We start from the raw sequence: 54,026 nt of genomic DNA, 5'->3' as shown, positions 1-54,026 counted from the left end.
GCGGGTGTTGCGCAATGAAATCCACGCGCATCGCCTCCGGCAAGCTCATCCAGAAAGGCGGCCCACATCTGTTGCAGAGCGTCCGGGAAACCAAATTCGAAAATGGCCCCCGTTATGGCCGGGAACAGGGTCTGAAATCCGATGTCCTGCACCTGCCAGATCTGATCCCCGCCGCTATAGTCCATCCACTGCCACTGGCGCGGGTTCTTGGTGGTGAAAAAGGCGCTTTTTTTGGTGCCAAGCACACGCAGGCTCCAGCTGTTGGAATCCCCGGGCGATATACGCCAGGTTTTCAGCACCAGAGGAAAGCCGCCCCCGGCATCCTCGACATGGCCAGTGATGGTGGCGTTGTCCCATGTCTCGCAGGGTACGGTCCCCCCCTTGCCATCCGGACGGGTCCGAAACCGGTTGACCAAAGACGCCGATACATGGGTCGGGCGCCACCCCAGTCGCAAGGGCACATGCAGCACATGCATGCCAAGATCGCCCATGCAGCCGTAGGCGCCATTTACCTCAACCATGCGTTTCCAGTTGATCGGCTTGTCCGGGTCAAGGTCCGAGGAATGCAGGAACGCGGCCTCAACTTCGATGATTTCTCCCAGATCACCGGATCGCACAAGATTGATGACCTTTTGCGCACCGGGATAGAACGGCATCTCGGATGAACACCGCACCATCACATCAGGATGCGCATCAATCGCCGCCTGAATACGGGCGTTTGCGGCCCCATCCATACCAAACGGTTTTTCGCCGAACAGGTGTTTTCCGGCAGCCATGATCTGCGGATAGACCTGATCATGCAGCACATGCGGTAGCGCGCAATAGATGGCCTCGACCTCTGGATTGTCGAGCATCTCTCGGTAGTCGGTCGTCTTTTGCGTCACGCTGGACAGATTGTGCGAAAACCAATCCATCAGGTCCGTGTTCGTGTCGCACACCGCGACAATCTCTGGCCGCGCTTTTGCTTCGGTCAGATGCAGCCAGCGGGCGGCAGTCGAGGCAAACTCGCGCCCCATAAGCCCGCAGCCAATGACGCCGAATTTGACGACGCGGCTCACGCGATCATCCCCAGGGCATCAGCCACGGAGGCGCCGTCATGCACCACCGCCATCAGCGCTTTGGTCATGCCTGCCGGGTCGTCGTGATGGATCACATTGCGGCCATAAACAATACCGCGGGCGCCCTGTTTCATCAAAGCTTCGGTCCGTGTCAGAATCTCCTTGTCAGAGACCTTGCCGCCACCGCGCACCAACACGGGTACGTCCTGGGCAATCTCAATCACACGGTAATACTGGGAAACATCGTCGCAAGGATCCGCCTTGATGATGTCCGCGCCCAGTTCCACGGCCTGACGCACCAAAGGCAGGATCTTTGCCAGATCGCCATCCACCATGTAACCACCACCGGCCTTGGCGTTGTCCTGCATCACCAGCGGCTCCACCATCAGCGGCATCCCTGCCAGATCGCAAGCGCGCTTCAACCGGTTGATGTTCTGAATGCAGGCCTGATGCACTTCGGGCTGACCGGGCAGCATGAGCAGATTCACCACCACACAGGCCGCATCGAGGGCCACAGCTTGCTCAACCGGGTCGGCTATCACTTCTGAAAACAGCGACCGTGGCAACGGATTGCCATAAACATTGGCAATGTCGGTCCGCAACACCAGCGCCGGACGGTCCTTGCCGGGGATTGCCTGCAGGATCGGCGCCGTCCCCGGTGGCAGCTGAATGGCATCCGGTGCCGCGCTCGCCACAATCGTGATCGCGGCCTGCATGTTCTCAATCCCGCCAAGGAAGGCGCTTTCATTGAACATGCCGTGGTCGATTGCCACGTCAAAGCAATTTCCCGAAACACCGAACAGTCTGTTCATACGTGCGGATTTCACCTGCGTCCCTCCTGTGGAATTTCCCTAAAAGATTATGGAAACGTTTCCAAATAGAAGGTTCGTTCTTCATCAACATCTTGTCAACAAATTTCTTCGCGAATTTTTTATGTTCTAAAACATACGGTTATAGGCGCACGGAGTGGAGCCCCCCGAGATCCTCGTACTAGATCTTCGGTTCATGACTGCGAAATGCAGGGCAGTTCGCCCAGCGCGTTAGCACGCTCGAAAGGGTGTTGGCCCGTGATCGGCCTGTCTTCATCGCTTTTCGAAAGTGCCGCCGCCGCGAGCAAAAAATCGTCAGCCAAATGCTGGCAGGCGATCGACAGATCGCCCCGCACATCTCGTGCTTCGACAAATCTGAGCGCAGTGACTGGACCCGGACCCGAGCCGACTTCGAGTGCGACGCCGAGAACAATCAACACATCTGCCCTGAAGGGCACGAGGTGAAGCAATTCCCCCGGAACTGTTCCGATCCGAACCGCAGGCCGACCGGCAGGGGCATCGCCATATAGCAGTGTTTGAAGCACACGTGTCAGGCCGCCCATCACAGGCGCGCTGCCGCCAGAATATGGATTTCCAGTCGATCAACCGGCGAGGAACCTGAACCGGCTCCTATTACATGGGTCATGCGGCGCAAATGACGAATTTCTCCTCGCCGCAACCGCCCACAATCTCCAGAAACTGGCCACAAACTATCCTGCGCCGCAGCAACCGCAATAAGCCAGACAAGAAAGGCACTCTCGACCATTTTCAGGGGGCGATATTCTGCACCAGAGAACCGGTCTATTTTCAGAATCGGTCCAAAGCGGCAACGCCATCAATGACTAAAATCCTGTACCGCGCCGCACTCCGCATAGGGAAACTCTGACATTCTCGAGCTCCGCCAATAGCGCCCGTTTTCAAGGACCGCTTTGTCTGCACCTGGCCCGACGGCCGCTATTGTTTTGAGACTAGACCCTATTCTTACTCAACCATGCTGCCCAAATGGCAAATGCCAACGCCAGTCCCGTTGAAGCTAGCATAAGCATAAGCAGCGTTTGTGCCCCGTTCGTCTGTGATACGAGGTTGCCCGTCACTGTGGTAACAACCGCACCGCCTGCAACTATGAGAGCGCCGCTCAGCCCGGCAGCGCTTCCGGCGAGATCTGGTCGAACCGACATCGCACCGGCATTGCATCCCGGCATGGTCATGCCGTTCCCTAAACCAACGAAGATCGTGCTCGCAAAGAAAATCTCCGCTGACATGATCTCCGATGCGAGCAACAGCAAACCGCCCACAATACCACTACACGCCATGACCCGGCCCGCAATCATCATGGTTGTTGGTTCGAAGTGTTTTCCAACCCGACCGGCCAAGAACCCGCCGATCATGAAGCCAACTGTGATGGTCCCGATATAGAATCCAAGTCCAGCGGTTGTGACATTGAAAGCGGACTGCGCAACAAGAGGTGCGCCTGTCAGAAAGATGTAGAATGCGCCGACAGAAAGCGCACCACAGAGTGCATAAGCCCAGAACAGGGGCTCACGGATAAGCATCATCGTGCCAGGTGCCGGAGTGCTGGCATCTGTTGCCCTTTGAGGCCTCGTTTCTCCGAGGTCGAACCAGCAAAGCAGCAGTAATCCGAAGCCCGCTACAGCATAGAAACCAAAGACGGACCGCCACCCAAATAAGGTGTCCAACACCCCTCCCAGCATGGGGCCGACCATAGGAGCAATCGCCATCGCCATTCCGATATAGCCGATCAGGCTTACAGCCTCCCGCGCCGTTCTCGTATCCCTAACGATCGCGAGAGAAAGCGCGTAACCGCCGACGATGCCGCCTTGGAGCATCCGGCAGAACAGAAAAGCCACGATGTTTGGAGCAAAAGCGCACCCCACAGAGGCGAAAGCGAAAACAAACAAAACCACCAGAAGGACCGGTCGTCTGCCGATCCGGTCTGACAAGGGCCCAACGATCAACTGAATAACTGCCGTTATTGCCAGATATCCGGACACCGCCCAGCTCACGGTACCGTAGTCGGTATTGAGATCGACAGCGATGTTAGCCAGAGCGGGTAGAAACATGTTGAGCGACATGGGCGAAAACCCAGTCAACAGGATCAATGTGATCAAATTCGGAGGTGTTCTTGCGCGGTTCATCTGATGCTCTGAGCAATAAAAACAAAAAAGCCCCCGAGAATGTCGGGGGCGCATGGAAACGGATATGGAGAACCCTATCGGACCATGCGCCTCTTGCTTGCTACATCGCTGACGAATTTGAAGGTCATGATCTCACTCCTTTGGGATCAAGCGTAGTAAGGATCGTTGACCCTGGCAACACGCAAAGCTGCCACCCATACACAGCGCAGCATCGGTCAATCCGGACTAACTGCACGCTTTCGCTGCGTCGCCCATGGCTGGCCGCCCTAGGTCTCTAAGCAAAGATCAGGGAAAAGCTGCTCTGGCGTGGTATTGCAAAGCAACGGCCCGAGCTTGCTCGGTCTTTCCAGATCGGCGCAACGCCATACCTGCCAAGGTGACAGCAGAGCCTGCAAGGCCGAATTCGCGGGCGTCTTGTCCCAGGAACCTCCCCGAACGCGCAGATCGGCCCAGAGGCGTTGATGCCGATTGAGCTGCTGTTTTGTGGCCTGCCGCATGTTGGCACAATGCTGCAGCGCATATTTTGTACCAGCATGGAACGCAGGCAGTTATCGCACGTCAGGTCAATGATGTGACGGAAAAGTCAAACAGATCTGACGCTCGAAATCTGACGTATCAAAAGAGGGAAGTGGCGGACCGAGGAGGATTCGAACCCCCGACCCCTTGATTCGTAGTCAAGTACTCTATCCAGCTGAGCTATCGGTCCACTGCGGCGGGGTTTAAGCGTAGCGGCGCGGGGGTGCAAGTCCAAAATGTCAGATTGCCGCAGGTTTTCTTCTTTTTGCGATTGGGGCGTTCCGACGCGCGGATTGCGGGCACGGCGGCGTCAAAGAGTGCCGTCGCCCTTGGGCAGACAGATATCGAATACCGTGCCCTCAGGACCGGTGTCGCGCAGGACCACCATGCCGCCATGGCCGCGGGCCAGTTCGTCGGCGATGGCAAGGCCAAGGCCGGTGCCGCCCTTGCGGATGCCGCCCTGAAACGGGGTAAAGAGATTCTCCCGCGCTTTCACCGGCAGGCCGGGACCGGTATCGGTGACGGAGATCCACCAGGCCTCGTGATCTTCACGCGCCGACAGGGTGATCTGCCCCGGCTGACCGCTGGCCTCGATCGCCTGACGGGCATTGCGCACCAGGTTCATCACGATGCGGAACAGCTGCTCGGGATCCGCCCGCAGGCTCAGATCGACGGGCACCTCATTGCGGAAGGTGACACGCCCCTCCGCTCCGCCGGCCAGGCTTTCGCTTTCCAGGATGTCCTCCACCTGACCGTGTAGTGCAACCCGGCCAAAGGTCGGCGCCGGCTCCTCTGCCCGGCCAAAGGCCAATGTCCCCTCACAGAGTGAGACCGCGCGGGTGATCGAATTCACCAGCTTTGGCGCGAGGCGCCGCACCAGGGGGTCTTCGCTCATCTCGATACGGTCGGTGAACAGCTGCGCCGAGGTCAGGATATTGCGCAGATCATGGCTGACCTTGGCAACAGCGCCGCCCAGCTGGGCCAGCCGCTCGCGCTGTTTCAGCGCATGGGTCAGCTCGGTCTGCAACTGCATCAGCGCCTCTTCGGCCTCGCGCAGCTCACGCACACCGGCGCTGGGGTGGATGATCCCACGGGCATCCTCCGGCGCCGCCGCATAGCGCTGCATATAGCCGATGACCCCCTTGATCGGCTTCACCATGAACCGGCGCACCGCAGCAAACAGCAGAACGGCAGTAAAGATTGAGATCACCGCCGAGAGCAGCAGAATACGCAGCCCGTAATCAATCATCGCATCGCGCAGACCCTTGGTTTCAATCGTGATTTCAATCAGAAGACCAGCGTCTCGCACCGGCGCCCCAATCACCCGGATGATCTGGTTTTCCGGCGTGACCAGCCGCTGCATGGCATGGCCGATCAGTGCAAACGGGCTGCTCATCCGCAGATCATAAGTGCCCGAAATCGGCGCCGGTATCGGTGAGGACAGCACCAGTTGGCGCACTTCGTCCCGCCGCAGAACCACGTTGAAGACACCAGCATTCTCCAAAAGCTCCGCCTCCAGCTCGGTGTCCAGCATGTCATCCGCCAATAGCGCCAGCGACGCGATCTGCGCCCGCTCCAGACGGTCGGCCAGATAATCGAGACGGAACCGGGATACGGAGGGCACAAAGATCAGGATCTCGGCCAACATCACGAAGACCGTGGTCAGGATCAGGAATCTGCCTGAAAGCGTATTGAGCATTCAGCCCCTTCCGGCGTTACGGGAGCCAGCGTTGCACAAATTGCACCACTCGTTTCACCATTGGACTATCAAAAAGCCGTGGCGAGAAATAGGCCCCTGCGACGCGTTTATTCACTTCTGAAATGGTGGGATAGGGCGCCACCATGGCCGCGACCTCACTCATCTTCAGGTTATTGGCGATGGCCATCGACCACAGCGCCACCAGCTCCCCCGCCTGATGCCCCACGACAGAGGCGCCGACCGGGCGCCCCTTGACCACCATGACCTTGATCAGGCCGGTGCTGTGACGTTCGGCCAGCGCGCGGTCGTTGTGGTGATAGTCGAACCGCGCCACCTCCATCCGGTCGCCATGTTTCTCGCGCGCCTGCGCCTCTGTGAGCCCGACCTGCGCCAGCTCGGGCGCGGTATAGGTGGCCCAGGGAATATGGCTGGTCTTGGCCTTCGACGGCAGGCCGAACAGGATCGACCGGATGATCACACTGGCATGATAGCCCGCCACATGGGTGAACTGCATCCCGCCCGCGACATCACCAATGGCATAGACCCGGCGGTTGCTGCTGCGCAGGCTGTCGTCCACCACCACGCCCGCGCGGTTGGTCTCGACACCGGCGGCCTCCAGATTCAGCCGGTCGATATTGGCCTTGCGCCCCACCGCCATCAGGAGGTGGCTGCCGTCGAACACCCGGCCATCCTTCGCGGTGACGCGAATGCCGCCCTCCTCGGTGGAGGCGACGGTTTCCGCCTGCGCGCCTTCGGCAATCTCGACGCCCTCCTCGCGCAGCTGCTCCAGCACGATGGCCGCCAGCTCCGGGTCGTCCTTGCCCAGCGCCTTGTCGCCCTCGATCACCGTGACCTGACTGCCCAGCCGGATGTGCGCCTGCGCCATCTCCATGCCAATCGGACCACCGCCGATGATCAGCAGGTGATCGGGCCGCTCGCGCAGGTCAAACAGCGTCTCATTGGTATAAAAGGGCACATCGGCCAGCCCGTCGATTGGGGGCACCAGGGGCGAGGATCCGGTGGCAATCACGATGCGCCGGGCGGTGATGCGGTGCTCCCCGGCCTCGACCACGCGATCATCGACAAACCGTCCATAGGCGCGGATCACCCGCACACCAAACCCTTCGAACCGCTCCTGGCTGTCGACCGGGGCGATGGTCGCGATCACGTCCTGCACGTGGTCCTTGGCGGCGGCGTAATCCACCACCGGCAGCTGATCGGCGACACCATAGGCGCTGGCATGGGCCTGCCCATAGGCCACCTTGGCGCTGGCCAGCAGCGATTTCGACGGCACGCAGCCATAGTTCAGACAGTCGCCGCCCATCTTGTGCCCTTCCAGCAGCACGACATCCGCGCCCATCTGACTTGCCCCTGCCGCAACAGAGAGACCGCCCGACCCGGCGCCGATCACAAGAAGATCGCAGGTTAGCTCTTGCATGGTCACTGGTCCTTTCCGGAGGCCGCGGGACGGCGTTTCTTCAGCAGCATGGGCAGCGCCGCCAACACGCACAGGCCAAGGATCGGCCCGATCACAAACGGCTCCCACAACAGCGACAGATCAGGTGTCCCGCCCCGGTCAAACACCGCACCAAGGCCCACACCAATCCAAGTAAAGACGATGGCGCCGGGGATGATCCCCACCGCCGTGGTCCACAGGAAATTCACCAGCTTAACCCCGACCAGCGCGGGCAGCAGATTGGCGACAAAAAACGGCACCGCAGGCACCAGCCGCAGCAGCAGCAGCACCTCGATCTCATTTTCCCGCAGGGCCTGTTTGAGGATGCGCACGCGGCCCTCCGCCGCTTCCAGCCGGTGGGTCAGCATCGCTCCAAGCCCCCAGCGCGCCGCCAGAAAGATGCCAACCGCACCAATGGTGGCTGCCAGCACGTTGAACAGCGTGCCCGCCACCAGACCAAACAGGAACCCGCCAGTGACGGAGGCCACAGCGGCGCCCGGCAGCGAGAAGACAACAATTGTCACATAGGCCAGCACAAACAGGCCAACGAGGCCCAGATAATTCTCATCGCGAAACGCCATCAGCGCCACCCGATTGTCGCGCAGGGTCTCAAACGTCAGGTAATCGCCCAGCGTCATCGCCCCGATCACCGCAACAACCAGCACCACGGTCAGCGGCAGGAACCGCGTCAGCGCCGGTTTCTTCTCTGCCCTGTCACGCGATTCGGCTGCGGTGGGCTGGGCCGGAGAATGCTCCGCGATATCGGGCTGCTCGGGATGATCTGGCATCGGTGGTCAAATCCTGCTGTCTTGGGCCAGTGGCTGGCCGGTCATGGTCGGCACCGCAGACGCGGCGGGTCTGTGTCTCTGGCTACCTGCTAAATGGCCCCGGTACGAGACCACGGGCGATATCTTCACGCCCGCTTGATCATTGCCTGCAAAAAAGTGAGCCAAACAGCGCGCGCCCCTCTGTCTGTTACAAATATCTTCTGCTAAAGGGGCTTCAGCGCCCGGTTTTCATGGAAATGTTGCATTTCGTGCAGAAAACAACCGCCTTGGGGTTTGACTCGCCGGTCATTCCCTTCTAGAGACCGGGCTTCGAGATAGACCCCCGGGTGGCCGATTCCGCGCCGTCCCGATGTAAACAGTTGGAGACCGGAGCGATGAAACGCACCTATCAGCCTTCGAACCTGGTTCGCAAACGCCGCCACGGCTTCCGTGCGCGCATGGCCACCAAGGCAGGCCGCAAGATCCTGAACGCACGCCGCGCACGCGGTCGCAAGTCGCTGAGCGCGTAATCGCGCCCAGCACTGTTCAGACGGACATGACACCGCCGGAGACCCCCAAGGACGGCTCAGCTGCCCAAGGGACCAGGTCTCCGGCGGTGTCCGTTTGCGTATCTGATACCTTGGACCGCCCACTGCCCCGCCCGGAGGTGATCGCCAAACGCCGCGACTTTCTCGCGGCGGCACGCGCCCGCCGTCAGGGCACCAAGGGAATGATGGTGCAGGGTCGCAAACGCCGCCAGGACAGCGAAGCCGGCGGCGATGCCATCCGCATGGGCTTTACTTGCTCCAAGAAGGTCGGCAATGCCGTGGCCCGCAACCGCGCCAAACGCCGCCTGCGCGAAGTCGCCCGGCTGATTCTGCCCCTGCATGGCCGGTCCGGCTGGGACTATGTCCTGATCGGGCGCGCGACAGAGACCGCCGAGCGCCCCTTTGAAGATCTGCAAAACGATCTCATCTACGCGCTGAAGAAAATCCACGGCAAGTAATCGTTTCCGAAGGCGATTTGCCCGGCAGGCAGCTGGCGCAGCACACGGCCCCTCTCCCCACAGAAAGGCGGCTCCGCTGTCCCCGCACTCAGGCGCGGTCCTGATTGCCATACCGCTCAACTCTGCCTATCTAACTCCCATGACCCCGCTGGCCCATCTCCTTGCCCTGCCCGTGCGCGCCTATCGGCTGCTGTTCAGCCCCTGGGTCGGCTTCAACTGCCGCTATCAGCCCACCTGCTCGGCCTATGCGCTTGAGGCGCTGGAGAAACACGGCGCCCTCCGTGGGGCATGGCTGACGCTGCGCCGGATCGGCCGCTGCCACCCGTTTGGCGGCGATGGCTACGACCCGGTGCCGGGCTGTGACCACAGCCATGACAAGACCGCAGATCGACGATAACCGGTCCGGGCCGATGCCCGGCAAAGCCGCGCGCCATTTCTGCCACAGTATGGAATACCGGTATAACCGGGGCAGTCGGGCCGTGCTAAGGCTCTGAAACGATCAACCTATAGATGCAGGAGGGCTGTTTATGAATAAGTTTGTTCAATCGCGACGTGCTCCTGCGGGCTGCACAGGACAGGCGCGCGCCTGATCCAGTCTGCCTTTGATCGCGGCTCAGCACTGATGTGCGCCCGATCTGATCGTACCATCCCAGACCACCCCTAGCGAAGCCATCGTCGACGCCTGTCTTTGATCCGGTCTTCGACCTCGTCTTTGCTGCATGGTCTGGGCACACCTGTCATCTTTCACAACAAAGGACCCGTCTGCATGCAGCCGGAAACACGCATGACATCTACACAATTTCCCACCCCGCTCCGCGACCCCCATGCCGCATTGGCGCAGATTCTGGCCGATCTTGGCCTGCGCCGGACCCTGACGGCGATCCTGCGCCAGATGATTGCCGCACAAAGCCCGCCGCGCAGACGCGCCAGCACGCTGCCGATCTGCAACCATCTGCGCCGGGATATTGGCCTGCCACCGCTCGCCGACAGGCTGCCATCGTCGCGCCCCTATTTCTGATCCCGGTTGACGATCCCGGCAGGCAGAAGCCTGCTACCCGCCGGGATCACCTTTTTTCCTTGGCAAAACGCCGATCCTCGGCTAGGGCGCGCCCATGCTTGATGATGATCTGGACGATATCCACCCGCTGTTTGCCGGCGCCCCCTCGACGACGGAGTTCAAGAAACTCCGCAAACGGATCGTGCGCTACGCCCGTGAGGCGATTGACCAATATGGCATGGTCGAGCGGCGCGAGGACGGCAGCACGCCGAAATGGCTGGTCTGCCTGTCGGGCGGCAAGGACAGCTATACCCTGCTGGCGGTGCTTTACGAGCTGAAGTGGCGCGGATTGCTGCCCGTGGATCTCCTGGCCTGCAACCTCGATCAGGGCCAGCCCGGTTTTCCGGCCACCGTGCTGCCGGAGTTTCTGGAAAAGATGGGCGTGCCGCACCGCATCGAATATCAGGACACCTATAGTATCGTGATGGATAAGGTTCCGCAGGGCCGTACGTTTTGCGCGCTCTGCTCGCGCCTGCGCCGGGGCAACCTCTACCGCATCGCGCGCGAGGAAGGCTGCTCTGCGGTGGTGCTCGGCCATCATCGCGACGACATTCTGGAAACCTTCTTCATGAACCTGTTCCACGGGGGTCGTCTGGCAACCATGCCGCCGAAACTGGTCAATGAAGAGGGCGATCTGTTCGTGTTTCGCCCCCTCGCCCATGTCGCCGAGGTGGACTGTGAAAAATTCGCCAAGGCTCTGAATTATCCGATCATTCCCTGCGATCTCTGCGGCAGCCAGGACGGGTTGCAGCGCCAGCAGGTGAAACAGATCCTCGATCAGTGGGAATCAAACAGCCCCGGACGCCGCCAGGTGATGTTCCGGGCCTTGATGAATGCCCGCCCCTCGCATCTTCTGGACCCCAAGCTGTTCGATTTTTCCGCTCTTATGTTGAAAAAACCTGATTTGGGGACGGATTCGGACGAAATTCCCGATTTGCGTTAACTTGCCGGTCAGACCGCGACCTTAATCTGTAGCCAGCACCACATGCCGTAGGTGAAAGGTCTACAGATGACAAAAATGCTGTCGCAGACGCTGACACAGGTCAGGAAACGGATTGCCCCGGTGCTGCTGGGGCCGCCGCTGCTTGCGTTTTTGCCGGCCCTCACACTGGCAACTTTCTGGATGGGTGGCGAGGTGGCGCTGCTGGCCGTTGCTCTTGGCCTGCCGCTGGTTCTTGTCGCCTCCGGTGGCTTTTCCTATTTCCGCCGCCCCGCCATGCCACGCGACAGCCTGACCGGCATGATGATGCGCGACGGGTTCAGCGAAATCATCTCGGAAGTTTATGACAGCGCCGCGGATACCGGCCTGCGCTCGGCCGTGTTTGTGCTTGAGCTTGATGACTTCAAGGAGCTGGCGCAGCGCCACGGCCAGGAAACCGCCGATCAGCTGGTCAACCGCTGTGGCGACCGCATCATCTCCATCCTGCGCCCGCAGGACTATGTCGCCCGGATTGGCGATTCTCGGTTTGCCATCTGCCTCACACCGGTGTTGCAAATGGATCTGGAACTCTCGATCCAGATGGCCGGACGGCTTCAGGCCGCCATCGAAGAGCCAATTTCGGTTGATGGTGCCTCTCTCTATATTTCCTGTTCCATCGGATTCTGCCTCCATAGCCGCAGCCCGAAACCGGCAGGCAGCGACTGGATGGGCGCCGCCTGCACGGCCCTGCTGGACGCGCAGAACAATGGCCCCTCCGGCATTCGCGCCTTCTCCCCCGAAATGGATCAGCGCAGCAAGGCGCGCGGAGACATGATCGACGAGGTGACCGAGGCACTGGAAAACGGTCAGATCCAGGCCTGGTTCCAGCCGCAGATCTGCACCGACACCGGCCGTGTCTCCGGGTTTGAGGCGCTGGCCCGCTGGTCCCATCCGGTACGCGGGATGATCGCGCCCATGTCCTTCCTGCCCTATCTGGAGAGCGCCGGGCTGATGGAACGATTGAGCGAAATCATGCTCTACAACGCGCTCACCGCGCTCAAAGCCTGGGATGCCGCCGGTCTGCATGTCCCCTCGGTCGGTGTGAATTTCGCCACCGACGAGTTGCGCAACGCCAACCTGGTGGAGCGCATTCAATGGGAGCTTGAGCGTTTTGGCCTCACCCCGGACCGGCTCTGCGTCGAGATCCTCGAAACCGTGATGACCGACCGCCCGGATGACATGATCGTCCGCAATATCGCCGCCCTTGGCGAATTGGGCTGCGGCATTGATCTGGATGATTTCGGCACCGGCCATGCCTCCATCGCGGCGGTCCAGCGGTTCCGCGTATCCCGGATCAAGATCGACCGCTCCTTCGTCATGAAAGCCGACCGCGACCCCGAGCAGCAAAAGCTGATTGCCGCCATCCTGACCATGGCCGAACGGCTGGAGCTGGAAACCCTCGCCGAAGGGGTGGAGACCGTTGGCGAGCATGCCCTCCTGTCCCAGCTGGGCTGCGATCACGTGCAGGGCTTTGGCATTGGCCGTCCGATGCCCTTTGATCAGACTCTCGACTGGATCGCCGCCCATGAGGCAAAACTGCAGGAGGCCCCCAGTATCGGGCGCCACAGCAGCTGATCCGCTGACATCCCAGTCCCCCGCCCTTCGGCGACCACCTATGCAATCGGCCCCGGTTGGTTCCGGTTGGTTTCGGTTGCCCCCTGTCTGCGCGCGCCGCCCAGTCACGGGTTCTGCTTTGTCCTGGCGCAGCGATCCGGCGGTTCTGCGCAGGAACTCCCGGCGACCGGCTCGGCCCCGGCAGGTTCGGCACAGCAAAACGGGCGCCCTCGGCCGCTGAGGGTCTTGTGCCTTATGCGTGCGGGCATCTTTGGCGCGCGATCTCTTGCGATCCAGTCACGCGCGCTCCCCACTCCGCCCGGTCTCAATCCCGCCCGCTCCCAGCCCCGCCCGTTCCCCGTTCCCAGCTCCCCGTTCCCAGTCCGGCCCTCCCGCAGCCTTGCCGCGCCCTCGCTCCCACCCGGGGCGGCCTGCACCGCCGGTTGATCCACCGCGACATGGATCTGCTGTCGTAGGCCGCGCGCCGCGCCCGACGGGTCGCGACATGCCGTCCTGATCCGGCAATTGCGCCAGGGATCGGACGAAATCCCCCTTCAACCGCGTCGCAAGGACACGATGGGGGCGATTCCGCTTGACCTTTGGGGGGCATCTCTGTTGAACCACACCCTGTCATTCCATACACGAGGTGGCAGTCCCCAATGGACGATCAGAACAAGAACCTTCTTCTCGCAACCGCGCTTAGCTTCCTGGTGATTCTGGGGTGGTATATCTTTTTCCCCCCACCAGAGCCGCAGATCCAGCCGGACGCCGTGGTCGCGGAGACAACCGCCACAGGCGATGTCGTGACCGCGCCTGCTGCGGCCAATCCTGCGGCCGGAACCGATGGCGCTGATGTCAGCGCCGAAGCTGAGGCCGCTGCGGATGCGCCGCGTCTCACCATCGACACGCCGCGCGTCTCCGGCAGCATTTCCCTGAAAGGCGGGCGTCTCGACGATCTGTCTCTCAAGGATTACCGCGTCTCGCTGGAAGAGGGTGCCGCCATCGTCAAGATGCTGTCCCCCGCCGGTGATCCCAATGCCTATTACGCCCTTTACGGCTGGGCGCCCGGTGCCGGGCTGGGTCCCGACGACGTGCCCGGGGCCAACACCCTGTGGCAGGCCGACACCGAGGCAACCCTGACCCCGGACACCCCGGTCACGCTCAGCTGGGATAATGGCAAGGGGCTCACCTTCACCCGCACCATCGCGGTGGATGAGGATTACCTCTTTACCATCACCCAGTCGGTCACCAACGCCTCCGGCGCGACCGTGGCGCTGGCGCCCTATGGCACCTTGGCGCGCCATGGTGAGCCGCAGGACCTGAAGAATTTCTTCATCCTGCATGAAGGCGTGATCGGCATGGCCGACGGCACCCTGGCCGAAATCGACTATGACGACATGACCGATTTCGAGATCGACCCCCGCACCGGCGCCCGCGCCGCCGTGACCGCGGTCGAGACCAACGGCTGGATCGGCTTCACCGATCATTACTGGATGTCGACCCTGGTGCCGGATCCCGGCCAGCCGTTCCGCTCCATCGCCAAATTCGATGAGCGCCGCGACATCTACCAGACCGATATCGTGCTGCCGACCGTCACCGTCGCCGATGGCGAAACCAGCGCAGCCACCACCATGCTGTTTGCCGGTGCCAAGGAATGGGCGACCATTCGCGGCTATCAGAAAGACGGCATCGAGGGCTTCCTCGACAGCATCGACTGGGGCTGGTTCTTCTTCCTGACCAAGCCGATCTTTGCGGTTCTGCACTGGCTGAACGCGTTGATTGGCAACATGGGCTGGGCGATCATCGGCCTGACCGTGCTGATCAAGCTCCTCGTTTTCCCGCTGGCTTATAAATCCTACGCCTCCATGGCGAAGATGAAAGAGCTGCAGCCGCGGATGGAGGAGATCAAGGAGAAGGCGGGCGACGACCGTCAGAAACTCCAGCAGGAGATGATGGCGCTCTACAAGAAGGAAAAGGTCAACCCGGCCGCCGGCTGTCTGCCGATCCTGATCCAGATCCCGATCTTCTTCTCGCTCTACAAGGTGATCTTTGTGACGCTGGAACTGCGTCACGCGCCCTTCTTTGGTCCGTTCCAGGATCTGAGCGCGCCGGATCCGACCTCGATCATGAACCTCTTTGGCCTGCTGCCGTTTGCCGCTCCGGTCGAGGGCACGCTGATGGCGACGATCTTCATCGGGATTCTGCCGATCCTTCTCGGTATCTCGATGTGGTTGCAGCAGAAACTGAACCCGGCACCCACCGATCCGACCCAGCAGATGATCTTTGCCTGGATGCCGTGGGTCTTCATGTTCATGCTGGGCGGCTTTGCCTCCGGTCTGGTGGTCTACTGGATCGCGAACAACACCATCACCTTCACGCAGCAGTATTTGATCATGCGCAGCCACGGCTACAAGCCGGATGTCTTCGGCAACATCAAATCCGGCTTCAAGAAGACGCCAAAGGCTGAAAAGAAATGAGCGAAGGCATAACTCATATCTGGCGGCATCCGATCAAATCACATGGTCGGGAGCCGCTGGAGAGCGCCTCTTTGGTCGCCGGGCAGTGTCTGCCCGGCGATCGCGTTTGGGCGGTTGCACATGAGGCCTCCAAGGCTGACGGCAGCGCCTGGGCGCCCTGCGCCAATTTCAGCCGTGTCGCCAAGGCACCGCAGCTGATGGCGCTTGAAGCCCGCTATGACGAGGCCACGGGCCAGGTCACCCTGAGCCACCCGCAGCTGGACAACCTCAGCTTCAGCCCCGATGGCGCGGCGGATCTGCCGCGGTTTCTGGACTGGGTGCGCCCCCTGATGCCAGAGGACCGCGCCGCCTCGGCCCGCATTCTGCGGGTTCCGGGCCGTGGCATGACCGACAGCGATTTCCCGTCGATCAGCCTGTGCAACTGGGCGTCTCACCGCGCGGTGGAAACCGCCATTGGCCATGGGCTGTCGCCGCAGCGCTGGCGCGGCAACATCTGGTTTGACACCGGCACCGCCTGGGAAGAAAACACCTGGATCGGGCGCGACGTGCAGATCGGCGAGGCGGTGCTGACCGTCCGTGAACGCACCGTGCGCTGTCTGGCCACCACAACCAACCCCGAGACCGGCGAGCGTGACGCAGATACGCTCAAGACGCTGCGCGACACCTGGGGTCACCAGGACTTCGCTGTCTATGCAGAGGTCATCAAAGACGGCGCGATCCGCGTCGGCGATAGTATAAAGGTGCTCTGATGCAGATGCCGTTCCCCCTGGCCGAATCGCCAGATGAAATCATGACCGAAAAAGGCCGCAAGCTGTTTGCCGGCCAGTCGGAATTTGTCAAAGGCGTGGTCGCCATGTCCGGCCTGCCCCCCGCCGACCGGATCGAGGTCTGTTTCGCGGGCCGCTCCAACGTGGGCAAATCCAGCCTGATCAACGCGCTGACCGGAACCAAAGGTCTGGCGCGGGCCTCCAACACGCCGGGGCGTACGCAGGAAATCAACTACTTCACCCAAGGCCCCGATCTCTATCTGGTCGACCTTCCGGGCTATGGTTACGCCAATGCGCCGCTGCCGATTGTAGAAAAATGGCAGCGCCTGCTGAAACAATATCTCTCCGGTCGCCAGACCCTGCGCCGTGCCTTTGTGCTGATCGACAGCCGTCACGGCATCAAAGCCGTCGATGACGAGATCATGACCCGGCTCGACAGCTCTGCGGTCACCTTTCAATGCGTGATGACCAAAGCCGACAAGGTCAAGGACAAGGACCGCGCCGCAATCATGGAGCAGGTCCGCAAGGCGCTGTCCAAACACCCGGCAGCCTACCCGGAGATCGTGCTGACCTCCTCGGAGAAAGGCGACGGCATCGCCACGCTGCGCTCGATCATCGCGGGTCTGGAATAACGCAGCTGTTGCGCAGCCCGCCACATGGAACCGCCCCCGCGATCAGCCGATCCCGGGGGCGTTTTCGTCTCTGATAGCTGCATTAGAGCCGCTATCAGACGTGCTGCGCGCCATTCACTTCAATCTCCGCACCGGAGATATAGGAGCTTTCGCCCGAACACAGGAAATAGATCGCGGCCGCCACCTCCTCCGGCTGACCGAGCCGTTGCAGCGGCAGTTTCTCGACGATCTTGTCGGTGCCCGGCGACAGGATCGCGGTCTCCACCTCGCCCGGCGCAATCGCATTGACGCGCACGCCCAGAGGGCCGAAATCATGCGCCATCTCGCGGGTCAGCGCCGCCAGCGCCGCCTTCGAGGTGGCATAGGCCGCGCCCGCAAACGGATGTACCCGGCTGCCCGCGATCGAGGTCACATTGACAACCGAGCCCTTGGCCGCCGCCAATTCGTCCTTCAACCCCCGCGCCAGCACGACAGAGGAGAAGAAATTCACGTGGAACACCTTGCCCCAGGTCATCAGATCTGTGTCCAGCGTGTTCAGCCGCGCGCCATCCGGACCCTTGGGGGACACGCCCGCATTATTGACCAGCGCATCCAACTGTCCACCCAAGAGGTCCTGAATTTCACCCACCTTGTTTATCGTGTCGGTCGGATCGGACAGGTCCACCTGTATGTGATTCTCCTCACCTCCGCCCCAGGGGCATTCCGCCGGAAACGGCTGGCGCGAACAGGTGATCACCCGCCAGCCTTCGGCATTGAACCGCTGCACCGTCGCATGGCCAATGCCGCGGCTTGCACCGGTCAGCAACAGGGTTTTCTTACGCATGGCTACCATTCCTTGGCCTCAGGCCCGTGTCGGAGGCCGCTCTGACCTCACAGCCCGCAGGCCCCGTTTCGGTATCTGTCGCGGCGACCCTAGCAGCCTTTGCGACAGCTGCAATGCCGCGAATGCAGGGCCGGCGCTTGGCACCGCGCCCAGAACCGCGTAACACAATCCCCATGGCACAGCCGCCTGCGCCGTCTGCGACGGACGGCCCGTCCCAGGGATTGCAACGATGAAGAAACAAGACATGAACCGCGATTGGATTGCCACAGCCGAGACCCTTTCAAGCGCCCTGCCCTATCTGCAGCGCTATGACGGCGCCATCGTCGTGATCAAGCTGGGCGGTCACGCCATGGGCAGCGACGAGGCCATGGATACCTTTGCCCGCGACATCGTGCTGATGCGTCAGGTCGGGGTGAACCCGGTGATCGTCCATGGCGGCGGCCCGATGATCAATGCCATGCTCGACAAGCTGCAGATCAAATCCGATTTCGTGAACGGCAAGCGGGTCACCGATGCCGCCACGATGGAAGTGGTGGAGATGGTGCTCTCCGGCGTGGTGAACAAACGTATCGTGCAGGCCATCAACCGCCAGGGCGGCGCTGCTGTCGGTCTGTCCGGCAAGGATGCCAATCTGATCACCTGCACCCAGACCGACCCGGATCTGGGCTATGTCGGCACCCCGTCTGAAATGGATCCAAGCGTGCTGAACCATCTCTTTGAACAGGATATGATCCCGGTGATCGCCCCCATCGGCGCAGGCCCCAACGGCGAGACGTTCAATATCAACGGCGACACCGCCGCCGGCGCCATCGCCGCATCGCTCAAGGCTGACCGGCTGCTGCTGCTCACGGATGTGTCTGGCGTAAAGAACAGCGACGGCGATGTCGTGACCGAGCTGAAGGCCGCCGATGTCGAAGCGATGACCCGCGACGGCGTGATCCTCGGCGGCATGATCCCGAAGACGGAAACCGCGCTCTCCGCCGTGCGCAGCGGTGTGCGGGCCTGTACCATCGTTGATGGCCGGGTACCCAATGCCGTGCTGCTGGAACTCTTCACCGATCACGGCGCCGGTTCGATGATCCGTCCCTGAGGCGGCAGACATCAGCCAACCGGCCGGATCTCACCCGTCGCGGGCCAGCTGTCTCGCTTTGCGACGGGTTTACGGCTGCGAAATCCCCATAGGGAAACGCGCCAACCTGCGCTAGACTGTCCCTATGATCCGCCCCCTAAACCCGGACAGGGACCTTGCAGACCGCTCTGCATCGGTGCCTGTCTCCACCCCTGTCGAACCCCCACTGACCTATGACAGGCTGCAACGGTCTGTTGCGGCACTTGGGCTGGATATCTATGGCGGATTTCACCCAACAGCCGGACAGCTTCGGGGCTCTATCGCAGCGGCGGCACCGGACATCGCAACAGGCAGCGAAACCGACAGCGGCCCACAGGGAACGCTGATCCTGCTGGGCACCGCCCCCTCCTTCTGGCCGGGGTTTGTCACCAGCCCGGAATATCGCGATGGCAGGGCAGACCCGGTCGACCGCTGGTCCAGCCGGGTCATCGGTGATCTGGCGCAAAGCTGGGGCGCAATCCCGGCCTACCCCTTCACCGGCCCCCCCTATGCGCCCTTCGTCGACTGGGCGCTGGCCTCGGGCCGCAGTTTCACATCGCCGTCGCAAATGCTGGTGCATGATCGCTATGGCATGATGATTTCCTTTCGCGGCGCCCTCTATTTCGCGCACCACTTTGATCTTCCGCCCGCCCCGCTGGCCCTGGCCCCCTGCCTTGGCTGTGAGGATCGCCCCTGCCTGAACCGCTGCCCCGTCACGGCGTTGAAAGAGGGCGGCCCCTATGATCTGGCAGCCTGCCACAGGCACCTGGAGAGCACCGAGGGAACCCCCTGCCTCTCCACCGGCTGCCTTGCCCGCCGCGCCTGCCCGCTGAGCACAGGCGCTGACCGTATCCCGGCGCAATCCGCCCATCATATGAGGTATTTTCACATAAAATGACCTGCACGCTGATCCTGACCCGCCACGCCAAATCCGCCTGGGACACCTCCTCCCCCAGTGACCACGCCCGCCCGCTGAACACCCGCGGCCGCCATTCCGCCGCAGCGGTTGGCACCTGGCTGCGCGAGCTCGGAATGATCCCGGATCAGGTGATCTCCTCCTCCGCCCAGCGGACCCGTGAAACCTGCGAGCTGATGGAATTGGGTGCCCCTGCGGTGTTCATCGAACGGCTCTATCACGCCAGCGCCGACATCCTGTTTCAGGTGCTGCGCGAGGCCGAACACAAGCGGGTGCTGATCCTGGGCCATAATCCCGGCCTTGCCGCCTTTGCCCATTCCATCGTCCGCCACCCACCGGATCATTCACGGTTCGACGATTTCCCAACCGGCGCGACACTGATCGCAAGCTTTGATATCGACAGCTGGGCCGATCTCACGTGGAGCAGCGGCAAGGTGGCGGAATTCACCGTCCCTCGCGAATTGCTTGGTGCGTGACAGGGGCCAGCCTGCGCGCCTTGCTGCGGCCCTTCAACCAGGGGAGACCATAAGCGCTCCCGCCCGTCCCGGTCGCATGAATATGCAACCGCTCCCGTTGGGCATGGCGCCGCTGGCGCGGCGCGGTCGCTCCGCAGGTGACAGGGCAACAAAAGCGGCCGCGATATGATCCTGTGACATGCTGTCGCTCCCACGCGGGAAGCCATGCCGCCGAACATCCGCAGATCCGCTATGATCCCAAGATCCGCATTCTCAGCAATGGAGCCTTTGAGATGAACCGCCGCGCCTTCCTTCTCGCCGCTGCAACCCTGCCGCTGGCCACCACACCGCTGGTGGCTGCGACGGCCATCAACGACCCGGTGATTAAGGTGATGAAATCCCCCAGCTGCGGCTGCTGCACCGAATGGGTGGAGCATCTCACCGCCGCCGGCCTGAAAACCGAGGTCCGCAATATCCCCGACGATCAGCTCTGGGAGATGAAATCCCGGCTTGGCATCTCCGATGATCTTGCCTCCTGCCACACCGCCACCCTCGGCCCCTATGTGATCGAAGGCCATGTCCCCGCCAGCGATATCAAACGCCTGCTGACAGAGCGGCCTGATGCCCTGGGCCTCACGGTTCCGGGCATGCCAATTGGCTCACCGGGGATGGAAATGGGCGACAGCAAAGAGCCTTTCTCCACGCTCCTGATCCGGGCAGACGGCAGCACCGAGGCCTTTGCCCAGCACGGCTGAGGCGCGGCACAGCGCCCTGGCATCTCTGCCCCTGTCATCTTTCCGATAAATACTCCGGGGGTCAGGGGGCAGCGCCCCCTGCATCGACCCAGAATGACCAAGGCCGGGCAGATCTGCCCGGCCTTGGCCGTCTTACACTAGTGCGGCGCTCAGTGGCCGAGAATCTGGCTCAGGAACAGCTTTGTCCGCTCACTCTGCGGGTTGTTGAAGAACTCTTCCGGCTCGTTCTGCTCCACGATCTGACCCGCATCCATGAAGATCACACGGTTCGCCACCTGACGGGCAAAGCCCATCTCGTGGGTGACGCAGAGCATGGTCATACCTTCCTCGGCCAGTTCGATCATGGTGTCGAGCACCTCCTTGATCATCTCCGGATCGAGCGCCGATGTCGGTTCATCGAACAGCATGATGCGCGGCATCATGCAGAGGCTGCGCGCAATCGCCACACGCTGCTGCTGACCACCGGAGAGCATGCCCGGATATTTATTGGCCTGCTCGGGGATCTTCACCTTCTCAAGGAAGTGCATCGCCCGTTCTTCGGCTTCCTTCTTGGGGGTCTTGCGGACCCAGATCGGCGCCAGGGTGCAGTTTTCCAGAATGGTCAGATGCGGGAACAGGTTGAAGTGCTGGAACACCATGCCAACCTCGGACCGGATCTTGTCGATGTTTTTGAGATCATTCGACAGTTCGGTGCCATCCACCACGATCTTGCCCTGCTGGTGCTCTTCCAGCGCATTGAGGCAGCGGATCAGAGTGGATTTGCCGGACCCCGAGGGGCCTGCGATAACAATCCGCTCGCCCTGATTGACGGTCAGATTGATGTCGCGCAGCACGTGGAACGAGCCGTACCACTTGTTCATATTGTTGATTTCAATGGCAACCTCGTCGCTCACTTGCATTTTCGAGCGGTCGATTGCGCGGTCAGACATAAGTTCAGACATATGTTGAACTCCTTAACGGTGATCGGTGGCGAGACGGCGCTCGAGCCACTGTGAGTACTGAGAGATGCCGTAGCAGACGATGAAGAACAGGAAGGCGGCAAAGCCGAGGAGTTCCCAATAGACGCCGTTCCACTCGGTGGAGGCGAGGATTGGGCCCCGGATCATGCCCACCAGGTCGAACATCGAGATGACCGACACCAGTGTGGTATCCTTGAACAGGCCAACGGCCACGTTCACGATACCGGGGATCGAGATCTTCAGTGCCTGCGGCAGGATGATCAGACGCATGGCCTGCGGGTAGTCGAGACCCAGACTGTCTGCTGCTTCATACTGCCCCTTGGGCAGCGCGGCCAGACCGCCCCGGATCACTTCGGCGATATAGGCCGCGGAGAACAGGGTGATCATGATGACCACGCGCAGGAACAGGTCCACGGTGGCATCTGGCGGGAAGAAGTAGGACAGCATCACCGACGCCACGAACAGCAGGGTGATCAGCGGCACGCCACGCACGAATTCGATGAAGACGACGCAGATCCACTTGATCAGCGGCATGTTGGACTGACGGCCCAGTGCCAGCGCGATACCCAGCGGCACCGACAGCGACACGCAGGTGACACCCAGCATCATGTTCAGCATGAAGCCACCCAGATCGCGCGAAGGCACAGCTGACAGCATCGCGGTGTCAGACGCCCCTTCCGGGATAAGATAGCCACCGACATTCCAGACCACGACCGCTGCAACAATCGCGCCGAAGAACCCCAGAGCAAAACTGCCCTTGCCGTATTTCTGGAACACGAACCCGGCGGCAACAAAGCCAAGCAAGGCAACAATCGGCACCAGGATCGAGCCGCCCCAGATCAGCCAGAAGGCCAGGAACGGGTAGATCGCGGTGAAGGCCAAGAGCTTGCGCGGCAGGTCAAAGAACAGAACCGGTGCCAGCGCAATCAACAGCAGCACAAGGGCCAGATTCGGGCGCCAGTATTCACTGGCCGGATATTTGAACCCATAGAGCAGCTGGTTCCAGCGCTCGGTCAGGACCGAGAAACAGGCACCAACCTTGCCATCCAGAACCTCGCGACATTCGGCAAGCGAGTTGGTGGTCCATACACCGTTCAGCAGCCACGGAACCGTGGTGCTCAGCAGCAGATAGATCAGCACCAGCGCCGCCAGCGTGAGGATCGAATTGGGAATGCTGGAGAACAGGTTCTCTCGCATCCATTTATAGGCACCGGTTTCACGCGCCGGCGGCGGGGCCGGCGGGATTTCCGTATCGCGGACAAAGGCGATAGTTTGAGAGTGTGTATCGCTCATGTCTCAGCGCTCCTTCAGTTTCACAGATGCGTTGTAGACGTTCATCACCATCGAAATCAGCAGCGATGCGGTGAGATAGAACAGCATCAGCAGCAGAACACATTCGATTGCACGGCCGGTCTGGTTCAGCGTGATGCCGCCCAGGGTCGCGGTGATATCGGCGTAACCAACGGCAATCGCCAGCGAGGAGTTTTTGGTGATGTTGAGGAAGTTGGAGATCAGCGGTGGAATGATGACGCGCAGCGCCTGCGGCAGCACCACCAGATTCATGATCCGGCCGGGACGCAGACCCAGTGCCGCTGCGGCTTCGGTCTGACCCTTGTTGATCGCCTGAATACCCGCACGCACGTTTTCCGCGATGAAGGCACCGGTGTAGATCGACAGAGCGAACCACAGCGCGATCAGCGGACCACCGATTTTGATACCGCCGGTGAAGTTGAAGCCTTTCAGCTCCGGTACTTCCCAGGACAGACCCATCAGGAACAGCACCAGGAGCACCGGCACCAGCCAGACGCCCAGGCCAATCCATGTGGTATTGGGGCGCACGCCTGTTTCTTCCTGCGTCTTGGTCGCGTTGGTCTCGACCTTGCGCATCACGAAGAAGGACAGCGCCAGTGCCGCCAGAACCACCAGCCAGTTCATCGTGGTGGAGGCAAACAGACCGCTCTCGAACCAGGGCATCGGGATGTAGACACCGCGGTTGGTGAAGGCAAAGAGGTCAAACACCATGCTCGACGTGGCATCGTCACCGCGGAATTCCCGCGGGCCGGGCATCACGGCTGTCATGATCGTGAAAATGATGATGATCCAGATCAGCACCGGAATATTGCGGAAGATTTCCACATAAACGGCCATCAATTTGGAGACGAGCCAGTTGTTCGACAGGCGTAGAACACCCGCGATCACACCAAAGACGGTGGCCGTGATACAGGAGAGAAAGGCCACCAGCAGCGTGTTCAGAATGCCGACCACAGCAGCACGTGCATGGCTGGACTGGCTGTCGTATTCGATCAGACGCTGGTTGATGTCGTAACCGGATGGATCCCCGAGGAACCCGTATGAAATATTCAGACCCGCGGCGCGCAGGTTCTGAATAAGGTTGTTCCCCAGATACCAGATGGCCAAGGCCAGAACCAGCGCAGCAATCGCCTGGAAGGTCAACGAACGATAGCGGGTATCGTTGACCAACATGGACAGCTGAAACTGTGCCTTTGGAGGGTCAGTGAGAGTTGACATGAATGTGTGATCCCCGTGGCTTATAGGTCGACTGTTCGGCGGGGTTGGGTCCCTGCTCGCGTCCAGACCTTAAGCGTTTTTGTTAGGATAGGTCGGGAGGTAAAAGGGCGCAGGTTGGTCCTGCGCCCTTTCCTCAGTAGATCTTAGCGGAAAGGCGGTGCGTAGAGCAGGCCACCTTCGGTCCACTGTGCGTTCAGACCACGTGCCAGACCAATCGGAGTGTCTTCGCCGATGTTCTTTGCAAAGACTTCGCCGTAGTTGCCACCAGCGGCAATTGCGTTCTTCGCCCAGTCAGCAGACAGGCCCAGCATCTCGCCCAGGGTGCCTTCGGCGCCCAGCAGACGGTTGATTTCCGGGTTCTCGGTGCCAGCGGCCATTTCACCGATGTTGGCGGAGGTCACGCCCAGCTCTTCAGCTGCGATCAGCGCCATCAGGCTCCAGCGAACAACATCGCCCCACTCGTGGTCGCCGTGGCGAACCAGCGGGCCGAGCGGCTCTTTGGAGATGATTTCGGGCAGCAGAACATGTGCCGAAGGATCATCGAAGGTCGCGCGGGTTGCCGCCAGACCGGAGGCGTCGGTGGTGTAAACGTCACAGGCACCAGCAAGATACTGCTGCTGCGCTTCGGCGTTGGTTTCGATCGGAACCGGCTCATAGCTGATGTTGTTGGAACGGAAGAAATCCGCCAGGTTCAGCTCGGTGGTTGTACCGGTCTGGATGCAGACGGTCGCGCCGTCCAGTTCCTTCGCGGAGGACACGCCCAGTTCCTTGGGAACCATGAAGCCCTGACCGTCGTAGTAGTTCACACCAACGAATTCGAACTTCAGGTCGACGTCGCGGCTGAAGGTCCAGGTGGTGTTACGGGCCAGCATGTCGATCTCGCCGGAGGCCAGAGCGGTGAAGCGGGTTTTGCCGGTGGTCGGCACGAATTCAACAGCGGTCGAGTCGCCCAGAACAGCCGCAGCAACCGCGCGGCAGACAGCAACGTCAAAACCTTCCCATTCGCCGTTGGCATTGGGCGCCGCAAAACCGACCAGACCGGTGGTCACACCGCAGTTCAGCTTGCCGCGGGCCTTGACGTCGTCCAGCGTGCCCGCCGCAGCGGCACCGGCGGCCAGACCAGCAACAGTCAGCGCACCCAAAATTACCTTATTCTTCATGTTTACCTCTTCCTGATTGTCCGCCTATTTGGCGGCTCTTTTTGCCCGGCACCAGCCATGCCGGAGATAGGTGGTGAAACAAGGGTGACCCCATTTCGCGACCGAGTGTGGGCGCATTCATCAACAAACGTCAAGGGTGGGATCAGGAAATTCGATGGGCGCATAGCGAACATTTTTGCGGTCGCGAACGATTTTTGCGGCAGCGCCCCGATCTGGGTAATATATTGCGCTAACAGGAAAAATCGTAGAACCGCTTAGCGTGCAAAAACGCCGTGCGTTTCAGGTCTGCGGTGGCCTGAGCCTCGTCGTCCCGGCCCCATTGCTGCTCCTGCCACAGCTCGTCCAACCGCGACATTTCCCAGATTTCATCGGTCGGCCGCCAGCCCCGTGCGGCCGCAAACCCCAGCACCAGAGAGCCCGACATCGCCACCAGATCATGGAAGGCCGCCAGCTGAAAGGGTGTCATTTCATGGACTAAGCCGCGCAGACGGTGCAGCACCTCAGGGTCCTGGGGCACATGCAGGATGCCGGTGCGCGGCTGCAGCCGGGCCGCCAGCGCTTCCGCAGCCCAGTCCAGCGCCGGGTCCCAGATCTCGGCCTGACGCTGCACCAATTCGACCGGCATTTCGGCGCGATAGCACAAAAGATCGGAATCTGCGTAATCCGCCAGCATATCCGACACTTCGCCATGTTGATGCGACACCTTGTCGATTGCAGCATTCGCAGAACGCGTCATAGGCATCGACAAAGGGTCAACTGATTCGGTCTGCGCGTCCCATTCCGCGGCAATTGCATCGCCCATCTCACGGGTCGGAACGATAAGCGGCGCCTTGGCCGGCGTCTTCACGCGGCGGCTGTCCAGCTCGATGGCAAAGCCGCTCTCGACCTCGGCCACGGCGACCTCTTTCCAAAACCGTTTCTGTTTCCACTCGCTCATGTCGTCAGTCTTTCCAGATGTCCTGCAACAGCGGCGCCAGCGCGGCGAAACTGTCGATAATATGATCCGCCCCAAGGCGCTCGGCCGGGTGAAAGCCCCAGTTGACCGCAATCGTATGCACCCCGGCTGCGCGCCCCATGTCGATGTCAAAACTGGTATCGCCAATCATCACCGTATGCGCAGGTGCCACCCCGGTGTCGGCCATCGCCCGCAGCACCATCGACGGATGCGGTTTCGACGGGTGGTGATCGGCACATTGCCGGGTTACGAAACACCGCAGCTCATGCGCCTCGATCAGCGCATCCAACCCGCGTTGAGATTTGCCGGTGGCCACCCCCAGCAGGTAGTGCGGCACCGCGTTCAGCTCCGCCAGCACCTCTGCCGCCCCGGGATAGAGCGGTGAATGCCCGGCACCCTTGGTAACGCGCGCCCGGTAATACGCATCCTTGTATCGCCCAACCACTATATCCCGCGACTCTGGGTGCAGATCAGGGGCCAACTGCGCGACAGCCTCCGGCAATGAAAGGCCAACTATCGAAAGAATATCCTGTTTCGCAGGCTTTCTTTCATACAACTCGAAAGCTTCCTGCATGCACTGAACAATGGTGCCCTGGCTATCCGCCAGGGTGCCATCCACATCAAACAGGATCAAACGCAGATCACCGCTCATCGTCATGAACCTCGTTACTGCAGGCTCTCAAACGGATCTTCTGACGCCAGACCTTCGGACCAGCCAAAGGTGTCCCAGCTGTCCTTCATGTGATCGGGCAAGGGCGCTGTGATCGACAGCGTCTTGCGCGTCACCGGATGCTCAAACGCCATGCGGCGGCAGTGCAGATGCAGCTTCTTTGAGATGATGCCGCCCAGCTGCGCCCCCCAGCCATCGCCGAGGTTCTCCTGCCCCGAGCCGCCGTATTTGCCGTCGCCCGCAATCGGATGACCGATCTCGGCCATATGCGCGCGCAGCTGATGGGTGCGACCGGTGATCGGCTCCATCGCCACCCAGGCCGCCCGGCTGGCAACCCGGTAGAGCGTGGCATATTGGGTATGCGAGCGTTTGGCGCCGGGTGTGCTGTCCACCTCGTTGGAATGGATGGCGATCATCTTCTCGCCTTCGCCGCTTTTGCCATGGCCCGGCGCCTTGACCAGCCCGCATTTGATCTCGCCCAGATAGGGAGTCGGCACGCCCGCCACCAGCGCCCAGTAGATCTTGCGCGTGGCACGATGCCGGAACGCCGCCGTCAGCGACTGCGCTGCCAGACGGGTGCGCGCCAGCACCAGAACACCGGAGGTATCCTTGTCCAGCCGGTGCACCAGACGCGGCTTCTCCTCGGCGTCGAACTGCAAGGCGGCACTCAGCCCGTCGACATGTTTGGTGGTGCCGCTGCCGCCCTGCACCGCCAGACCCGCGGGTTTGTTCAGCACGATGACGGCATCATCCTTGTAGATCACGCAGCCCCGGATCATCTTGGCGTCGGCCTCGGAAATCCGGTAGCTCGGCGCCTCTGCCGGTTTCAGATCGCTGGCGCCAAGCGGCGGCACCCGCACCACCTGACCGGCCTCGACGCGGGAACTGGCCTTGACCCGGCCCCCATCCAGACGCAGCTCGCCCTTGCGGCACATCTTCTCGATGCGGCCCTGGCTCACATGGGGAAACAGGCGGCGCAACCAGCGGTCGATGCGCTGGCCTGCGTCGTCTTCAGTGACAGTAATCATCTGTACGCCGCTCATGCGAACACTCCTCTGGCGGCCATCAGGCCCAAAAACAGCCCGCCGACCGACAGGCCAACGGACAACAGCACATATAGCGCAGCCTGCCCCAGGGCGCCGCGCTCGATCAGGGTGGCCGTCTCAAGCGAGAAGGCCGAAAACGTCGTGAAGCCGCCCAGCAGGCCGGTCATCACAAACGGGCTGAGATGGGTCAGCCCCTTATGGGCGGCAGCAACCACAAACAGCCCCATAACAAAGGAGCCGATCACATTCACCGCAAGGATCGCCACCGGAAAATCTCCCACCCCGAACAGGCGGTGGATCCCCAAACCGGCCAGATAGCGGCAGGCCGCGCCGATCGCGCCGCCCAGAGCCACATATAGAACCGAAAAAACCATCTGCGGTCTGTCGCCGGCTGGCGCGGTGATGTCAAGTTTTGCGCGCTGCATGGCAGCATTGCAGCCACGGCGCAGGCCCGTCATCTTTCCAGAAATACTCGCGCCGCAGGCCCGGCTTTGCCCCGCAAAGCCGGATCAGCTGTTCCGCTTGGCGCGCAGATTGGCAAAATACTCGGTCCGGCGCTTCAACTCGCGCTCAAAGCCCCGCTCGACCGGCTGATAAAGCACCGGGCGCGGCACGTCGTCGGGAAAATAGTTCTGCCCTGAAAACCCGTCGGCGGCGTTGTGATCGTAATCATAGCCCTCACCGTAGCCTTGCGATTTCATCAGCTTGGTCGGCGCGTTCAGGATATGTTTGGGCGGCGGCGCGCTGCCTGTCTGTTTCGCGAGCCGTCGCGCCGCCTTATAGGCCATGTAGCCCGCGTTGGTCTTGGGGGCGAGGGCCAGGTAGATCACCGCCTGGGCCAGCGCCAGCTCGCCCTCGGGGCTGCCAAGGCGCTCATAGGTCTCCCAGGCCTCGATGCAGATGCCCTGCGCCTGCGGATCGGCCAGCGCGATATCCTCCACCGCCATGCGGGTGAGCCGGCGCGCCAGATAGCGCGGATCCTCGCCACCCTCCAGCATCCGGGCAAACCAGTAGAGGGCTGCATCCGGGTCGGAGCCGCGCACGGATTTATGCAGGGCAGAAATCAGGTTGTAATGCTCATCGCCGGATTTGTCGTATTTCGCCGCCCGCCGCATCAGCCGGGTGGCCAGCGCCTCGCGGCCCAGCGGGCTGTCCACGGTCCACGCGGCGATCTGTTCGATGAGGTTCAGCAGCGCCCGCCCGTCGCCATCGGCCATCCCCTGAAGCGCGTCGCGGGCATCGGGCGTCAGCGGCAGGGCGCGGCCCAGCTCCTGCTCGGCGCGTTGGGTCAGCCGCTCCAGATCGACCAGAGACAGGCGTTCCAGCACCAGCACCTGCGCCCGGCTCAGCACAGCGGCGTTCAGTTCAAACGACGGGTTTTCAGTGGTCGCCCCCACCAGCAGAATGGTGCCATCCTCCATATGCGGCAGGAAGCCGTCCTGCTGCGCCTTGTTGAACCGGTGGATCTCATCCACGAACAGCAATGTCCCCTGCCCGTTCTGACGGCGGATCCTTGCGGCTTCGAACACCTTCTTCAGATCCGGCACGCCGGTGAAAATGGCCGAGATCTGCACGAAATGGAGATCGGTTTCACGGGCCAGAAGCCGGGCGATGGTGGTCTTGCCCACGCCCGGTGGCCCCCAGAAGATCAGCGATGACAGCGAGCCCGATGCCAGCATCACCCCCAGCGGGGCGTCCTCGCCCAGAACCTGCGTCTGGCCGATCACCTCTGTCAGCGTCTTCGGCCGCAGCCGATCCGCCAGCGGGCGGTTCAGCTCGGCGGTCGGATCTGGCCGGGGCGCGGCATCACCGCTGTCAAAGAGATCAGCCATGATCAGAGCCGGTAACGCAGCGACACGCGCTGGCCCTGACGGTTCAGATCAATCTTCATCCAGCGGCCAATCGCCGCCAGCACGGCAGAGACATCGGAGGGGGTCTCGATGGCCTCATTGTTGATGCCAAGGATAATGTCACCGGCGCGCAGACCGACACGGCCGCCATAGGCGCCGGGATCGGTGATCACCACACCTGTGGCGGTCATCGGCAGCTGCAAACGAACAATCGACTGCGGGTTGATCCGCGCAAGGGTCAGCCCCGGCAGCGGCGTCCCTTCGGGCAGGGTAAGCGGATCGGCGGGCGGATCATCGGGGGCCAGCATCATCTCGACCATCACCGTGCTGCGCTCGGTGCCGCGCAGCCGGGTCACCTCGGCGCTGTCGCCCAGACCGGCCACCGACATGCGGAAGACCATTTCGGAGGGCGAATTCACCGCCTCCCCCGCCACGTCGAGCACGACATCCCCCACCTCGAACCCGGCCTTGGCAAAGGGGCTGGCGGGATGCAGTTCCGAGATCACCATGCCTTCTGGCAGCTCCATCCCAAGCGACGCCGCCAGATCGGCATCGACCGGCTGACCCATCATGCCTGCCCAAGGGCGATGGAATTCCTCGGCACCATCATGGGCCTGCCGCATGAAGGCCCGCACCAGATTGGCCGGGATCGCAAAACCGATCCCGTTGGAGCCGCCGGAGCGGGTGACGATGCGGGTGTTGATGCCAATCAGATTGCCATTCACATCAATCAGCGCCCCGCCAGAGTTACCGGGGTTAATCGGCGCGTCGGTCTGAATGAAATAGCCGATCCCCTCGCCCGTCGCCGCGCCGGAGCGCGCCAGCCCGGAGACGATGCCGCTGCTGACGGTCTGGCCCACCCCAAAGGGGTTGCCGATCGCCAGTGCCAGTTCGCCCACCTCTACCCGGTCACTGTCACGCAGCTCCAGAAAGGGGAGGTCCTTGGCGTCCTGTAGCTGGAGAATGGCCAGATCGCTGGCCTCATCCGCAAGCACCACCTGAGCGGCATATTCGCGCCGGTCGGTGGTCACCACCCGGATATCCGTCGCCATACCAACCACATGGTAGTTCGACACCACGATGCCATCAGCCGACAGGATCACCCCGGAGCCAAGCGAGTTCTGCACCCGTGGCTGCGGCTTTGACAGGCCGCGAAAGAAATCGTCGAAGAAGGGATCGTTCATAAAAGGCGTGCGGCGCTGTTCCTGCACGATCTTGGCATAGATGTTCACCACCGCAGGCGCCGCCTGTTTCACCAGAGGCGCAAAACCAAGCGAGATTTCTGCCTGCGACTGGGGCACGCGGGTTTCGGCAAAGGCCTGTGTGGAGGGGATCTGAGTGGCCAGAAACAGGCCCGCTGCGGTCAGGATGGCACGAAACATGACGACTCCGATTGTTCTTGTGAACAGGATATGCGGACCGCTGCCGTCTTTTACAAGGTAGGATTCACCGGGGAAAATCCGCGACTTTGGCCCCTATCCCCAACCGGGGGCCTCCCGCGAAACGGGGGCGCAGAACGAAAAACCCCCGCCCTGTTGCCAGAGCGGGGGTCAGGTCCGGTCGAAACCGGGAGTTCTTATTCGTCAGCAGCAGCTTCTGCTTCGGCCAGGCGTGCCTTGTCGGCGGCGCCTTTGGCATCGCGATCACGATCAACGAATTCGATGATCGCCATCGGTGCCATGTCGCCATAGCGGAAACCGGCTTTCAGGATACGGACATAGCCGCCCTGACGGTCTTTGTAGCGCGGGCCCAGAACGTCGAACAGTTTTGCAACGTCCTTGTCTTCCTTCAGCTTGGACGCGGCCTGACGGCGGGCGTGCAGGTCGCCACGCTTTGCCAGGGTGATCATCTTTTCGATGATCGGGCGCAGTTCTTTTGCTTTGGGAAGGGTTGTCTTGATCTGCTCGTGCTCGATCAGCGAGCCGGCCATGTTGGAGAACAGGGCCTTACGGTGCTCATGAGTACGGTTCAGGCGGCGGTAACCACGTGCGTGACGCATTTTTTCAATCCTTTACTTCGCGTTTTGCTTTGTCAGGCGGCTGATGCGTGTCAGCTGCTCTCCTTGGGGCAGATGCCCGGGTCTTCCCCCGCAACCGGGGCATTTCGGGCGGCCTTAGAGGCCGCCCAATCTCTTAGAAGCTGTCTTCGAACTTTTTGGCCAGATCTTCGATGTTGTCCGGCGGCCAGTCCTCGACATCCATGCCAAGGTGCAGACCCATGCCCGACAGCACTTCTTTGATCTCGTTCAGCGACTTGCGGCCGAAGTTCGGCGTGCGCAGCATTTCTGCTTCGGTCTTCTGGATGAGATCGCCGATGTAGACGATGTTGTCGTTCTTCAGGCAGTTTGCCGAACGGACAGACAGTTCCAGCTCGTCCACTTTCTTCAGCAGAAGCGGGTTGAACTCGAGACCATCGTCGTCGTCCTGACGGTTTGCCGATTCCGGTTCGTCGAAGTTGACGAAGATCGACAGCTGGTCCTGCACGATACGGGCCGCGTAGGCAACCGCGTCATCGGGCGTGATGGAGCCGTCTGTTTCAATCTTCATGGTCAGCTTGTCGTAGTCCAGAACCTGACCTTCACGGGTCGGCTGAACGTCATAGGAGACCTTCTTGACCGGCGAATAGATGGCGTCGATCGGGATCAGACCGATGGGCGCATCTTCAGGCTTGTTCTTGTCAGCAGAGACATAGCCCTTGCCGGTGTTGACGGTCAGTTCCATGAACAGATCAGCACCATCATCGAGGTGACAGATCACGTGCTCACGGTTCAGCACTTCGATGCCAGCGGATTCGGAGATGTCACCGGCGGTGACAACTGCGGGGCCTTTGGCATTGATCGAGAGGCGCTTGGGGCCTTCGACTTCCATACGCAGCGACACACCTTTGAGGTTCAGGATGATGTCGGTGACATCTTCGCGAACGCCGGCGACGCTGGAGAATTCATGCAGGACGTTGTCGATCTGCACGGAGGTGATGGCGGCGCCTTGCAGCGAGCTCATCAGAACGCGGCGCAGCGCGTTGCCCAGTGTCAGGCCAAAGCCGCGTTCCAGCGGTTCAGCCACAACGGTGGCCTGGCGTGCGGGATCATTGCCCGGCTTCACGTCAAGCTGAGTCGGCTTGATCAGTTCAGCCCAATTCTTGTGGATCATGCGGTCCCTCCATTCCTGTCCGTACCTCATGTCCGAAAGGTACAGACGCCCGAGGTTTCAAATGGCGTACTGGGGCCTTGCAGAAATCGCAAAGCCCCAGCAAAAAATCAGTGTCGCTTAGACGCGGCGGCGCTTCGGCGGGCGGCAGCCGTTGTGCGCGATCGGGGTCACATCACGGATCGAGGTGATGTTGAAGCCCACTGCGGCCAGGGCGCGCAGCGCGGATTCACGGCCCGAACCGGGGCCCTGAACTTCGACTTCCAGAGTTTTAACGCCGTGTTCCTGCGCTTTTTTGCCTGCATCTTCAGCAGCCATCTGAGCGGCATAAGGAGTCGATTTACGCGACCCTTTGAAGCCCATGGTGCCTGCGGAGGACCAGGAAATCGCATTGCCTTGCACGTCCGAGATCAGGATCTTGGTGTTGTTGAACGAGGAGTTCACATGTGCAACGCCGGAGGCGATGTTCTTGCGCTCTTTGCGCTTGGTACGAGTCTTATCGCGTGCCATTGATCAAACCCTCCCTTATTTCTTCTTACCAGCAATGGCCTTTGCGGGGCCTTTGCGAGTACGAGCGTTGGTGTGGGTACGCTGACCGCGAACGGGCAGGTTACGACGATGGCGCAGACCGCGGTAGCAGCCCAGATCCATCAGACGCTTGATGTTCATCTGAACTTCACGGCGCAGGTCGCCTTCGACGGTGTAGTTGGCGTCGATGTGCTCACGCACGGCCAGAACTTCAGCGTCGGACAGCTCGTTCACACGACGGGTTGCGTCGATGCCTACGGCTTCGCAGATGGCTTGAGCAGAGGTCGTGCCAATGCCGGTGATATAGGTAAGGGCGATAGGTACCCGCTTTGCAGTCGGGATGTTTACGCCGGCAATACGTGCCACGTGTCACTTTCCTTTTCGTTGCGGTTCCGTAGCGCCGGAACCTTTTTTCACAACGCTTGACCTTGGCAGTGTCGCCCGTGGGTCCAGCATTTCGAGGTGGTCAGGGCAGGCAAAAATTGCGCGCACCTGTGATGATTCCCAGAAGGGATGGGCTTCCGTATGTGGAAATCGTGCTATGGTCAACCCATCGACAAGACTGGGACCGAAGTTTCCCGCAAGGTCAACCGTCAACGGCAGCATTTGTGACGTTTTATCTGCATATTGCCCTCCCCCGCAACAAAAACGCCCCGGCCAGAATGGCGCGGGGCGATGATCTATCAGTGCTGGAGAGGCTGCGGCTCAGTCGCCCATGATCCAGCCGAGATTCTTGCGAACCTCTTCGATGGAGGCCAGACCGTCGAGACGCTGAAGGTTGCCCTTGGCGTAGTAGTAGCCGATCAGCGGCGAGGTCTTCTTGTAGTATTCCATCAGCCGGGTGCGCAGGCTTTCCTCGTTGTCGTCGGGGCGACGTTTCTGCGAGGTACCGCCGCAGTTGGCGCATTTGCCATCGGCAGGCCAGGGCTTGGTCTCGTCGTGATAGACTTCACCGCAATCGCCACAGGTCGAACGACCGGTGATGCGGGCAACCAGCGCGGCGTCATCCACCTGCATCTCGATCACCGCGTCCAGTTTCTGGCCGGTTTCGCTCAGCAGTTCGGCCAGCGCATCCGCCTGCGCCAGCGTCCGCGGGAAACCGTCGAAGATAAAGCCGCCCTCGGCTCCTTCTTCGATCTTTTCGCGAATGAGCCCAATCACGATACGGTCAGTCACCAGCTCGCCGCGGGCAATCACAGCGGCAACCCGCTTGCCCATTTCGCTGCCCGACGCCTGCGCATCGCGCAGCATGTCGCCGGTGCTGAGCTGAACCATATTGCGCGATTCAACCAGGTAGCGTGCTTGTGTTCCCTTGCCCGCGCCGGGCGGGCCCAGAAGGATAATATTGCTCATCGGCGTGCAGGTCCCCGTCGTGTCCGTTTCTTATTGCGGCCGCGCAGCTGGCTCTTTTCAATGAGACCTTCGTATTGGTGCGCAAGCAGGTGGCTTTGTGCCTGTTGAATGGTGTCCATCACAACAGAAACCACAATCAACACGGAGGTGCCGCCAAAGTAAACCGGGATTGCAAGCTGACCACGCAGGATTTCCGGCAGCAGACAGACAGCCGCGAGATAGGCCGAACCCAGAACCAGCACGCGATTGACCACATATTCGAGGTATTCGGCGGTTTTCTTGCCGGGACGGATACCGGGAACAAAGCCGTTCTGATTCTTCAAGTTGGTCGCGACCTCATCGGGTTTGAAGGACACGTTGAAGGTGTAGAAATAGGCGAAGAACACGATCATACCGACAAAGAACAGCAGGTAGAGCGGCTGACCGGGGCCGAAGTTGGCCAGCAGCCAGGACATGATCGGGCCGGAGGTGCTGCCTGCGGAGAAGGTCGAGATGGTCACCGGCAGCAGCAGCAGAGAGGACGCAAAGATCGCCGGGATCACGCCTGCGGGGTTCACCTTGACCGGCAGGTGGCTGGAGCCACCGTCATAGACCTTCATGCCGACCTGACGGCGCGGGTACTGGATATGGATCTTGCGCAGGGCGCGCTCCATGAACACCACGAACATGATGATGGCGATCATCATCACGATCACCGCGATGATCACCGCCGGGCTGATCGCACCGGAGCGGCCGGAGGCCAGGAACTGGGCAATCGCGGCGGGCACTTCGGCGATGATGCCAACGAAGATGATCAGGGAGATACCATTGCCGATGCCGCGCTGGGTGATCTGCTCGCCCAGCCACATCAGGAACATGGTGCCACCCACCAGGGTGATCATGCAGGCGAGGCGGAAATAGAGCCCCGGATCGGTCGCCAGATCCCCCGATTCGAGCGAGACCGCCAGACCATAGGCCTGCGCTGTCGCCAGAAGCACGGTGCCGTAGCGGGTGTATTGGTTGATCTTCTTGCGGCCCTGCTCGCCCTCTTTCTTGAGCTGTTCGAGCGCCGGGACCATCGAGGTCAGCAGCTGCACAATGATCGACGCCGAAATATAGGGCATGATGCCAAGTGCAAAGATGCCCATACGGCCAAGCGCGCCGCCGGTGAACATGGACACCATGCCCCCGATGCCCTGCCCTGCCGAGGTCATGAACTGGCGCAGTGCATCCGCATCAATCCCCGGAACGGGAATATAGGTGCCCAGGCGATAGACAATCAAAAGCCCGAGCGTAAACAGGATACGGTTGCGCAGATCCGTGGCTTTGCCAAGAGCGGCCCAGCTGGTGTTCGCCGCCATTTGTTCTGCTGCTGATACCATAAAAAAGGTCTCTTCTTGCGAAAACGCCGCCCAGGGCCGTTTTCCGGCTCGGGCGGCGTCAATGGAAAACTGAAGACTATGTAAGCGGCATCGGCGCCGCTCACAAGCTGTTACTCAGCTGCGGCAGTGTTTGCCACGGTCAGGGCGCCACCAGCCTTTGCGACTGCGTCTACGGCGGCCTTGGAGGCGCCGGTCACAGCGATGGTTGCCTTGGCGGTGAAGTCACCCTTTGCCAGAACGCGGATACCGTCCAGCTTACGACGTACCAGACCCGACGAGATCAGGGTGTCTTCGGTGATGGAACCGGCTTCCAGCTTGCCTTCGTCGATGAATTTCTGGATCAGGCCCAGGTTCACAACAGCGTAGGACTTGCGGTTCGGCTTGTTGAAGCCGCGCTTGGGCAGACGCTGGTAGAGGGGCATCTGGCCGCCTTCGTAGCCATTGATCGAAACACCCGAACGGGATTTCTGACCTTTGATACCACGGCCACCCATTTTACCTTTGCCGGAACCCGGACCACGTGCAACGCGGGTGCGTTTCTTGGCGGCGCCGGGATTGTCGCGCAGTTCATTGAGTTTCATATCGCTTCTCCTTTGCCGGAACTGCCCCCGAAGCGGATTAGGGCAAACACGGCGTTTCTTGGTTTTCTGATTCTGTCGTCCAGAGGACCACCGGGGGCGTATAGACCCGATACCGCGCCGGATCAAGGGTTCAGTCCATATGCGGCGGACACCGGGTTCCAAAGCGGATCAGGACAGCCGCCAAGCACCAAGGCCCGCCAGGGCGTCGGCCCTGTCGGTGGCTGCTATTGCAGGTCTGTTGCGGTGTCCGTTGCGTCTGTGGCCGACCGATAAAGGGTGGCGGCGCCGCCGGGGGATGTGGGACGGGATCTCTCCCGTGCGAAATAATATTATCAAGCTCCCCGGTTGCCACACCGGGGCCCTGGTCATGGGTGCCGGGGGTGTCAGGCCCGGCGGGGATCGCGATCCTGTGCAGAATGCCACGGGCGCGTAAACGGATCATGGAGCGGGCGCGCGCCGGGGTGGCAACGGCCAGCGACTGGCTGGCAACGGGCTGACCATCGGCATCGTCGCGCCAGAAACCAAAAACGCCCCCGCAGCGCGGAGGCGTGTCCAGTCCGACCCCTGAGGGAGGAGAAAGAGACGGTCTGGAGCTTGGGTCGATCCGGGGGGAGCCGTCGTTGCGGTCCCCGCCGGATGACAATCTGTTGCGGCTCTCGCCTTACTGGCCGTAGGCCTGCGCGTGGGCGATTTGCGGAATGTCGCAGCGGCGCACGCCGATGTCCGCCAGGTCGCGGTTGGACAGGCCATCCAGCTCGGCGAAGGTGCGTTTGTATTCGGCGCGACGGGCCCAGCTGTCCTTGACCTCTTCTGCGAAGCCACGCAGGCGCGCTGCGAGGTTAAAGCCGGTGTCGGTGGTGTTGATGACATGTGCCATAATGTTGATCCTTTATCTGACCGGACGAATTTCCGGGTGGTCTCAGTTATGTCTGTTTCAGTGACACCCGAGAGATAGGTGGAAATGTTTGCGCAAACAACTGACAGGTCGGACTGCCCGCTATGCACGCCAAGCATAGGAGATGACTGAGATATTAATCTCCGGCGTGCGGTCTGGGCCGGATGGCGCGCAGCCGTTGCGGCCGTGGGAATCGTGGAGGTTCGGCGCAAGGCCGATCTGGAGGGGGCGCGGCAGGCCGGATGCTGGCGAGATTGCGCACCACCACCGCAGATACCGGTATTTCCGCGCTCCAACGGCGTTTTCCGTCACCCTAGGGATGCCTGGGCTAGCCTCCGGAGCCGCGAACTATCCTTTCGTGTGATTGATGCAATTTGAGGCAAATGGCACATTGAGGACAAGGAAATCATCAGCATCAAGGAACACGATCATGGCACTCTTCAGCACTCTCATCGGCGCAAGCGCAACCGTCACCGCAATCGCAACCGGCTTTATCGGCCTCTCCACCACCGTGGTGGCGCTGCTGGTTCTCTACCCTCTGACTGCCGAGCTGGCGACCCGCCTGCTGCAGGCCATCATCGACCGCCGGGACGCGGCTGAAACCGCCCCTGATCTGCCCTACTACGACGCCCGCACCTACTTCGGCTGATCAACCGACCACCGCTGGCCGCCCCTAGTCTGTGCCATCGCGGATCCGGTGATCATCGCTGATGTTGAAAACCGACAGTCCAGATGGCCGGGGGCCTCTCTCCCGGCGGATCAGATAGATACCCCCTCCTCCCAAATTGATCTCTGCAACAAAAAAGCGCCCCGAAATCGGGGCGCTTTCTTTTGTTTGGCTCATACGAGAGAGCGCTTAGTCGCGCTCTTCGATGATCTCAACCAGATGCGGGATCTTGTTGACCATACCACGTACGGAAGGGGTATCTTCCAGTTCGCGGGTCTTGTGCATCTTGTTCAGGCCCAGGCCAACGAGGGTTGCGCGCTGGTCTGCGGGGCGGCGGATCGGGGAGCCGATCTGCTTAACGACGATGGTTTTTGCCATGTGTCCGTCTCCTTACGCTTCTGCTTCAGCAGCAGGGGCTTCATCCCGCTTGGGCAGGATGTCGGCGACTTTTTTGCCACGACGCTGAGCAACCGAACGGGGCGACTGCTCTTTTTTCAGACCGTCGATGGTGGCGCGGATCATGTTGTAGGGGTTCTGCGAACCGATCGACTTCGAAACAACGTCTTTGACGCCGAGCATTTCGAAGACGGCACGCATAGGACCACCTGCGATGATACCGGTACCTTCCGGTGCGGTGCGCATGACAACTTTGCCTGCGCCGTGACGGCCGTGCATGTCGTGATGCAGGGTGCGGCCTTCTTTCAGCTGCACGCGGATCATCTGACGCTTGGCCTGCTCGGTGGCTTTACGAATGGCCTCGGGGACCTCTTTCGCTTTACCTTTACCAAAGCCGACGCGGCCTTTCTGATCGCCAACAACCACCAGAGCGGCGAAGCCGAAGCGCTTACCACCTTTTACGGTTTTCGACACCCGGTTGATCGCGACCAGACGGTCGGCGAATTCCGGGGTTTCTTCTTCGCGGCGGCCACGGCCACGGCGATTTTCACGTTCTGCCATGAGGCAATCCTTTTCATTCTGACGACAAGCGCCTGACTTGAACTCAATCCAGGTGGGTTAGGACCGGATCGGCCCGCCCCCGGATCATCGGGATGGCGCGAACGCCACCCACTTTGACTTTGGGTGTATGCCCCGGACCCGACGACTGCCGGAACCGAGGCGCACAGATCCTTAGATCTTCAGGCCGCCTTCACGCGCAGCGTCGGCCAGAGCCTTCACCTTGCCGTGAAACAGGAAGCCGCCACGATCGAAATAGGCCTCGGTGACGCCAGCCGCCTTGGCGCGCTCGGCGATAACCGAACCCACTTTGGTAGCTGCTTCGACGTTGTTCTTGCCAACGTGACCCAGGTCTTTTTCCAGGGTCGATGCCGAAGCGAGGGTCACACCGCGTACGTCGTCGATCAGCTGAACAGAGATGTTCTTGTTCGAACGGTGTACGGACAGGCGCGGACGGCCTGCGTTGACCTTGCGAAGCTTGTTCCGGACGCGCAGCCGGCGCTTCAGAAACAGGGTACGTTTGCTGTTTGCCATTTTGCTGGTCCTTACTTCTTCTTGCCTTCCTTGCGGAAGATAAACTCGCCTTTGTAGCGAATGCCTTTGCCCTTGTAGGGCTCGGGACGACGCCAGTCGCGGATTTTGGCCGCAACTTCGCCAACGAGTTGTTGATCATTACCTTCGACAACGATTTCGGTCTGCTTCGGTGCGGTGATGGTGACACCTTCCGGGGCAGTGAAATCAACGTCGTGGCTGTAGCCCAGGTTCAGCTTCAGGGTGTTGCCCTGCATCTGAGCCCGGTAACCCACACCCTGGATCTCCAGCTCTTTTTTGAAGCCGGTGGTCACGCCTGCAACCAGGTTCGCGACCATGGTGCGGGACATGCCCCACTGCTGGCGCGCGCGCTTGGATTTGCCGCGGGGATCCACTTTGATGACATTGTCATCAACAGTCAGGGTGACGTCGTCGGTCGCGGTGAAGCTGCGGGCGCCTTTCGGGCCTTTGACTTCGATGGTCTGGCCGGACACAGAAGCAGTTACGCCGCTGGGAAGTTCGACCGGTTTTTTACCAATACGGGACATCGTGGGGCCTCCTTAGAAGACGGTGCAGAGCACTTCGCCGCCAACGTTGGCTGCGCGTGCGCTTGCGTCCGACATCACACCCTTGGGGGTGGAGACAATCGACACACCCAGGCCCTGACGGACCGACGGGATGTCATTGACGCCCATGTAAACGCGACGACCGGGTTTGGAGACCCGCTTCAGTTCACGAATGACAGGTTCGCCATCGAAGTATTTCAGGCTGATTTCCAGAGCCGGGTGGCCCTTTGCATCAGTCGCAGACTCATAACCGCGGATGTAACCCTCTTGCTTCAGCACATCCAGAACCCATGCACGCAGCTTGGAAGCCGGTGTCATGACAGTGGATTTGCCGCGCATTTGCGAGTTACGGATACGGGTGAGCATATCGCCGATAGGATCGTTCATATCAGTCTCTCCCTTACCAGCTCGATTTCACCATGCCGGGGATCTGGCCATTCGAGCCCAGTTCCCGCAGTGCGATCCGGCTGATCTTCAGCTTACGGTAGTAAGCGTGAGGACGGCCGGTCAGCTGGCAGCGGTTGTGCAGACGGGTTGCCGACGAGTTACGCGGCAGTTTCGCCAGGTCGAGGCGCGCCTTGAAGCGCTCTTCCATCGGGCGAGATTCGTCGTTTGCGATTTCTTTCAGCTCGGCACGCTTTGCGGCGTATTTTGCCACCAGGCGTTCGCGCTTCTTCTCGCGTTCGATCATGCTTTTCTTAGCCATGTCTCTTCCTTCCCGCGCTTAGCTATTGAAGGGCATGTTGAAAGCTTTCAACAGCGCCTTTGCTTCCGCGTCGGTATTCGCGGTGGTGGCAATCACGATGTCCATACCCCAAGCTTCGTCGATCTTGTCGAAGTCGATCTCAGGGAAGACCATGTGCTCTTTCAGACCCATGGCATAGTTGCCACGGCCGTCAAAAGACGTGCCCGACACGCCGCGGAAGTCGCGGATACGGGGCATCGCGATGGTGGTCAGACGGTCGAGGAATTCGTACATCCGGTCGCCGCGCAGAGTCACCTTTGCGCCCATCGGCATGCCTTCGCGAACGCGGAAGCCGGCGATGGAGTTCTTTGCCACTGTGGTCAGTGCCTTCTGGCCCGCGATTGCGGTCAGATCAGCCTGAGCAGACTTGGCTTTCTTGCTGTCTTTAACGGCAGCACGGCCGCAGCCGATGTTCAGAACGATTTTGTCCAGCTTGGGGATCATCATGTCGTTCTTGTAGCCGAACTCTTCTTTCAGGGCGCCACGGATGGTTTCCTTGTAGAGAGCTTTCAGACGCGGGGTATAGGTTGCGTTATCAAGCATCAATCACGTCCCCCGTGGTTTTGGCGAAGCGCACTTTCTTGTCACCTTCCATACGGAAGCCAACGCGGGTTGCTTTGCCGTTTGCGTCCAGCAGGGCCAGGTTCGACAGCTGGATGGGCAGTGCCTTGGGCAGACGGCCACCCTGGTCAGACTGGGTCTGACGTGTGTGGCGGATTGCCATGTTCACACCGTCAACGATGGCTTTGCCGGCTTTAGGGTCAACGGAGGCGATGGTGCCTTCTTTGCCCTTGTCCTTGCCGGCCAGCACGACGACCTTGTCGCCTTTGCGGAGTTTAGCAGCCATGATTACAGCACCTCCGGAGCGAGCGAGATGATCTTCATGAAGTTTTTCGCGCGCAGCTCACGAACAACCGGGCCAAAGATACGGGTACCTACGGGCTCGTTGTTGTTGTTCAGGATGACAGCTGCATTGCGGTCAAAACGGATTGCGGTACCGTCTTCACGACGGACCTCTTTGGCGGTGCGTACGACGACGGCCTTGCGGACGTCCCCTTTTTTCACGCGGCCGCGCGGGATGGCTTCCTTGACCGAGACGACAATGATGTCGCCAACGGATGCGTACTTACGCTTGGAACCACCCAGAACCTTGATGCACTGAACTCGGCGAGCGCCGGAGTTGTCAGCAACATCCAGGTTTGTTTGCATCTGGATCATGTGGTTTCTCCCGACCTTTGGGGCGCCGATGCGTGGCGTAATCCCCCAGGGTTTCGACTAACTGTTAAGTCTAGTCGCCAGGAGTCTCGAGATGAGACTCTTAGGCTTCCAGAACTTCCCAGCGTTTCGTTTTCGATTTCGGCGCGCACTCGATGATGCGTACGGAATCGCCGACCTTGAAAGCGTTCTTTTCATCGTGAGCCCGGTACTTCTTGGACTTACGGATGGTTTTCTTCAGAACCGGATGCGTAAAGCGGCGCTCAACGGAAACGGTGACGGTCTGTGCGTTAGCGTCGGAGGTCACAACGCCTTGCAGGATACGTTTGGGCATTCGAGAAGCTCCTTATTCAGCTGCAGCAGCAGCTTTTTCGTTCAGGATGGTTTTGACGCGTGCAGCATTGCGGCGGGCCGCCTTGATGCCTGCGGTCGATTCCAGCTGACCGGTTGCCTGCTGAAAACGCAGGTTGAAGCTCTCTTTTTTCAGGGATGCGAGGGTATCGCGGAGTTCATCCACGGTTTTCTCGCGCAGATCATTGGCGTTCATCGCCTTTGTTCCTTGTCCTAAGCACCAGAAGGCCCCGAGATGGGTCACCTTTGAACCTGGTGGGTTATGTCACACCGCGCCGAAAGACGCGGCAAAAAGAATCACCAGCCCCAAATCCACGCGGGACAGGGGTCAGGCGATGGGTCCACTTACAGGAGGTAGACGGTCGGGGCAAGGGTGAAGTTTGCGACACCCTTTGGTACCCGGTCGCGCCCCTTAGCGCAGCTCGCGAACCCGCGTTAAGATCGTGTCAAATTGCCACCCGCTTTGGAGCCGCGCAAGCCACAGGCGTTTCCCCATTCCAGAAATCACCATCGCGTGCCGCCTCGCCCGAACTCGCTGGATATCCTGAATGCGGATCTGATCGGCAATGCCTTGCTTTTCGACAATCAGCACGCGCTGTGTGGTGATGATGTAGGTGACCGAGCGAAAGGCACGATGGATGAACAGCCAGATCACTAGAGCCAGTGGCGCGCAGAGCACAATGACGATCACCTCAGTCAGCGTTAGCGCAATGCGGGCGTGAGTGGCGTGAACGACTTGCTCACGGGCAAGAAGCTCGATTGCCGCGTGATCGTACATCTGGCTTACTTACCGTTCGTCATTTGAATTTAGCCCCAACTGGAATGAGGGTGGGGCAAAGGGAACTCACAGTTTAGTCACAGTCATACCAGATTGTCGTCGCGGGTCGCTGCGTTCCATTTGCCAAAGTCGCGACGCTCGCCTTCGGGGCCTTATACACGGTTAAGACGGGCTTACCGATGCGTTCGCAATAGCCCGCGACACGACGATCAATAGCGTTAGAGCTGACTTCGTTCTTGAAGTAGATGATCTCCAAGGATGAGCCCACAGGGAAAGCCAGATGGATGCCCGTTCGATCAGCCGGGTTAGGAAAAACCTGCGCAATGAGAGACGCACGTCGCATCGCTGCCTTCTCAGAATCAACGCAAGCAGACAGCGCCATTAGGGATACAGAAGCAAGAACTAGAATTGATTTCATTTAATCAGCCATCCTCTTGGGTTGTGTGCCCTGCATAGTTGCACGCGCTGCAAGTGCAACCCAAGTTTCACTCCCAGCGGTAGTTAAAGCTCACCGAAACGCGCTCGTCTTCGGCCATGTTCATCGGCACCTCGTGGCGGATGAAGCTTTCCCACAGCAGCACATCCCCGACGGCGGGTGACTGGTAGACAAATGTCTTCAGCTCCTGGCGGCAGTCCTTCATGCGCGGGGGATGCGCCATCATCATGGCGTGGCGCGGGTCCTCCAGCTTCAGCGCGCTCGCGCCTTCGGGCATCGACACATAGGTCGTGCCGGAGATCACAGAATGAGGGTGGATGTGGCTGGCGTGGGTGCCGCCCTCGGGCAGTATGTTGATCCAGAGATCCTCCAGAACCAACGCACGCCCGTCCAGATCCAGCTCCAGATCCTTGGCAAAGGCCGCGACATGAAGATCAAGCGACTTCACCAGATCGGCAAAAATCGGGAAGCGCCACGGCAGATCGGTCAGCGAGGCATAGGAGGTATAGCCGGGATAGCTGTTCTCCTCGCACCAATCCTGACCGGCTTCATCATCCTGAGCGATCACGAAGCAGGAGTTTTCAAGTTCACCGGCATCAACCTTTGGTCCGTGTTCGGACAGGGCTGCGCGGTAGAGACGGGTTACAAAGAGGGAATCTATCTGTGCCATATCTGTCCTTTAGCGCAACATCAGGGTGAGTACGAGATGCTTTGCCGGACAAGATAGGTCTGCCCCCTTCCCTTTTCACCGCGCCCGCCCATAAGCTGGCCTCACCCAGGATGAGGAGCAGAACATGCGCTGGATATTGAGACTGCTGAGCCATGGGATCGCGCTGGCGTTCGGATTTGCGTTGGGTATCTATATGTTGCCAATCCTGACCGCGCCGCAGAGCCCGGATGCCGCAACCCTGAGCGAAAGCGCCAAGGGAGCACGCTTTACCGGCAGTTTCAGCCGCGATCTGGTCGGCAGCGATTTCCTGCATTGGGGCACCGGCAGCATCAGCCTGTCGCCGCAGCAGATCACCCATATGGGCGAGCTGTCACCGGGACCGGACTACAAACTCTACCTGACGCCAGAGTTTGTTGAGGATGAGGCCGGGTTCGAGGCGATCAAGGCCGCGTCGGCGCGGATTGGCGATGTGAAGATGTTCGACGGGCTGATCCTGCCCATCCCCGAAGGGATCAACATCGAGGATTACACCACCGTGGTGATCTGGTGTGAGGCCTTCGGAGAGTTCATCACCGCCGCAAAATATCGCTAGCCTGACCGCCCGCCGCCGGGGCGGACAAATCATTCTACGCCGAAGGCACATAAGAAAACCCCCACCGATTGCTCGGCGGGGGCTTTTTGTTTTCTCATCGGATGCGCAAGAGCGCCGCCGCTTACCAGTCTTCGCGAACTACGACGCGGGTCTTGACCGGCAGCTTCATCGCGGCCAGGCGCAGGGCCTCGCGTGCGATTTCGTCATTGACGCCGTCGATCTCGAACATCACGCGACCGGGCTTCACTTTGCAAGCCCAGTAATCCACGGAGCCCTTACCTTTACCCATACGAACTTCGACGGGCTTGGAGGTAACCGGGGTATCCGGGAAGATGCGGATCCAGACACGACCCTGACGCTTCATGTGGCGGGTCATGGCACGACGGGCAGCCTCGATCTGACGCGCGGTAACACGCTCAGGAGTGGTTGCCTTCAGGCCATAGGTGCCGAAGTTCAGGTCCGAACCGCCTTTTGCTTCGCCGGAAATCCGGCCTTTGTGCATTTTGCGGAATTTAGTACGCTTTGGTTGAAGCATGTCATCTCCTCCTTAGCGACGACCGCCTGCACCGCGAGGTGCCGGACCGTCCTGGAGTTCCTGTGCTTTACGGTCACGCGCCTGAGGATCGTGTTCCATGATCTCGCCTTTGAAGATCCAGACTTTGATCCCGATGATCCCGTAAGGGGTCATGGCTTCGGAGTGAGCGTAATCGATGTCGGCGCGCAGCGTGTGCAGCGGCACACGACCTTCACGGTACCATTCGGTCCGTGCGATTTCAGCACCACCCAGACGACCTGCAACGTTCACCCGGATACCCAGGGCGCCCATACGCATGGCGTTCTGCACGGCACGCTTCATCGCGCGACGGAAGGACACACGACGTTCCAGCTGCTGAGCGATGGACTCGCCAACCAGCTGTGCGTCGAGCTCGGGCTTGCGGACTTCAACGATGTTGAGGTGCAGTTCCGAGTCTGTCATCGAGGCGAGCTTCTTGCGCAGCACTTCGATGTCAGCACCTTTTTTACCGATGATCACGCCCGGACGTGCGGTGTGAATGGTCACACGGCACTTCTTGTGGGGGCGTTCGATGATCACGCGGGCGATGCCTGCCTGCTTGCACTCTTCCTTGATGAAATCACGGATGCGCAGGTCTTCCAGCAGCAGATCACCATAGTCTTTGGTGTCGGCGTACCAACGGCTGTCCCAGGTGCGGTTGACCTGAAGGCGCATGCCGACCGGATTGACTTTATGTCCCATTAGGCTTGCTCCTCAACTTGACGCACCTTGATGGTGATCTCCGAAAACGGCTTGAGGATTTTGCCAAACCGGCCACGGGCACGAGGACGGCCGCGTTTCATGGTCAGGTTCTTACCCACATAAGCCTCGGCAACGATCAGTTCATCGACGTCCAGGTTATGGTTGTTCTCGGCGTTCGCGATGGCGGACTGAAGGCATTTCTTCACGTCCTGTGCGACCCGCTTGTTGGAGAAAGTCAGGTCGGTCAGAGCCTTCTCAACTTTCTTGCCACGGATCATAGCGGCGACGAGGTTCAGTTTCTGCGGGGAGGTACGGAGCATGCGCAGTTTTGCCATTGCTTCGTTGTCTGCCACGCGGCGGGGATTTTTTGCCTTGCCCATGACTTACTTCCGCTTCGCTTTTTTGTCCGCAGCATGACCGTAGTAGGTCCGTGTCGGCGAATATTCACCGAACTTCTGACCGATCATGTCTTCCGAGACGTTGACGGGGATGTGCTTCTGACCGTTGTAAACGCCAAACGTCAGGCCCACGAACTGGGGCAGGATCGTCGAGCGGCGCGACCAGATCTTGATGACTTCATTGCGGCCCGACTCGCGCGCTGCTTCGGCTTTTTTCAGCACGTAAGCATCGACAAAGGGGCCTTTCCATACAGAGCGAGACATATGTTAACGTCCCTTCTTCTTGGCGTGGCGCGAGCGGATGATAAGCTTTTGCGACGCTTTGTTTTTGTTGCGGGTACGCTTGCCTTTGGTCGGCTTACCCCAGGGTGTCACCGGGTGACGACCACCGGAGGTACGGCCTTCACCACCACCGTGCGGGTGGTCGATCGGGTTCATAACCACACCACGCACAGAAGGACGCTTGCCCTTGTGGCGCATACGGCCGGCTTTACCAAAGTTCTGGTTCGAGTTGTCGGGGTTGCTGACGGCACCAACGGTGGCCATGCATTCCTGACGAACCAGGCGCAGTTCGCCCGAGGACAGGCGGATCTGAGCGTAGCCACCATCACGACCAACGAACTGAGCGTAAGTACCGGCTGCACGGGCGATCTGGCCGCCTTTGCCGGGCTTCATTTCGATGTTGTGAACGATGGTACCGATCGGCATGCCCGAGAACGGCATTGCGTTGCCCGGCTTGATGTCGGCCTTCGCGGATGCGATCACCTTGTCACCAACTGCCAGACGCTGCGGAGCGAGGATATAGGCCTGCTCGCCGTCTTCGTATTTGATCAGCGCGATGAATGCGGTCCGGTTCGGGTCATATTCGATCCGTTCAACGGTTGCCGCGACATCAAATTTGTTCCGTTTGAAGTCAACGATCCGGTAGAGACGCTTTGCGCCGCCGCCACGACGACGTGAAGTGATCCGTCCGGTGTTGTTCCGGCCGCCCGATTTGGTCAGACCCTCAGTGAGAGATTTGACCGGACGCCCTTTCCAAAGCTCCGAACGGTCGATCAGAACCAGCCCACGCTGGCCCGGCGTCGTCGGCTTATACGACTTGAGTGCCATGCTTTCTGTCTTCCGTTTAGCGTGCAGACCCTTAGGTTTTTGTCTTTGGGCCCGCTATGTGTAAGCCCCCCGCCCGGTTGTCCCACAATGAGACGCCCTACTAGGGTGGCCAGATTATAGGGCCCCGAAGGTCCCCAGGTTCGAACATCCTGACAAACGTAATAACCCCGGAGCGAATCCGGGGTCGTCAGGATTGGTGCGGCTTAGCAGAGGTTGGGAGGGGTGGCAATGGGGCTAGTGGCTTCGACTGACAAACACGGACATTCAGCCTTCGACCAAATCAACCAACTGCTCGAATCTACGCGCGATATGTTGATTGCCGATACGTTCTGCAACTATTTCTTCCTGCCGGAGAGCCAAGAGGGGTTCCCGAATAACCGCTGCTTCTTCACTGAAAATATCAGAGATCAGGGGGGCGGCGGTATTACTGTAAAAAACATGCCGGATATTTCCGTAAGAGGTTCTGCCCCCTCTGGTCCCAATAAACGTCAACACCATCCACCTCAGAATTTCATTCTTCGGCGGCTCTGGACAGGCCGCAAAGCCCCCTAGTTCTCTAAACTTGCGTAGAAGGTCACCGTGCTGATCGTAGCCTCCCCAGCCCGTACCAACCTCATTGAGGCGATCACAATAGGCGACAAAAAGATCCCGTCTGGCTGACTGTTTCAGATAAGGCATGGCCCCGCAAGCAGTAGCAACGCGAGCATGGCGCTCGTCCAAGCCATTCCTTCCGATTCTGGACTGAAACTCGTTCGCAACATTTACCAATACTGGGTTAGCTGAACGCGCCCGTAGGGAGTTGAGGAACGTAAACGCATTCTGCTGGATAATGTCAGACTGCTTTTTGTCGAGAGCAATACTAACCAAGAATTTTAGAATTTCGAGCTGTCGAGGCTGCGGCGCTCGCTCAAAGTCCGACAACAGCTCTTCCCCAGCTGATACTTGTGTACCCTGCTCTACAATTTCTTTCACATCGACGATCTTGAGCAGATTGACCGGATCCGCAGATAAAATCACTTCAATGCAGGTCGAGAAGATGTAGACACAATCCTCAATGCCCGCTTCATATTCATCATCCTCATGTTCCAAGTCCCTACGGATCTCGTAACTCCGGCAAACGCGCCTCCATTCAGGTCGCGTCAACAAACCCATTCGGTATGCAAGGTCGATTAACTTAGCCGTGGGGTAATCTTCAATGTCTTCATCTTTTCGAATGGGAGGCAATTTGAACTGGTCAGCCGCTTCCTTTGCAATATCACTTCCTGCAATAATGATCTTTTCGCGTAAATCGTGGATAGCAGCGTTGAATAGCCGCTGGCACGCACTGCTCGGGTCAACGGAAAGAAGGCGGTTGACACGTTGAATCAATGACTTAGCTTGCCACTGCGGGCGTATCTTCTGCATCATCCCTGGGACGCCGGAAGAAGTCATCAGTTCTACATTGGACGCAGGAATTAGATCTGCCAAGTCGTGTCTCCATTTGCATTCTTTGTTTAGCCTTCGCCCAGTAAAGTGCGCAAAGCAGCTAGGGGGTTACCTAATACATAGATCTACCCCTAAAATTGCGCTCACATCAAGGTCACACTTTTAAGGCGTTTCACGGCACCAGAAAGTGCGCCCCACCGGGGGTGGGCGGGTCATACCACAGGCATGCTTTCAGCATTACGCTAGCGCCACGGCTCGATTTCTGCGCCACCTGTCGCTCGACCTCGGGCCGGGCAGCGGCCCGTCAAACCGCAGGTTTGCCTTCGGCCAAACGGGAGGGCGCATCATGCCCACCCTGGGTCAGGCGCTGACCTTCGCAGTATTCACCAACGAAAAAGGCCCCCGCTTTCGCAGGGGCCTTCTTAATGCTCAGACAAACAGATCTCAGAGTCCGGTGGACACGTCGATGGTGTTGCCTTCTTCCAGGGTGACGTAGGCTTTTTTCACGTCTTTACGCTTGCCCAGCTGGCCGCGGAAACGCTTGACCTTACCCTTGGTGATGGTGGTGTTGACCGCTTTGACCTTCACACCAAAGAGCGCCTCAACGGCTTCTTTGATCTGGGGTTTGTTGGAGTCGATCGCCACTTCAAAGACCACCGCACCGGTTTCGGATGCCATGGTTGCTTTTTCGGTGATGATCGGCTTGCGGATCACGTCGTAGTGTTCTGCCTTCGCGCTCATTTCAGGCGAGCCTCCAGTGCTTCGACACCTGCTTTGGTGAGCACCAGGGTGTCACGCTTCAGGATGTCATAGACGTTTGCGCCCATTGTCGGCAGGATATCCAGACCTTCGATGTTGCGCGCGGCGCGGGCGAAGCCCTCGTTCACGGATGCACCATCGATGACCAGCGCGCGCTTCCAGCCCAGGTCCTTGACCTGTTTGGCCAGAGCGGCGGTCTTGCCTTCGGAATCGGCGTTTTCGATAACGACCAGTTCACCCGCTTTTGCCTTGGCGGACAGCGCGTGGCGCAGACCCAGCTTGCGGAATTTCTTGGTCAGCTCGTGGCCGTGCGAACGCGGGGTCGGACCCTTGTAGACACCACCCTTGCGGAAGATCGGCGCATTACGGTCACCGTGGCGTGCGCCGCCGGTGCCCTTCTGGCGATAGATCTTCTTGGTCGAGTAGGAGGTCTCGGACCGCGTCTTGACCTTGTGGGTACCGGCCTGCGCGTTGTTACGCTGCCAGCGAACCACACGGTGCAGGATGTCGGTGCGCGGCTCTAGGCCGAACAGCTCTGCATCCAGCTCGATGTCGCCGGCTTTGCCGCCGTCCAGTTTGATCACATCAAGTTTCATGCTTCACCACCTTCCGCGGAGACTTCTTCCGCTGCAGCCGACTTCAGAGCTGCCGGGAAAGGCAGACCTTCGGGGGCTTTCTTTTTCACGGCGTCTTTGACGGTGACCCAGCCACCTTTGGAGCCGGGAACGGCGCCTTTGATCATGATCAGGCCACGATCGGCGTCGGTCTTGACGACTTCAAGGTTCTGAGTGGTCACGCGGGCAGCACCCATGTGGCCGGCCATTTTCTTGCCTTTGAAAACCTTGCCGGGATCCTGACACTGACCCGTCGAACCGTGGGAACGGTGGGAGATCGACACACCGTGCGAGGCGCGCAGACCACCGAAGTTCCAGCGCTTCATCGCACCGGCAAAACCTTTACCGATGGAGGTGCCGGTCACGTCTACCTTCTGACCTTCCAGGAAGTGCTCGGCGGAGATTTCCGCGCCCACTTCGATCAGGGCGTCCGCAGGCACGCGGAACTCAACCAGCTTGCGCTTGGGCTCAACCTTCGCTGCTGCGAAGTGGCCGCGCATGGCTTTGGAGACGCGCTTGACCTTGGCCGAACCTGCGCCGAGCTGAACGGCGGTGTAGCCGTCTTTTTCCTCGGTGCGCTGTGCGGTCACTTGCAGGCCGTCCAGCTGAAGAACGGTCACAGGAACCTGCTTGCCGTCTTCGAGGAACAGCCGGGTCATGCCGACTTTCTTTGCGATAATACCAGAGCGCATATGTTTACCCTCCGATCTTAGGATTGCAGCTTGATTTCGACGTCCACACCAGCGGCGAGGTCGAGCTTCATCAGCGCGTCCACGGTCTGGGGGGTCGGATCAACGATGTCCAGGAGCCGCTTGTGGGTGCGGATCTCGAACTGGTCACGAGATTTCTTGTCAACGTGCGGGCCACGCAGAACGGTGAATTTCTCAATCTTGTTCGGCAGGGGGATCGGGCCGCGCACCTGCGCGCCGGTCCGCTTGGCAGTGTTCACGATTTCCTGCGTGCTGGCGTCCAGTACGCGGAAGTCGAATGCCTTCAGCCGGATACGGATATTTTGGCTTTGCATAGTCATGCCTTTTTTTCAGGCGTTGGGGTTGAGAGGAGGGCAAGCGACCACCGCGCACCCTCATCGAACCCAAAAGGCGGGAATCACCCCGCCTTTGCCCCGCAGTGCGGGATGGCGCCGTATACGCCTGATAGCCGTGTGTGGCAAGGGGTTCCGCACCGATACGTTTGCGTTTGGGACGGGCGACGGGTTTGGGGTTTGATTATCATCTTGTCCAGATAGTTAGGGCAGTCAGGCCAACCGCCCTGACTTGCGCTATCGGAAATTCCTTGCTTGGGCTTCCAGTCGGCTGAAAGGGTCCTGCTTTGCTAAGCGGGAGATTCTGGGTTTGAGAAGGCCAACCTCCTCCAACGCCTCCCGTACAGATGACGCAGCCTTCGCGCCAATTGACCAGTAGATGTAGACCATAAACGCGACAGGCAGAACCATCCCTCCAAAGGCGGGTTTCATTACGCAAAACGGAAGAATAAAAACCATCCCCAAGAGGATCATCTGGGATTTTCTGGACGCCTGGGTAAATCGCTGCATAAACCCTGCTTTTGCCAATCCATGGGCCTCCCCTTCTTCCTCGGACTGCAGTTCAGGACTGGACCGCTCAGGTAACGTTTTCTGCACTCTTGCTGCAGTCTGGCGCAACGTTTTCGGCTGAGACACTCCAGGGTCCGGCCTGCCAAACCGGGCACCTTTCTCGCCAGCACTGGCGATGGGAGAACTGGCGAAGATTGCCCGTTCGACACTGGCAGCGTCCCGTTCGCTCTGCCGCTGCTTGCTACGGCGAGCCAATCCGAATTTGATCGCTGCCAGTACAAGCAGAACGCCGGAAAGCTTCCACAACTTCCCGCGCAACCTTTGAGGATCGCCCGCATAGGTCAATCCCTTTTCCCGGCCTTCCCAAAAAGGCTCGACGACTATGAAGTCCGGGCCCTTCGTCAGCCCCTGTTCTTTGAAGGCATCGTTAACAAGGTCTGAAAAAGATCCTGCATTGGTGCTCACACCATTGAACGCAAAGTACGAATGCCCAGTCTCGTCCAGCTTACCAGGGACCTGAAACTCGGAGATTCGGCTGATGAAATCAGCTTTCTCACGCTCCGACATCAAAATAATGGCACGGACCTGTTTAGTGCTCGAAGTGTCAGCGGCGCCTTGCAGCACATACATATACCCTTCTGTGCGGACGCTGCCTTTCTTGGTCTTGCGAAGATGATAATTGAAATTCGTATTGATCCACCCACCAATGTGAACCTCGTCCGCCAGACCGACATCGCTCTGCCTGTCAAAAGCAGACAAATCCACCCGGCCCGGAATCGGCTGGGCCAACGCAGCTGTGGCATCGGCCTGTTCTTTCAACTCGTTCTGATAAACTTGCTCACTCAAATACAAGAAACCTGCGGCAGCAGCTGCGTATACCCACCAAGGGGCGATCAGAAACAAATAAATTAAACGTCCCATTCAAAGAACTCCCTAAAAGCTTTCCCCTTTCTTGGCGGAGGAAAACGCTTGGAATGTGAAACTATTATGGCGTGATTTTGACACCCTCTTAGCCACCTATGCGTGCGCAATTCAAGGCGCAGCATCAGGGCTACCGACTCCCGAAGAGCCTCGCGCCACATAGAAAAAGGCCGCCCCGGTTGGAGCGGCCTTTCTATTTTCTCACCTGAGTGGCTCTCGGTGATTTCCCTGCGGAAAACCACCACTCACCACAGGCCAGAGTTTCCGTTGGGAACTCGACCTTAGTCGGTGATTTTCGACACAACGCCGGCGCCGACGGTGCGGCCACCTTCGCGGATCGCAAAGCGCAGGCCCTGCTCCATCGCGATCGGTGCGATCAGTTCAACGTCGAACTTCAGGTTGTCGCCGGGCATAACCATCTCGGTACCCTCGGGCAGGGTCACGGTGCCGGTCACGTCGGTGGT

The 54,026-nt window shown here is 60.1% G+C and carries 65 protein-coding genes, 1 tRNA gene and 2 pseudogenes (1 of these 68 running past the window's edge); 16 read left to right on the top strand and 52 right to left on the bottom strand.

Annotation, left to right across the window (positions count from 1 at the left end; translation table 11 throughout):
* Positions 1-1,058: the 5' portion of a Gfo/Idh/MocA family protein gene (locus tag VXL81_RS02100; RefSeq protein ID WP_416552747.1), read on the bottom strand. It extends 94 nt beyond the left edge of the window; 1,058 of the gene's 1,152 nt are visible here — the first part of the coding sequence; its start codon is at positions 1,056-1,058; its stop codon lies off the left edge, out of view.
* Positions 1,055-1,885 carry a class I fructose-bisphosphate aldolase gene (locus tag VXL81_RS02095; protein ID WP_416552745.1) on the bottom strand — a complete coding sequence of 277 codons (831 nt, stop codon included), beginning with the start codon at positions 1,883-1,885 and terminating at the stop codon, positions 1,055-1,057. The genes VXL81_RS02100 and VXL81_RS02095 overlap by 4 nt, the downstream gene beginning before the upstream one ends.
* Positions 1,886-2,202: 317 nt before the next feature.
* On the opposite strand from VXL81_RS02095, the pseudogene VXL81_RS02090 reads away from it, so the two are divergent.
* Positions 2,203-2,605 (top strand): annotated as a pseudogene (locus VXL81_RS02090) (IS5/IS1182 family transposase); the annotation flags it as partial.
* A 230-nt stretch (positions 2,606-2,835) separates the two neighbouring features.
* On the opposite strand, the gene VXL81_RS02085 reads toward VXL81_RS02090, so the two are convergent.
* The 5 genes from VXL81_RS02085 to VXL81_RS02065 form a co-directional block, all read right to left on the bottom strand.
* A complete protein-coding gene (locus VXL81_RS02085; RefSeq protein WP_416542807.1) occupies positions 2,836-4,023 on the bottom strand; it encodes a multidrug effflux MFS transporter in 1,188 nt (395 codons plus the stop codon).
* Between the two features lie 629 nt (positions 4,024-4,652).
* A tRNA-Arg gene (locus VXL81_RS02080) sits at positions 4,653-4,729 on the bottom strand.
* A 120-nt stretch (positions 4,730-4,849) separates the two neighbouring features.
* Positions 4,850-6,238, bottom strand: a complete 1,389-nt coding sequence (locus VXL81_RS02075; protein WP_340546628.1) for a sensor histidine kinase — start codon at positions 6,236-6,238, stop codon at positions 4,850-4,852.
* 16 nt (positions 6,239-6,254) lie between these two features.
* Positions 6,255-7,676 (bottom strand): dihydrolipoyl dehydrogenase family protein, encoded by a 1,422-nt coding sequence (locus VXL81_RS02070; protein WP_416552743.1) that lies wholly within the window; start codon positions 7,674-7,676, stop codon positions 6,255-6,257.
* 2 nt (positions 7,677-7,678) lie between these two features.
* On the bottom strand, positions 7,679-8,482 hold the full coding sequence (locus tag VXL81_RS02065) for a TVP38/TMEM64 family protein (protein WP_416552741.1): 804 nt from the start codon (positions 8,480-8,482) through the stop codon (positions 7,679-7,681).
* 374 nt (positions 8,483-8,856) lie between these two features.
* On the opposite strand from VXL81_RS02065, the gene rpmH reads away from it, so the two are divergent.
* From rpmH to yihA, 9 genes are all read left to right on the top strand, one after another.
* Entirely contained in the window at positions 8,857-8,991 is a 135-nt protein-coding gene (rpmH, locus tag VXL81_RS02060; protein ID WP_005980833.1) for a 50S ribosomal protein L34, read from the top strand.
* 26 nt (positions 8,992-9,017) lie between these two features.
* Positions 9,018-9,467 carry a ribonuclease P protein component gene (gene rnpA / locus VXL81_RS02055; RefSeq protein WP_340546625.1) on the top strand — a complete coding sequence of 150 codons (450 nt, stop codon included), beginning with the start codon at positions 9,018-9,020 and terminating at the stop codon, positions 9,465-9,467.
* A gap of 139 nt (positions 9,468-9,606) precedes the next feature.
* Positions 9,607-9,864: a membrane protein insertion efficiency factor YidD gene (gene yidD / locus VXL81_RS02050; protein WP_340546624.1), complete on the top strand. Its 258-nt coding sequence runs from the start codon at positions 9,607-9,609 to the stop codon at positions 9,862-9,864.
* A 387-nt stretch (positions 9,865-10,251) separates the two neighbouring features.
* The gene (locus VXL81_RS02045; RefSeq protein WP_340546623.1) at positions 10,252-10,485 is read left to right on the top strand and encodes a hypothetical protein; all 234 of its coding nucleotides are present in this window, start codon (positions 10,252-10,254) and stop codon (positions 10,483-10,485) included.
* A 94-nt stretch (positions 10,486-10,579) separates the two neighbouring features.
* Positions 10,580-11,467, top strand: coding sequence for a tRNA 2-thiocytidine(32) synthetase TtcA (gene ttcA / locus VXL81_RS02040; protein ID WP_340546622.1), 888 nt, complete (start codon positions 10,580-10,582; stop codon positions 11,465-11,467).
* 66 nt (positions 11,468-11,533) lie between these two features.
* A complete protein-coding gene (locus VXL81_RS02035; protein WP_340546621.1) occupies positions 11,534-13,078 on the top strand; it encodes a bifunctional diguanylate cyclase/phosphodiesterase in 1,545 nt (514 codons plus the stop codon).
* 638 nt (positions 13,079-13,716) lie between these two features.
* Positions 13,717-15,534 (top strand): membrane protein insertase YidC, encoded by a 1,818-nt coding sequence (yidC, locus tag VXL81_RS02030; protein WP_340546620.1) that lies wholly within the window; start codon positions 13,717-13,719, stop codon positions 15,532-15,534.
* Positions 15,531-16,283: an MOSC domain-containing protein gene (locus VXL81_RS02025; RefSeq protein WP_416552739.1), complete on the top strand. Its 753-nt coding sequence runs from the start codon at positions 15,531-15,533 to the stop codon at positions 16,281-16,283. Before yidC ends, VXL81_RS02025 begins: the two co-directional genes overlap by 4 nt.
* Positions 16,283-16,933, top strand: coding sequence for a ribosome biogenesis GTP-binding protein YihA/YsxC (gene yihA, locus VXL81_RS02020; RefSeq protein WP_340546618.1), 651 nt, complete (start codon positions 16,283-16,285; stop codon positions 16,931-16,933). The genes VXL81_RS02025 and yihA overlap by 1 nt, the downstream gene beginning before the upstream one ends.
* A gap of 94 nt (positions 16,934-17,027) precedes the next feature.
* Here yihA and VXL81_RS02015 read toward each other — a convergent pair whose 3' ends face one another.
* A complete protein-coding gene (locus tag VXL81_RS02015) occupies positions 17,028-17,756 on the bottom strand; it encodes an SDR family NAD(P)-dependent oxidoreductase (RefSeq protein ID WP_416541074.1) in 729 nt (242 codons plus the stop codon).
* Positions 17,757-17,985: 229 nt separating this feature from the next.
* On the opposite strand from VXL81_RS02015, the gene argB reads away from it, so the two are divergent.
* The 4 genes from argB (at position 17,986) to VXL81_RS01995 (ending at position 20,990) form a co-directional block, all read left to right on the top strand.
* Complete coding sequence (gene argB / locus VXL81_RS02010) at positions 17,986-18,846, top strand: acetylglutamate kinase (protein WP_416535594.1); 861 nt, start codon at positions 17,986-17,988, stop codon at positions 18,844-18,846.
* Positions 18,847-18,970: 124 nt separating this feature from the next.
* Positions 18,971-19,762: a ferredoxin gene (locus tag VXL81_RS02005; RefSeq protein ID WP_416552737.1), complete on the top strand. Its 792-nt coding sequence runs from the start codon at positions 18,971-18,973 to the stop codon at positions 19,760-19,762.
* Positions 19,759-20,256, top strand: a complete 498-nt coding sequence (locus VXL81_RS02000; protein WP_416535596.1) for a SixA phosphatase family protein — start codon at positions 19,759-19,761, stop codon at positions 20,254-20,256. Before VXL81_RS02005 ends, VXL81_RS02000 begins: the two co-directional genes overlap by 4 nt.
* 272 nt (positions 20,257-20,528) lie before the next feature.
* Positions 20,529-20,990: a DUF411 domain-containing protein gene (locus VXL81_RS01995; protein WP_416552735.1), complete on the top strand. Its 462-nt coding sequence runs from the start codon at positions 20,529-20,531 to the stop codon at positions 20,988-20,990.
* Positions 20,991-21,139: 149 nt separating this feature from the next.
* Here the strand turns inward: VXL81_RS01995 and VXL81_RS01990 are convergent, their stop codons facing one another.
* From VXL81_RS01990 to VXL81_RS01905, 18 genes are all read right to left on the bottom strand, one after another.
* Positions 21,140-21,931, bottom strand: coding sequence for an amino acid ABC transporter ATP-binding protein (locus VXL81_RS01990; protein ID WP_340546612.1), 792 nt, complete (start codon positions 21,929-21,931; stop codon positions 21,140-21,142).
* Positions 21,932-21,943: 12 nt separating this feature from the next.
* Positions 21,944-23,242 carry an amino acid ABC transporter permease gene (locus VXL81_RS01985; RefSeq protein WP_416535598.1) on the bottom strand — a complete coding sequence of 433 codons (1,299 nt, stop codon included), beginning with the start codon at positions 23,240-23,242 and terminating at the stop codon, positions 21,944-21,946.
* A 3-nt stretch (positions 23,243-23,245) separates the two neighbouring features.
* Complete coding sequence (locus tag VXL81_RS01980) at positions 23,246-24,478, bottom strand: amino acid ABC transporter permease (protein WP_340546610.1); 1,233 nt, start codon at positions 24,476-24,478, stop codon at positions 23,246-23,248.
* 143 nt (positions 24,479-24,621) lie between these two features.
* Positions 24,622-25,638 (bottom strand): amino acid ABC transporter substrate-binding protein, encoded by a 1,017-nt coding sequence (locus VXL81_RS01975; RefSeq protein WP_340546609.1) that lies wholly within the window; start codon positions 25,636-25,638, stop codon positions 24,622-24,624.
* A gap of 229 nt (positions 25,639-25,867) precedes the next feature.
* Positions 25,868-26,575, bottom strand: a complete 708-nt coding sequence (locus tag VXL81_RS01970) for an ATP12 family chaperone protein (RefSeq protein WP_416538163.1) — start codon at positions 26,573-26,575, stop codon at positions 25,868-25,870.
* 4 nt (positions 26,576-26,579) lie between these two features.
* Complete coding sequence (locus VXL81_RS01965) at positions 26,580-27,245, bottom strand: HAD-IA family hydrolase (RefSeq protein ID WP_416542816.1); 666 nt, start codon at positions 27,243-27,245, stop codon at positions 26,580-26,582.
* A gap of 14 nt (positions 27,246-27,259) precedes the next feature.
* Positions 27,260-28,306, bottom strand: coding sequence for an RluA family pseudouridine synthase (locus tag VXL81_RS01960; protein ID WP_416552733.1), 1,047 nt, complete (start codon positions 28,304-28,306; stop codon positions 27,260-27,262).
* A complete protein-coding gene (gene crcB, locus VXL81_RS01955) occupies positions 28,303-28,683 on the bottom strand; it encodes a fluoride efflux transporter CrcB (protein WP_416542818.1) in 381 nt (126 codons plus the stop codon). Before crcB ends, VXL81_RS01960 begins: the two co-directional genes overlap by 4 nt.
* 135 nt (positions 28,684-28,818) lie before the next feature.
* Positions 28,819-30,141: a replication-associated recombination protein A gene (locus VXL81_RS01950; protein WP_416544444.1), complete on the bottom strand. Its 1,323-nt coding sequence runs from the start codon at positions 30,139-30,141 to the stop codon at positions 28,819-28,821.
* Positions 30,142-30,143: 2 nt separating this feature from the next.
* Complete coding sequence (locus VXL81_RS01945; protein ID WP_416552731.1) at positions 30,144-31,541, bottom strand: trypsin-like peptidase domain-containing protein; 1,398 nt, start codon at positions 31,539-31,541, stop codon at positions 30,144-30,146.
* A gap of 194 nt (positions 31,542-31,735) precedes the next feature.
* Positions 31,736-32,158 carry a 50S ribosomal protein L17 gene (gene rplQ / locus VXL81_RS01940; RefSeq protein WP_340546604.1) on the bottom strand — a complete coding sequence of 141 codons (423 nt, stop codon included), beginning with the start codon at positions 32,156-32,158 and terminating at the stop codon, positions 31,736-31,738.
* Positions 32,159-32,291: 133 nt separating this feature from the next.
* A complete protein-coding gene (locus VXL81_RS01935; RefSeq protein ID WP_014875981.1) occupies positions 32,292-33,308 on the bottom strand; it encodes a DNA-directed RNA polymerase subunit alpha in 1,017 nt (338 codons plus the stop codon).
* A 117-nt stretch (positions 33,309-33,425) separates the two neighbouring features.
* Positions 33,426-33,815, bottom strand: a complete 390-nt coding sequence (gene rpsK, locus VXL81_RS01930; RefSeq protein ID WP_014875982.1) for a 30S ribosomal protein S11 — start codon at positions 33,813-33,815, stop codon at positions 33,426-33,428.
* Positions 33,816-33,830: 15 nt separating this feature from the next.
* Positions 33,831-34,199: a 30S ribosomal protein S13 gene (gene rpsM / locus VXL81_RS01925; protein WP_340546603.1), complete on the bottom strand. Its 369-nt coding sequence runs from the start codon at positions 34,197-34,199 to the stop codon at positions 33,831-33,833.
* Between the two features lie 339 nt (positions 34,200-34,538).
* The gene (locus VXL81_RS01920; protein ID WP_340546602.1) at positions 34,539-35,186 is read right to left on the bottom strand and encodes an adenylate kinase; all 648 of its coding nucleotides are present in this window, start codon (positions 35,184-35,186) and stop codon (positions 34,539-34,541) included.
* The gene (gene secY, locus VXL81_RS01915; RefSeq protein WP_340546601.1) at positions 35,183-36,547 is read right to left on the bottom strand and encodes a preprotein translocase subunit SecY; all 1,365 of its coding nucleotides are present in this window, start codon (positions 36,545-36,547) and stop codon (positions 35,183-35,185) included. Before secY ends, VXL81_RS01920 begins: the two co-directional genes overlap by 4 nt.
* A 110-nt stretch (positions 36,548-36,657) precedes the next feature.
* Positions 36,658-37,128 (bottom strand): 50S ribosomal protein L15, encoded by a 471-nt coding sequence (rplO, locus tag VXL81_RS01910; protein ID WP_260089702.1) that lies wholly within the window; start codon positions 37,126-37,128, stop codon positions 36,658-36,660.
* 661 nt (positions 37,129-37,789) lie between these two features.
* Positions 37,790-38,005: a DUF1127 domain-containing protein gene (locus VXL81_RS01905; protein ID WP_340546600.1), complete on the bottom strand. Its 216-nt coding sequence runs from the start codon at positions 38,003-38,005 to the stop codon at positions 37,790-37,792.
* A gap of 448 nt (positions 38,006-38,453) precedes the next feature.
* Between VXL81_RS01905 and VXL81_RS01900 the strand changes: the two genes are divergently transcribed.
* Positions 38,454-38,672 carry a hypothetical protein gene (locus VXL81_RS01900; RefSeq protein ID WP_061049066.1) on the top strand — a complete coding sequence of 73 codons (219 nt, stop codon included), beginning with the start codon at positions 38,454-38,456 and terminating at the stop codon, positions 38,670-38,672.
* Positions 38,673-38,879: 207 nt separating this feature from the next.
* On the opposite strand, the gene rpmD is transcribed toward VXL81_RS01900, so the two are convergent.
* The 14 genes from rpmD to VXL81_RS01830 all read right to left on the bottom strand — a co-directional run bounded on the left by rpmD (position 38,880) and on the right by VXL81_RS01830 (position 44,936).
* The gene (gene rpmD / locus VXL81_RS01895) at positions 38,880-39,068 is read right to left on the bottom strand and encodes a 50S ribosomal protein L30 (RefSeq protein ID WP_008559881.1); all 189 of its coding nucleotides are present in this window, start codon (positions 39,066-39,068) and stop codon (positions 38,880-38,882) included.
* Between the two features lie 12 nt (positions 39,069-39,080).
* Positions 39,081-39,647: a 30S ribosomal protein S5 gene (gene rpsE, locus VXL81_RS01890; protein WP_340546599.1), complete on the bottom strand. Its 567-nt coding sequence runs from the start codon at positions 39,645-39,647 to the stop codon at positions 39,081-39,083.
* Between the two features lie 171 nt (positions 39,648-39,818).
* Entirely contained in the window at positions 39,819-40,178 is a 360-nt protein-coding gene (gene rplR, locus VXL81_RS01885; protein WP_340546598.1) for a 50S ribosomal protein L18, read from the bottom strand.
* An 11-nt stretch (positions 40,179-40,189) separates the two neighbouring features.
* Positions 40,190-40,723 (bottom strand): 50S ribosomal protein L6, encoded by a 534-nt coding sequence (rplF, locus tag VXL81_RS01880; RefSeq protein ID WP_340546597.1) that lies wholly within the window; start codon positions 40,721-40,723, stop codon positions 40,190-40,192.
* A gap of 12 nt (positions 40,724-40,735) precedes the next feature.
* On the bottom strand, positions 40,736-41,128 hold the full coding sequence (gene rpsH / locus VXL81_RS01875; RefSeq protein ID WP_014875996.1) for a 30S ribosomal protein S8: 393 nt from the start codon (positions 41,126-41,128) through the stop codon (positions 40,736-40,738).
* Positions 41,129-41,141: 13 nt separating this feature from the next.
* Positions 41,142-41,447: a 30S ribosomal protein S14 gene (gene rpsN, locus VXL81_RS01870; protein WP_008561382.1), complete on the bottom strand. Its 306-nt coding sequence runs from the start codon at positions 41,445-41,447 to the stop codon at positions 41,142-41,144.
* Between the two features lie 18 nt (positions 41,448-41,465).
* Positions 41,466-42,029, bottom strand: a complete 564-nt coding sequence (rplE, locus tag VXL81_RS01865) for a 50S ribosomal protein L5 (protein ID WP_340546596.1) — start codon at positions 42,027-42,029, stop codon at positions 41,466-41,468.
* Positions 42,022-42,333: a 50S ribosomal protein L24 gene (gene rplX, locus VXL81_RS01860; RefSeq protein WP_014875998.1), complete on the bottom strand. Its 312-nt coding sequence runs from the start codon at positions 42,331-42,333 to the stop codon at positions 42,022-42,024. The genes rplE and rplX overlap by 8 nt, the downstream gene beginning before the upstream one ends.
* Before the next feature lie 2 nt (positions 42,334-42,335).
* Complete coding sequence (rplN, locus tag VXL81_RS01855) at positions 42,336-42,704, bottom strand: 50S ribosomal protein L14 (RefSeq protein ID WP_005621870.1); 369 nt, start codon at positions 42,702-42,704, stop codon at positions 42,336-42,338.
* A gap of 100 nt (positions 42,705-42,804) precedes the next feature.
* Positions 42,805-43,035 (bottom strand): 30S ribosomal protein S17, encoded by a 231-nt coding sequence (gene rpsQ, locus VXL81_RS01850; protein WP_005621877.1) that lies wholly within the window; start codon positions 43,033-43,035, stop codon positions 42,805-42,807.
* Positions 43,036-43,047: 12 nt separating this feature from the next.
* A complete protein-coding gene (rpmC, locus tag VXL81_RS01845) occupies positions 43,048-43,248 on the bottom strand; it encodes a 50S ribosomal protein L29 (protein ID WP_014876000.1) in 201 nt (66 codons plus the stop codon).
* Positions 43,249-43,464: 216 nt separating this feature from the next.
* The gene (locus VXL81_RS01840) at positions 43,465-43,830 is read right to left on the bottom strand and encodes a hypothetical protein (protein ID WP_416552729.1); all 366 of its coding nucleotides are present in this window, start codon (positions 43,828-43,830) and stop codon (positions 43,465-43,467) included.
* A gap of 73 nt (positions 43,831-43,903) precedes the next feature.
* The gene (locus tag VXL81_RS01835) at positions 43,904-44,248 is read right to left on the bottom strand and encodes a hypothetical protein (RefSeq protein WP_416552727.1); all 345 of its coding nucleotides are present in this window, start codon (positions 44,246-44,248) and stop codon (positions 43,904-43,906) included.
* 67 nt (positions 44,249-44,315) lie between these two features.
* Entirely contained in the window at positions 44,316-44,936 is a 621-nt protein-coding gene (locus VXL81_RS01830; RefSeq protein ID WP_416552725.1) for a TIGR02466 family protein, read from the bottom strand.
* A 124-nt stretch (positions 44,937-45,060) separates the two neighbouring features.
* Here VXL81_RS01830 and VXL81_RS01825 point away from each other — a divergent pair, with 124 nt between their 5' ends.
* Positions 45,061-45,528 (top strand): DM13 domain-containing protein, encoded by a 468-nt coding sequence (locus tag VXL81_RS01825; RefSeq protein WP_416552723.1) that lies wholly within the window; start codon positions 45,061-45,063, stop codon positions 45,526-45,528.
* 121 nt (positions 45,529-45,649) lie between these two features.
* Here the strand turns inward: VXL81_RS01825 and rplP are convergent, their stop codons facing one another.
* The 12 genes and pseudogenes from rplP to tuf form a co-directional block, all read right to left on the bottom strand.
* Complete coding sequence (gene rplP / locus VXL81_RS01820; RefSeq protein ID WP_416552721.1) at positions 45,650-46,063, bottom strand: 50S ribosomal protein L16; 414 nt, start codon at positions 46,061-46,063, stop codon at positions 45,650-45,652.
* 12 nt (positions 46,064-46,075) lie between these two features.
* Positions 46,076-46,783 carry a 30S ribosomal protein S3 gene (rpsC, locus tag VXL81_RS01815; RefSeq protein ID WP_024095828.1) on the bottom strand — a complete coding sequence of 236 codons (708 nt, stop codon included), beginning with the start codon at positions 46,781-46,783 and terminating at the stop codon, positions 46,076-46,078.
* Complete coding sequence (gene rplV / locus VXL81_RS01810; RefSeq protein ID WP_340546592.1) at positions 46,783-47,163, bottom strand: 50S ribosomal protein L22; 381 nt, start codon at positions 47,161-47,163, stop codon at positions 46,783-46,785. The genes rpsC and rplV overlap by 1 nt, the downstream gene beginning before the upstream one ends.
* Positions 47,164-47,166: 3 nt before the next feature.
* Positions 47,167-47,445 carry a 30S ribosomal protein S19 gene (rpsS, locus tag VXL81_RS01805; RefSeq protein WP_005980699.1) on the bottom strand — a complete coding sequence of 93 codons (279 nt, stop codon included), beginning with the start codon at positions 47,443-47,445 and terminating at the stop codon, positions 47,167-47,169.
* 3 nt (positions 47,446-47,448) lie between these two features.
* Positions 47,449-48,291 (bottom strand): 50S ribosomal protein L2, encoded by an 843-nt coding sequence (rplB, locus tag VXL81_RS01800; RefSeq protein WP_008561157.1) that lies wholly within the window; start codon positions 48,289-48,291, stop codon positions 47,449-47,451.
* Between the two features lie 264 nt (positions 48,292-48,555).
* Positions 48,556-49,758 (bottom strand): hypothetical protein, encoded by a 1,203-nt coding sequence (locus VXL81_RS01795; RefSeq protein WP_416552719.1) that lies wholly within the window; start codon positions 49,756-49,758, stop codon positions 48,556-48,558.
* 402 nt (positions 49,759-50,160) lie between these two features.
* A complete protein-coding gene (locus VXL81_RS01790) occupies positions 50,161-50,457 on the bottom strand; it encodes a 50S ribosomal protein L23 (RefSeq protein WP_102849743.1) in 297 nt (98 codons plus the stop codon).
* Positions 50,454-51,071, bottom strand: a complete 618-nt coding sequence (gene rplD / locus VXL81_RS01785) for a 50S ribosomal protein L4 (protein ID WP_340546591.1) — start codon at positions 51,069-51,071, stop codon at positions 50,454-50,456. Before rplD ends, VXL81_RS01790 begins: the two co-directional genes overlap by 4 nt.
* Positions 51,068-51,781, bottom strand: a complete 714-nt coding sequence (gene rplC, locus VXL81_RS01780) for a 50S ribosomal protein L3 (protein WP_102870588.1) — start codon at positions 51,779-51,781, stop codon at positions 51,068-51,070. Before rplC ends, rplD begins: the two co-directional genes overlap by 4 nt.
* Before the next feature lie 17 nt (positions 51,782-51,798).
* Positions 51,799-52,113, bottom strand: a complete 315-nt coding sequence (gene rpsJ, locus VXL81_RS01775; RefSeq protein WP_008563081.1) for a 30S ribosomal protein S10 — start codon at positions 52,111-52,113, stop codon at positions 51,799-51,801.
* 255 nt (positions 52,114-52,368) lie between these two features.
* On the bottom strand, positions 52,369-53,562 hold the full coding sequence (locus VXL81_RS01770) for a hypothetical protein (RefSeq protein WP_416538154.1): 1,194 nt from the start codon (positions 53,560-53,562) through the stop codon (positions 52,369-52,371).
* A 281-nt stretch (positions 53,563-53,843) separates the two neighbouring features.
* A pseudogene (tuf, locus tag VXL81_RS01765) lies at positions 53,844-54,026 on the bottom strand (elongation factor Tu); the annotation flags it as partial.

It is taken from the genome of Phaeobacter sp. JH204B (genome assembly GCF_048055755.1).
Lineage (GTDB): Bacteria > Pseudomonadota > Alphaproteobacteria > Rhodobacterales > Rhodobacteraceae > Phaeobacter > Phaeobacter bryozoorum.
The sequence above is the reverse complement of the archived record's forward strand: the minus strand, read 5'-3'. Positions and strand labels throughout refer to the sequence as shown.

Bases quoted from the DNA above. Each gene is read 5' to 3' on its own strand.
- VXL81_RS02085 (WP_416542807.1), bottom strand. From the start codon at position 4,023: ATGAACCGCGCAAGAACACCTCCGAATTTGATCACATTGATCCTGTTG.
- VXL81_RS02075 (WP_340546628.1), bottom strand. From the start codon at position 6,238: ATGCTCAATACGCTTTCAGGCAGATTCCTGATCCTGACCACGGTCTTC.
- VXL81_RS02070 (WP_416552743.1), bottom strand. From the start codon at position 7,676: ATGCAAGAGCTAACCTGCGATCTTCTTGTGATCGGCGCCGGGTCGGGC.
- VXL81_RS02065 (WP_416552741.1), bottom strand. From the start codon at position 8,482: ATGCCAGATCATCCCGAGCAGCCCGATATCGCGGAGCATTCTCCGGCC.
- rpmH (WP_005980833.1), top strand. From the start codon at position 8,857: ATGAAACGCACCTATCAGCCTTCGAACCTGGTTCGCAAACGCCGCCAC.
- rnpA (WP_340546625.1), top strand. From the start codon at position 9,018: ATGACACCGCCGGAGACCCCCAAGGACGGCTCAGCTGCCCAAGGGACC.
- yidD (WP_340546624.1), top strand. From the start codon at position 9,607: ATGACCCCGCTGGCCCATCTCCTTGCCCTGCCCGTGCGCGCCTATCGG.
- VXL81_RS02045 (WP_340546623.1), top strand. From the start codon at position 10,252: ATGACATCTACACAATTTCCCACCCCGCTCCGCGACCCCCATGCCGCA.
- ttcA (WP_340546622.1), top strand. From the start codon at position 10,580: ATGCTTGATGATGATCTGGACGATATCCACCCGCTGTTTGCCGGCGCC.
- VXL81_RS02035 (WP_340546621.1), top strand. From the start codon at position 11,534: ATGACAAAAATGCTGTCGCAGACGCTGACACAGGTCAGGAAACGGATT.
- yidC (WP_340546620.1), top strand. From the start codon at position 13,717: ATGGACGATCAGAACAAGAACCTTCTTCTCGCAACCGCGCTTAGCTTC.
- VXL81_RS02025 (WP_416552739.1), top strand. From the start codon at position 15,531: ATGAGCGAAGGCATAACTCATATCTGGCGGCATCCGATCAAATCACAT.
- yihA (WP_340546618.1), top strand. From the start codon at position 16,283: ATGCAGATGCCGTTCCCCCTGGCCGAATCGCCAGATGAAATCATGACC.
- VXL81_RS02015 (WP_416541074.1), bottom strand. From the start codon at position 17,756: ATGCGTAAGAAAACCCTGTTGCTGACCGGTGCAAGCCGCGGCATTGGC.
- argB (WP_416535594.1), top strand. From the start codon at position 17,986: ATGAAGAAACAAGACATGAACCGCGATTGGATTGCCACAGCCGAGACC.
- VXL81_RS02005 (WP_416552737.1), top strand. From the start codon at position 18,971: ATGATCCGCCCCCTAAACCCGGACAGGGACCTTGCAGACCGCTCTGCA.
- VXL81_RS02000 (WP_416535596.1), top strand. From the start codon at position 19,759: ATGACCTGCACGCTGATCCTGACCCGCCACGCCAAATCCGCCTGGGAC.
- VXL81_RS01995 (WP_416552735.1), top strand. From the start codon at position 20,529: ATGAACCGCCGCGCCTTCCTTCTCGCCGCTGCAACCCTGCCGCTGGCC.
- VXL81_RS01990 (WP_340546612.1), bottom strand. From the start codon at position 21,931: ATGTCTGAACTTATGTCTGACCGCGCAATCGACCGCTCGAAAATGCAA.
- VXL81_RS01985 (WP_416535598.1), bottom strand. From the start codon at position 23,242: ATGAGCGATACACACTCTCAAACTATCGCCTTTGTCCGCGATACGGAA.
- VXL81_RS01980 (WP_340546610.1), bottom strand. From the start codon at position 24,478: ATGTCAACTCTCACTGACCCTCCAAAGGCACAGTTTCAGCTGTCCATG.
- VXL81_RS01975 (WP_340546609.1), bottom strand. From the start codon at position 25,638: ATGAAGAATAAGGTAATTTTGGGTGCGCTGACTGTTGCTGGTCTGGCC.
- VXL81_RS01970 (WP_416538163.1), bottom strand. From the start codon at position 26,575: ATGAGCGAGTGGAAACAGAAACGGTTTTGGAAAGAGGTCGCCGTGGCC.
- VXL81_RS01965 (WP_416542816.1), bottom strand. From the start codon at position 27,245: ATGAGCGGTGATCTGCGTTTGATCCTGTTTGATGTGGATGGCACCCTG.
- VXL81_RS01960 (WP_416552733.1), bottom strand. From the start codon at position 28,306: ATGAGCGGCGTACAGATGATTACTGTCACTGAAGACGACGCAGGCCAG.
- crcB (WP_416542818.1), bottom strand. From the start codon at position 28,683: ATGGTTTTTTCGGTTCTATATGTGGCTCTGGGCGGCGCGATCGGCGCG.
- VXL81_RS01950 (WP_416544444.1), bottom strand. From the start codon at position 30,141: ATGGCTGATCTCTTTGACAGCGGTGATGCCGCGCCCCGGCCAGATCCG.
- VXL81_RS01945 (WP_416552731.1), bottom strand. From the start codon at position 31,541: ATGTTTCGTGCCATCCTGACCGCAGCGGGCCTGTTTCTGGCCACTCAG.
- rplQ (WP_340546604.1), bottom strand. From the start codon at position 32,158: ATGCGTCACGCACGTGGTTACCGCCGCCTGAACCGTACTCATGAGCAC.
- VXL81_RS01935 (WP_014875981.1), bottom strand. From the start codon at position 33,308: ATGATCCACAAGAATTGGGCTGAACTGATCAAGCCGACTCAGCTTGAC.
- rpsK (WP_014875982.1), bottom strand. From the start codon at position 33,815: ATGGCACGCGATAAGACTCGTACCAAGCGCAAAGAGCGCAAGAACATC.
- VXL81_RS01920 (WP_340546602.1), bottom strand. From the start codon at position 35,186: ATGAGCAATATTATCCTTCTGGGCCCGCCCGGCGCGGGCAAGGGAACA.
- secY (WP_340546601.1), bottom strand. From the start codon at position 36,547: ATGGTATCAGCAGCAGAACAAATGGCGGCGAACACCAGCTGGGCCGCT.
- rplO (WP_260089702.1), bottom strand. From the start codon at position 37,128: ATGAAACTCAATGAACTGCGCGACAATCCCGGCGCCGCCAAGAAACGC.
- VXL81_RS01905 (WP_340546600.1), bottom strand. From the start codon at position 38,005: ATGGCACATGTCATCAACACCACCGACACCGGCTTTAACCTCGCAGCG.
- VXL81_RS01900 (WP_061049066.1), top strand. From the start codon at position 38,454: ATGGCACTCTTCAGCACTCTCATCGGCGCAAGCGCAACCGTCACCGCA.
- rpmD (WP_008559881.1), bottom strand. From the start codon at position 39,068: ATGGCAAAAACCATCGTCGTTAAGCAGATCGGCTCCCCGATCCGCCGC.
- rpsE (WP_340546599.1), bottom strand. From the start codon at position 39,647: ATGGCAGAACGTGAAAATCGCCGTGGCCGTGGCCGCCGCGAAGAAGAA.
- rplR (WP_340546598.1), bottom strand. From the start codon at position 40,178: ATGGCAAACAGCAAACGTACCCTGTTTCTGAAGCGCCGGCTGCGCGTC.
- rplF (WP_340546597.1), bottom strand. From the start codon at position 40,723: ATGTCCCGTATTGGTAAAAAACCGGTCGAACTTCCCAGCGGCGTAACT.
- rpsH (WP_014875996.1), bottom strand. From the start codon at position 41,128: ATGAACGATCCTATCGGCGATATGCTCACCCGTATCCGTAACTCGCAA.
- rpsN (WP_008561382.1), bottom strand. From the start codon at position 41,447: ATGGCTAAGAAAAGCATGATCGAACGCGAGAAGAAGCGCGAACGCCTG.
- rplE (WP_340546596.1), bottom strand. From the start codon at position 42,029: ATGCTTGATAACGCAACCTATACCCCGCGTCTGAAAGCTCTCTACAAG.
- rplX (WP_014875998.1), bottom strand. From the start codon at position 42,333: ATGGCTGCTAAACTCCGCAAAGGCGACAAGGTCGTCGTGCTGGCCGGC.
- rplN (WP_005621870.1), bottom strand. From the start codon at position 42,704: ATGATCCAGATGCAAACAAACCTGGATGTTGCTGACAACTCCGGCGCT.
- rpsQ (WP_005621877.1), bottom strand. From the start codon at position 43,035: ATGCCCAAACGTATCCTGCAAGGCGTTGTGACCTCCGACGCTAACGCA.
- rpmC (WP_014876000.1), bottom strand. From the start codon at position 43,248: ATGAACGCCAATGATCTGCGCGAGAAAACCGTGGATGAACTCCGCGAT.
- VXL81_RS01840 (WP_416552729.1), bottom strand. From the start codon at position 43,830: ATGTACGATCACGCGGCAATCGAGCTTCTTGCCCGTGAGCAAGTCGTT.
- VXL81_RS01835 (WP_416552727.1), bottom strand. From the start codon at position 44,248: ATGAAATCAATTCTAGTTCTTGCTTCTGTATCCCTAATGGCGCTGTCT.
- VXL81_RS01830 (WP_416552725.1), bottom strand. From the start codon at position 44,936: ATGGCACAGATAGATTCCCTCTTTGTAACCCGTCTCTACCGCGCAGCC.
- VXL81_RS01825 (WP_416552723.1), top strand. From the start codon at position 45,061: ATGCGCTGGATATTGAGACTGCTGAGCCATGGGATCGCGCTGGCGTTC.
- rplP (WP_416552721.1), bottom strand. From the start codon at position 46,063: ATGCTTCAACCAAAGCGTACTAAATTCCGCAAAATGCACAAAGGCCGG.
- rpsC (WP_024095828.1), bottom strand. From the start codon at position 46,783: ATGGGACATAAAGTCAATCCGGTCGGCATGCGCCTTCAGGTCAACCGC.
- rplV (WP_340546592.1), bottom strand. From the start codon at position 47,163: ATGGGCAAGGCAAAAAATCCCCGCCGCGTGGCAGACAACGAAGCAATG.
- rpsS (WP_005980699.1), bottom strand. From the start codon at position 47,445: ATGTCTCGCTCTGTATGGAAAGGCCCCTTTGTCGATGCTTACGTGCTG.
- rplB (WP_008561157.1), bottom strand. From the start codon at position 48,291: ATGGCACTCAAGTCGTATAAGCCGACGACGCCGGGCCAGCGTGGGCTG.
- VXL81_RS01790 (WP_102849743.1), bottom strand. From the start codon at position 50,457: ATGAGCGCGAAGGCAGAACACTACGACGTGATCCGCAAGCCGATCATC.
- rplD (WP_340546591.1), bottom strand. From the start codon at position 51,071: ATGAAACTTGATGTGATCAAACTGGACGGCGGCAAAGCCGGCGACATC.
- rplC (WP_102870588.1), bottom strand. From the start codon at position 51,781: ATGCGCTCTGGTATTATCGCAAAGAAAGTCGGCATGACCCGGCTGTTC.
- rpsJ (WP_008563081.1), bottom strand. From the start codon at position 52,113: ATGCAAAGCCAAAATATCCGTATCCGGCTGAAGGCATTCGACTTCCGC.
- VXL81_RS01770 (WP_416538154.1), bottom strand. From the start codon at position 53,562: ATGGGACGTTTAATTTATTTGTTTCTGATCGCCCCTTGGTGGGTATAC.